At 70.6% G+C, this 54,719-nt stretch carries 57 protein-coding genes (2 of these 57 cut by a window edge); 23 read left to right on the top strand and 34 right to left on the bottom strand.

Going from position 1 to position 54,719, the window contains the following annotated elements; all coding sequences use genetic code 11:
- Positions 1–187, top strand: the 3' portion of a protein-coding gene (locus tag DEJ46_RS34905) for a DeoR/GlpR family DNA-binding transcription regulator (protein ID WP_150272818.1). Its footprint begins 641 nt before the window's first position; only the last 187 of its 828 coding nucleotides appear in the window; the start codon falls outside the window, past its left edge; it ends in the stop codon at positions 185–187.
- On the top strand, positions 184–621 hold the full coding sequence (locus DEJ46_RS34900; protein ID WP_150272816.1) for an SRPBCC family protein: 438 nt from the start codon (positions 184–186) through the stop codon (positions 619–621). Before DEJ46_RS34905 ends, DEJ46_RS34900 begins: the two co-directional genes overlap by 4 nt.
- A gap of 48 nt (positions 622–669) precedes the next feature.
- Here DEJ46_RS34900 and bla read toward each other — a convergent pair whose 3' ends face one another.
- Positions 670–1,608 (bottom strand): class A beta-lactamase, encoded by a 939-nt coding sequence (gene bla, locus DEJ46_RS34895; RefSeq protein ID WP_223835329.1) that lies wholly within the window; start codon positions 1,606–1,608, stop codon positions 670–672.
- Between the two features lie 129 nt (positions 1,609–1,737).
- Here bla and DEJ46_RS34890 point away from each other — a divergent pair, with 129 nt between their 5' ends.
- Positions 1,738–2,238, top strand: coding sequence for an SRPBCC family protein (locus tag DEJ46_RS34890; protein WP_150272814.1), 501 nt, complete (start codon positions 1,738–1,740; stop codon positions 2,236–2,238).
- Here DEJ46_RS34890 and DEJ46_RS34885 read toward each other — a convergent pair.
- A complete protein-coding gene (locus DEJ46_RS34885) occupies positions 2,198–3,328 on the bottom strand; it encodes a PLP-dependent cysteine synthase family protein (protein ID WP_150272812.1) in 1,131 nt (376 codons plus the stop codon). The two genes, DEJ46_RS34890 and DEJ46_RS34885, sit on opposite strands and share 41 nt — an antisense overlap.
- 172 nt (positions 3,329–3,500) lie before the next feature.
- Between DEJ46_RS34885 and DEJ46_RS34880 the strand changes: the two genes are divergently transcribed.
- Complete coding sequence (locus DEJ46_RS34880; protein ID WP_150272810.1) at positions 3,501–3,821, top strand: hypothetical protein; 321 nt, start codon at positions 3,501–3,503, stop codon at positions 3,819–3,821.
- Positions 3,822–4,022: 201 nt separating this feature from the next.
- Positions 4,023–4,562, top strand: a complete 540-nt coding sequence (locus tag DEJ46_RS34875; RefSeq protein ID WP_150272808.1) for an ATP-binding protein — start codon at positions 4,023–4,025, stop codon at positions 4,560–4,562.
- A gap of 23 nt (positions 4,563–4,585) precedes the next feature.
- On the opposite strand, the gene DEJ46_RS34870 is transcribed toward DEJ46_RS34875, so the two are convergent.
- From DEJ46_RS34870 to DEJ46_RS34860, 3 genes are read right to left on the bottom strand one after another with little or no spacing between them, the layout of a single operon-like run.
- A complete protein-coding gene (locus DEJ46_RS34870) occupies positions 4,586–7,105 on the bottom strand; it encodes an ABC transporter permease (protein WP_150272806.1) in 2,520 nt (839 codons plus the stop codon).
- Positions 7,102–7,959 (bottom strand): ABC transporter ATP-binding protein, encoded by an 858-nt coding sequence (locus tag DEJ46_RS34865; protein ID WP_223835328.1) that lies wholly within the window; start codon positions 7,957–7,959, stop codon positions 7,102–7,104. The genes DEJ46_RS34870 and DEJ46_RS34865 overlap by 4 nt, the downstream gene beginning before the upstream one ends.
- Entirely contained in the window at positions 7,956–8,243 is a 288-nt protein-coding gene (locus tag DEJ46_RS34860; RefSeq protein WP_150272804.1) for an SHOCT domain-containing protein, read from the bottom strand. Before DEJ46_RS34860 ends, DEJ46_RS34865 begins: the two co-directional genes overlap by 4 nt.
- Positions 8,244–8,400: 157 nt before the next feature.
- Between DEJ46_RS34860 and DEJ46_RS34855 the strand changes: the two genes are divergently transcribed.
- Together DEJ46_RS34855 and DEJ46_RS34850 are read left to right on the top strand one after the other, a co-directional pair.
- Positions 8,401–8,985 (top strand): TetR/AcrR family transcriptional regulator, encoded by a 585-nt coding sequence (locus tag DEJ46_RS34855; RefSeq protein WP_150272802.1) that lies wholly within the window; start codon positions 8,401–8,403, stop codon positions 8,983–8,985.
- Positions 8,986–9,009: 24 nt separating this feature from the next.
- Positions 9,010–9,597 (top strand): DUF4865 family protein, encoded by a 588-nt coding sequence (locus DEJ46_RS34850; protein ID WP_150272800.1) that lies wholly within the window; start codon positions 9,010–9,012, stop codon positions 9,595–9,597.
- 25 nt (positions 9,598–9,622) lie between these two features.
- On the opposite strand, the gene DEJ46_RS34845 is transcribed toward DEJ46_RS34850, so the two are convergent.
- From DEJ46_RS34845 to DEJ46_RS34835, 3 genes are all read right to left on the bottom strand, one after another.
- Positions 9,623–10,393, bottom strand: a complete 771-nt coding sequence (locus tag DEJ46_RS34845) for an SAM-dependent methyltransferase (protein WP_150272798.1) — start codon at positions 10,391–10,393, stop codon at positions 9,623–9,625.
- A gap of 69 nt (positions 10,394–10,462) precedes the next feature.
- A complete protein-coding gene (locus DEJ46_RS34840; protein WP_150272796.1) occupies positions 10,463–11,170 on the bottom strand; it encodes a B3/4 domain-containing protein in 708 nt (235 codons plus the stop codon).
- 41 nt (positions 11,171–11,211) lie between these two features.
- Positions 11,212–12,048, bottom strand: coding sequence for an EamA family transporter (locus tag DEJ46_RS34835; protein WP_150272794.1), 837 nt, complete (start codon positions 12,046–12,048; stop codon positions 11,212–11,214).
- A gap of 169 nt (positions 12,049–12,217) precedes the next feature.
- Between DEJ46_RS34835 and DEJ46_RS34830 the strand changes: the two genes are divergently transcribed.
- Positions 12,218–12,793 (top strand): helix-turn-helix domain-containing protein, encoded by a 576-nt coding sequence (locus DEJ46_RS34830; RefSeq protein ID WP_150272792.1) that lies wholly within the window; start codon positions 12,218–12,220, stop codon positions 12,791–12,793.
- 54 nt (positions 12,794–12,847) lie between these two features.
- Here DEJ46_RS34830 and DEJ46_RS34825 read toward each other — a convergent pair whose 3' ends face one another.
- Together DEJ46_RS34825 and DEJ46_RS34820 are read right to left on the bottom strand one after the other, a co-directional pair.
- A complete protein-coding gene (locus DEJ46_RS34825; RefSeq protein WP_150272790.1) occupies positions 12,848–14,074 on the bottom strand; it encodes an ROK family protein in 1,227 nt (408 codons plus the stop codon).
- Positions 14,075–14,261: 187 nt separating this feature from the next.
- Complete coding sequence (locus DEJ46_RS34820) at positions 14,262–14,495, bottom strand: hypothetical protein (RefSeq protein WP_150272788.1); 234 nt, start codon at positions 14,493–14,495, stop codon at positions 14,262–14,264.
- A gap of 319 nt (positions 14,496–14,814) precedes the next feature.
- Between DEJ46_RS34820 and DEJ46_RS34815 the strand changes: the two genes are divergently transcribed.
- The gene (locus DEJ46_RS34815; RefSeq protein ID WP_150272786.1) at positions 14,815–16,047 is read left to right on the top strand and encodes an MFS transporter; all 1,233 of its coding nucleotides are present in this window, start codon (positions 14,815–14,817) and stop codon (positions 16,045–16,047) included.
- Positions 16,048–16,109: 62 nt separating this feature from the next.
- Positions 16,110–16,865: a maleylpyruvate isomerase family mycothiol-dependent enzyme gene (locus DEJ46_RS34810; RefSeq protein WP_150272784.1), complete on the top strand. Its 756-nt coding sequence runs from the start codon at positions 16,110–16,112 to the stop codon at positions 16,863–16,865.
- 73 nt (positions 16,866–16,938) lie between these two features.
- Here the strand turns inward: DEJ46_RS34810 and DEJ46_RS34805 are convergent, their stop codons facing one another.
- The gene (locus DEJ46_RS34805) at positions 16,939–17,337 is read right to left on the bottom strand and encodes a MarR family winged helix-turn-helix transcriptional regulator (RefSeq protein WP_150272783.1); all 399 of its coding nucleotides are present in this window, start codon (positions 17,335–17,337) and stop codon (positions 16,939–16,941) included.
- An 87-nt stretch (positions 17,338–17,424) separates the two neighbouring features.
- Here DEJ46_RS34805 and DEJ46_RS34800 point away from each other — a divergent pair, with 87 nt between their 5' ends.
- Positions 17,425–18,999: an MFS transporter gene (locus DEJ46_RS34800; RefSeq protein ID WP_150272781.1), complete on the top strand. Its 1,575-nt coding sequence runs from the start codon at positions 17,425–17,427 to the stop codon at positions 18,997–18,999.
- A 22-nt stretch (positions 19,000–19,021) separates the two neighbouring features.
- On the opposite strand, the gene DEJ46_RS34795 is transcribed toward DEJ46_RS34800, so the two are convergent.
- The 3 genes from DEJ46_RS34795 to DEJ46_RS34785 all read right to left on the bottom strand — a co-directional run bounded on the left by DEJ46_RS34795 (position 19,022) and on the right by DEJ46_RS34785 (position 21,705).
- Positions 19,022–19,687: a response regulator gene (locus DEJ46_RS34795; protein WP_150272779.1), complete on the bottom strand. Its 666-nt coding sequence runs from the start codon at positions 19,685–19,687 to the stop codon at positions 19,022–19,024.
- Entirely contained in the window at positions 19,684–20,919 is a 1,236-nt protein-coding gene (locus DEJ46_RS34790; protein ID WP_411757798.1) for a sensor histidine kinase, read from the bottom strand. Before DEJ46_RS34790 ends, DEJ46_RS34795 begins: the two co-directional genes overlap by 4 nt.
- A 90-nt stretch (positions 20,920–21,009) precedes the next feature.
- The gene (locus tag DEJ46_RS34785; RefSeq protein WP_150272777.1) at positions 21,010–21,705 is read right to left on the bottom strand and encodes a TetR/AcrR family transcriptional regulator; all 696 of its coding nucleotides are present in this window, start codon (positions 21,703–21,705) and stop codon (positions 21,010–21,012) included.
- A 138-nt stretch (positions 21,706–21,843) separates the two neighbouring features.
- Between DEJ46_RS34785 and DEJ46_RS34780 the strand changes: the two genes are divergently transcribed.
- Positions 21,844–22,323 (top strand): nitroreductase family deazaflavin-dependent oxidoreductase, encoded by a 480-nt coding sequence (locus DEJ46_RS34780; protein WP_150272775.1) that lies wholly within the window; start codon positions 21,844–21,846, stop codon positions 22,321–22,323.
- 73 nt (positions 22,324–22,396) lie between these two features.
- On the opposite strand, the gene DEJ46_RS34775 is transcribed toward DEJ46_RS34780, so the two are convergent.
- Positions 22,397–24,028, bottom strand: a complete 1,632-nt coding sequence (locus tag DEJ46_RS34775) for a geranylgeranyl reductase family protein (RefSeq protein WP_190623040.1) — start codon at positions 24,026–24,028, stop codon at positions 22,397–22,399.
- A 165-nt stretch (positions 24,029–24,193) separates the two neighbouring features.
- Between DEJ46_RS34775 and DEJ46_RS34770 the strand changes: the two genes are divergently transcribed.
- From DEJ46_RS34770 to DEJ46_RS34760, 3 genes are all read left to right on the top strand, one after another.
- Positions 24,194–25,558 carry a dipeptidase gene (locus DEJ46_RS34770; protein ID WP_150272773.1) on the top strand — a complete coding sequence of 455 codons (1,365 nt, stop codon included), beginning with the start codon at positions 24,194–24,196 and terminating at the stop codon, positions 25,556–25,558.
- Positions 25,559–25,664: 106 nt separating this feature from the next.
- The gene (locus DEJ46_RS34765; RefSeq protein ID WP_150272771.1) at positions 25,665–26,345 is read left to right on the top strand and encodes an MBL fold metallo-hydrolase; all 681 of its coding nucleotides are present in this window, start codon (positions 25,665–25,667) and stop codon (positions 26,343–26,345) included.
- Between the two features lie 16 nt (positions 26,346–26,361).
- Positions 26,362–26,850, top strand: a complete 489-nt coding sequence (locus DEJ46_RS34760) for a MarR family winged helix-turn-helix transcriptional regulator (protein WP_150272769.1) — start codon at positions 26,362–26,364, stop codon at positions 26,848–26,850.
- Positions 26,851–26,865: 15 nt separating this feature from the next.
- On the opposite strand, the gene DEJ46_RS34755 is transcribed toward DEJ46_RS34760, so the two are convergent.
- Positions 26,866–27,912, bottom strand: coding sequence for an NUDIX hydrolase (locus DEJ46_RS34755; RefSeq protein ID WP_150272767.1), 1,047 nt, complete (start codon positions 27,910–27,912; stop codon positions 26,866–26,868).
- Between the two features lie 156 nt (positions 27,913–28,068).
- Positions 28,069–29,040, bottom strand: coding sequence for an ROK family protein (locus DEJ46_RS34750; protein ID WP_150272766.1), 972 nt, complete (start codon positions 29,038–29,040; stop codon positions 28,069–28,071).
- A gap of 143 nt (positions 29,041–29,183) precedes the next feature.
- Here DEJ46_RS34750 and DEJ46_RS34745 point away from each other — a divergent pair, with 143 nt between their 5' ends.
- Positions 29,184–30,218: a LacI family DNA-binding transcriptional regulator gene (locus tag DEJ46_RS34745; protein ID WP_150272764.1), complete on the top strand. Its 1,035-nt coding sequence runs from the start codon at positions 29,184–29,186 to the stop codon at positions 30,216–30,218.
- 76 nt (positions 30,219–30,294) lie between these two features.
- Here DEJ46_RS34745 and DEJ46_RS34740 read toward each other — a convergent pair whose 3' ends face one another.
- The 5 genes from DEJ46_RS34740 to DEJ46_RS34720 form a co-directional block, all read right to left on the bottom strand.
- Positions 30,295–31,584, bottom strand: a complete 1,290-nt coding sequence (locus DEJ46_RS34740; RefSeq protein WP_150272763.1) for a DUF6986 family protein — start codon at positions 31,582–31,584, stop codon at positions 30,295–30,297.
- A gap of 153 nt (positions 31,585–31,737) precedes the next feature.
- A complete protein-coding gene (locus DEJ46_RS34735) occupies positions 31,738–32,700 on the bottom strand; it encodes an electron transfer flavoprotein subunit alpha/FixB family protein (RefSeq protein ID WP_150272761.1) in 963 nt (320 codons plus the stop codon).
- A gap of 102 nt (positions 32,701–32,802) precedes the next feature.
- Positions 32,803–33,588 carry an electron transfer flavoprotein subunit beta/FixA family protein gene (locus DEJ46_RS34730; RefSeq protein ID WP_150272759.1) on the bottom strand — a complete coding sequence of 262 codons (786 nt, stop codon included), beginning with the start codon at positions 33,586–33,588 and terminating at the stop codon, positions 32,803–32,805.
- 199 nt (positions 33,589–33,787) lie between these two features.
- A complete protein-coding gene (locus DEJ46_RS34725; RefSeq protein ID WP_150272757.1) occupies positions 33,788–34,312 on the bottom strand; it encodes a flavin reductase family protein in 525 nt (174 codons plus the stop codon).
- 197 nt (positions 34,313–34,509) lie between these two features.
- Positions 34,510–34,836 (bottom strand): TlpA family protein disulfide reductase, encoded by a 327-nt coding sequence (locus tag DEJ46_RS34720; protein WP_150272755.1) that lies wholly within the window; start codon positions 34,834–34,836, stop codon positions 34,510–34,512.
- 230 nt (positions 34,837–35,066) lie between these two features.
- On the opposite strand from DEJ46_RS34720, the gene DEJ46_RS34715 reads away from it, so the two are divergent.
- Positions 35,067–35,789, top strand: coding sequence for a lysophospholipid acyltransferase family protein (locus DEJ46_RS34715; RefSeq protein WP_150272753.1), 723 nt, complete (start codon positions 35,067–35,069; stop codon positions 35,787–35,789).
- 98 nt (positions 35,790–35,887) lie between these two features.
- On the opposite strand, the gene DEJ46_RS34710 is transcribed toward DEJ46_RS34715, so the two are convergent.
- The 5 genes from DEJ46_RS34710 to DEJ46_RS34690 form a co-directional block, all read right to left on the bottom strand.
- The gene (locus DEJ46_RS34710) at positions 35,888–36,487 is read right to left on the bottom strand and encodes a transglutaminase-like domain-containing protein (RefSeq protein ID WP_150272751.1); all 600 of its coding nucleotides are present in this window, start codon (positions 36,485–36,487) and stop codon (positions 35,888–35,890) included.
- An 83-nt stretch (positions 36,488–36,570) separates the two neighbouring features.
- The gene (locus DEJ46_RS34705) at positions 36,571–37,653 is read right to left on the bottom strand and encodes a threonine aldolase family protein (protein WP_150275023.1); all 1,083 of its coding nucleotides are present in this window, start codon (positions 37,651–37,653) and stop codon (positions 36,571–36,573) included.
- Positions 37,650–38,411 carry an SDR family oxidoreductase gene (locus DEJ46_RS34700; RefSeq protein WP_150275021.1) on the bottom strand — a complete coding sequence of 254 codons (762 nt, stop codon included), beginning with the start codon at positions 38,409–38,411 and terminating at the stop codon, positions 37,650–37,652. The genes DEJ46_RS34705 and DEJ46_RS34700 overlap by 4 nt, the downstream gene beginning before the upstream one ends.
- Before the next feature lie 35 nt (positions 38,412–38,446).
- Positions 38,447–39,853: a DUF6421 family protein gene (locus DEJ46_RS34695; RefSeq protein WP_150272749.1), complete on the bottom strand. Its 1,407-nt coding sequence runs from the start codon at positions 39,851–39,853 to the stop codon at positions 38,447–38,449.
- Between the two features lie 190 nt (positions 39,854–40,043).
- Positions 40,044–40,595, bottom strand: a complete 552-nt coding sequence (locus DEJ46_RS34690) for a GNAT family N-acetyltransferase (RefSeq protein ID WP_150272734.1) — start codon at positions 40,593–40,595, stop codon at positions 40,044–40,046.
- Positions 40,596–40,755: 160 nt separating this feature from the next.
- Here DEJ46_RS34690 and DEJ46_RS34685 point away from each other — a divergent pair, with 160 nt between their 5' ends.
- From DEJ46_RS34685 to DEJ46_RS34675, 3 genes are all read left to right on the top strand, one after another.
- Positions 40,756–41,331, top strand: a complete 576-nt coding sequence (locus DEJ46_RS34685) for a DUF5134 domain-containing protein (protein WP_150272732.1) — start codon at positions 40,756–40,758, stop codon at positions 41,329–41,331.
- Positions 41,332–41,476: 145 nt separating this feature from the next.
- Positions 41,477–42,412, top strand: a complete 936-nt coding sequence (locus DEJ46_RS34680) for a M56 family metallopeptidase (RefSeq protein ID WP_150272730.1) — start codon at positions 41,477–41,479, stop codon at positions 42,410–42,412.
- A gap of 82 nt (positions 42,413–42,494) precedes the next feature.
- Complete coding sequence (locus DEJ46_RS34675; RefSeq protein WP_150272729.1) at positions 42,495–43,127, top strand: phosphatase PAP2 family protein; 633 nt, start codon at positions 42,495–42,497, stop codon at positions 43,125–43,127.
- Between the two features lie 1,293 nt (positions 43,128–44,420).
- Here the strand turns inward: DEJ46_RS34675 and DEJ46_RS34670 are convergent.
- From DEJ46_RS34670 to DEJ46_RS40625, 6 genes are all read right to left on the bottom strand, one after another.
- Complete coding sequence (locus DEJ46_RS34670) at positions 44,421–44,759, bottom strand: hypothetical protein (RefSeq protein WP_150272727.1); 339 nt, start codon at positions 44,757–44,759, stop codon at positions 44,421–44,423.
- 796 nt (positions 44,760–45,555) lie between these two features.
- Positions 45,556–46,686, bottom strand: a complete 1,131-nt coding sequence (locus DEJ46_RS34665) for an AAA family ATPase (RefSeq protein ID WP_150272725.1) — start codon at positions 46,684–46,686, stop codon at positions 45,556–45,558.
- A gap of 938 nt (positions 46,687–47,624) precedes the next feature.
- Positions 47,625–48,173 (bottom strand): uracil-DNA glycosylase, encoded by a 549-nt coding sequence (locus DEJ46_RS34655; protein ID WP_223835327.1) that lies wholly within the window; start codon positions 48,171–48,173, stop codon positions 47,625–47,627.
- 202 nt (positions 48,174–48,375) lie between these two features.
- Entirely contained in the window at positions 48,376–49,497 is a 1,122-nt protein-coding gene (locus tag DEJ46_RS34650; RefSeq protein WP_150272719.1) for a helix-turn-helix domain-containing protein, read from the bottom strand.
- A 503-nt stretch (positions 49,498–50,000) separates the two neighbouring features.
- Positions 50,001–50,393, bottom strand: coding sequence for a DUF3761 domain-containing protein (locus DEJ46_RS34645; RefSeq protein ID WP_150272717.1), 393 nt, complete (start codon positions 50,391–50,393; stop codon positions 50,001–50,003).
- 26 nt (positions 50,394–50,419) lie between these two features.
- The gene (locus DEJ46_RS40625; protein ID WP_263411769.1) at positions 50,420–50,551 is read right to left on the bottom strand and encodes a hypothetical protein; all 132 of its coding nucleotides are present in this window, start codon (positions 50,549–50,551) and stop codon (positions 50,420–50,422) included.
- A 558-nt stretch (positions 50,552–51,109) separates the two neighbouring features.
- Here DEJ46_RS40625 and DEJ46_RS41000 point away from each other — a divergent pair.
- From DEJ46_RS41000 to DEJ46_RS34630, 3 genes are all read left to right on the top strand, one after another.
- Entirely contained in the window at positions 51,110–51,319 is a 210-nt protein-coding gene (locus DEJ46_RS41000; RefSeq protein ID WP_150272715.1) for a helix-turn-helix domain-containing protein, read from the top strand.
- Between the two features lie 39 nt (positions 51,320–51,358).
- Positions 51,359–52,540, top strand: a complete 1,182-nt coding sequence (locus DEJ46_RS34635) for a tyrosine-type recombinase/integrase (protein WP_150272713.1) — start codon at positions 51,359–51,361, stop codon at positions 52,538–52,540.
- A gap of 148 nt (positions 52,541–52,688) precedes the next feature.
- Positions 52,689–53,339 (top strand): TetR/AcrR family transcriptional regulator, encoded by a 651-nt coding sequence (locus DEJ46_RS34630; RefSeq protein WP_150272711.1) that lies wholly within the window; start codon positions 52,689–52,691, stop codon positions 53,337–53,339.
- Here DEJ46_RS34630 and DEJ46_RS34625 read toward each other — a convergent pair.
- A protein-coding gene (locus DEJ46_RS34625; protein ID WP_190623306.1) for an LVIVD repeat-containing protein crosses the window boundary here: on the bottom strand, positions 53,318–54,719 show its 3' portion. It continues 29 nt past the right edge of the window; the window shows 1,402 of its 1,431 coding nt (coding positions 30–1,431); the start codon falls outside the window, past its right edge; its stop codon occupies positions 53,318–53,320. The two genes, DEJ46_RS34630 and DEJ46_RS34625, sit on opposite strands and share 22 nt — an antisense overlap.

Genomic DNA, 54,719 nt, shown 5'->3' with positions numbered 1-54,719 from the left:
GCGGTCGGCCCGCCGGGTGGTGGTGGTCGCGGACCACACCAAGTGGGGGACGGTGGGCCTGAGTTCCTTCGCCGACCTGGGCGAGGTGGACACCTGGGTGACGGACCGCGGTCTGGACGAGGGGGTGCGGGGCGAGGTCACCGAGCACCTGCCGGGGCTCGTGGTCGCGGGTGAGGAGCCGGCGTGACCCTCTTCCGGGTCGAGCGGACCGTACCGCTGCCGCCGCACGAGGTGTGGCGGCGGCTCACGGACTGGCCGGCGCACGGCCGCCAGGTGCCGCTGACCCGGACGAAGGTCCTTACCCCCGGCCCGAACGGGGCGGGGACGCGGTTCACGGCGCGGACCGGGCTCGGCCGGCTCGCCTTCGACGACCCGATGGAGGTCGTGCGCTGGGAGCCGCCGGAGGCCGGCCGGCCGGGCGTGTGCCGGCTCGACAAGTCCGGCCGGGTCGTACGGGGCTGGGCGGAGGTCGCGGTGACGGAGACCCCGGGCGGCGGCTGCTGGGTGGAGTGGACGGAGGAGCTCGCGGTACGCGGGCTCCCGCGCGTCTTCGACCCGGTCCTGGCGCGTGCGGGGCGCTTCCTGTTCGGCCGGGCGGTGGACGGCCTGCTCCGCCCGTAGGGGTGCCCGGTCGATCGGCCCGGGCCCGCTGCGGGCGGACCCGTCGTCCTACGGGCGGAGTTCCGCCGCCACCAGGGCCGCCGCCTTGGCCACGAGCGGGTTGTCCGCCGCCGCGTCCTCCTCGGGTTTGGCCGTCAGGACGGCCAGCAGGACCGGACCGCCGGTCGGCGGCCAGGCGATTCCCACGTCGTTGTTGCCGCCGTACCGCCCGCCGCCGGTCTTGTCGGCGAGGATCCAGTCGGCGGGCAGCCCCTTGCGGAACCGCTCGCCACTGGTGGTGTTGGCGAGCATCCAGCCGGTGAGCCGGTCGCGGTCCCGGGGCGTCAGCGCGGCGCCGAGGACGAGGTGGCCGTAGGTCCGGCCGATGGCGCGGGGGGTGGTGATGTCGGTTTCTCGCCAGGGCTCACCGGAGTTCAGCTCGGGCTCCCAGCGGTCCAGCCGGGTGACGCCGTCGCCGATCGACCGGGCGAACCGGGTGACGGCCTTCGGCCCGCCCAGCTCCCGCAGCAGCAGGTTCGCGGCGGTGTTGTCGCTGTAGCGGAGGGTCGCGTCGCAGAGCCCGGCGACGGTCATCCCGCCGGCGAGGTTCCGGGGGAGCCCGGTCCTCGGCGAGAAGCCCGACCGCTCGACGTCCGCCGCCGTGTACCGGATGCGCTGTGCCAGGAAGGAGCCGTCGTGGTCGAGGTCGCGAAGGACGGCCGCGGCGGCGAGGGTCTTGAACACCGAGCACATCGGGAAGCGTTCGTCGGCGCGGTACGCCACCGACCGGCCGGTGCGGACGTCGTGTGCGAACACGCCCAACCGCGCGGAGTGCTCTTCCTCCAGTTCCCGGAGTCGTCCGGTGAGGCGGCCCGTCGAGGCGTGGGCCGTCCCCGCGAGCGGGAGGAGCGAGGCGAGCGCGGTGCCGGCGCCGAGCGCGAGCACGGTGCGGCGGGACGGGTGTGGCGCGGTCGTGGACGTGCGGGACGCGGTGGACTTGATGGACAAGGGAGTTCCCCTTCCGGCGCGGCAAGATCCTTGCGGAGTCCATCATGCGCGGCGACCGCCGGCCCCCTGTGCCATTGACATCCTGTCAGCTAGGGTTCACTTCCGCGTCCGTCCTGGGAGGTCCGGTCCATGGCACGCCGACTGAGGCCGGTGGAGCTCGACTTCACCGCAACCGCGCCCGTCCGTCTCGTCCACTCGGCGACTCTGGCCGCACCACCGGCGGCCGTCTACCGGTCGCTGGCCGTGGAGGTGGGCAGCATGCCCTCGTGGTTCACCGCCGTCGCCTCCGCCGTCCCCACGGGTGACGGGGCGGGGCGGACGATACGGCTGCGGGGCGGGATCGTCTTCGAGGAGACGATCCTCGCCACCGAGCCGGACACGCGGTACGGCTACCGGGTGGACCTCACGAACGCCCCCGGCGTCACGGCCCTGGCTGAGGAGTGGACGCTCTTCCCCGCCGGGAGGGGCACCCGTCTGCGATGGACCATGGCGGTCGACGGCCCGGCGTCGGTCCGGCTGGCGCTCCGGCTCGCACGTCCCGGCGTCGGGCTGTCCTTCCGGGACGCGGCGCGGCGCCTGGACCGGCGGCTCACTCCGGCCAGACCCCCGTCGCCAGGAACCGCTCGATAGCCGCGCTGTACGGGGCGATGTCCAGGCCCTGGTCGGCCAGCCAGGCGTCGGAGTAGTACTTGTCGAGGTAGCGGTCGCCCGGGTCGCAGATCAGGGTGACGACGCTGCCGGTGCGCTCCTGCCGGACCATCTCGGCGACGATCTTGAAGGCGCTCCACAGGCCGGTGCCGGTGGAGCCGCCGGCCTTGCGCCCGATGGCCGTCTCCAGGGCGCGGACGGCGGCGACGCTCGCGGCGTCGGGGACCTTCATCATGCGGTCGATCGCACCGGGCACGAAGCTCGGCTCCATACGGGGACGGCCGATGCCCTCGATGCGCGAACCGCAGTCGGAGGTCGCTTCGGGGTCGTTGTGGGTCCACCCGTCGAAGAAGCAGGAGTTCTCCGGGTCGGCGACGCAGATCCGGGTGTCGTGCTGCATGTAGTGGACGTAGCGGGCGATGGTCGCCGAGGTGCCGCCGGTGCCCGCGGTCGCCACGATCCAGGCGGGCTCCGGGTAGCGCTCCAGCTTCAGCTGCTGATAAATCGATTCTGCGATGTTGTTGTTGCCGCGCCAGTCGGTGGCCCGCTCCGCGTAGGTGAACTGGTCCATGTAGTGGCCGCCGGTGCGCGCGGCGAGGGCCGCGGACTCCTCGTACATCGTCCGCGAGTCGTCGACGAAGTGGCACTCGCCGCCGTGGAACTCGATGAGCCGGCACTTCTCGGGGCTGGTCGTGCGGGGCATGACGGCGATGAAGGGGACGCCGACGAGCTTCGCGAAGTACGCCTCGGAGACGGCGGTCGAACCGCTGGAGGCCTCGATGACGGGCTTGCCCGGACGGATCCAGCCGTTGCAGAGCCCGTAGAGGAAGAGGGAGCGGGCGAGCCGGTGCTTGAGGCTGCCGGTGGGGTGGGTCGACTCGTCCTTGAGGTAGAGGTCGATGCCCCACTTCTCCGGGAGCGGGAACCGCAGCAGGTGGGTGTCGGCGGAGCGGTTGGCGTCGGCGTGGACCTTGCGGACGGCTTCCTTCAGCCAGGCCCGGTAGGCCGCGTCGCTGCGGTCGACGTCCACGGTCGCCGGCGCGGCGTTCACGCTGTTCTCGGTGGTGCTCATCCGTCCCACTCCTCGTTCACTGCCACTGCTTCCCGCTGCCGACAATACCCCTCTCACCTGGGCAAACGTTCCCTTTGACGTTCCATAGGCATCCCTTGTGGGGAGGCTACTGGTGCGGTTGCGGGCCACCCGGCACACTGGTAGCGGCAACCGGGTGAAAGGGGCGGACGACATGGCGGAACCCGAGTTCAGCGCGAGGGGCGTGCGGATCGCACGCTGGCCCCGCTCCCTGACACGCGCGGGAGAGGTGCGGATCGAGGACGGGCGGCTCGCGCTGCTCACGAGCTACGGCAGCGAGATCGACAGCGCGCCGGTGACCGCCGTACGGGCCGGGCGGCCGTGGTTCGCCAAGGCCGACGAGACGGTGGCGACCGTGAACGGCACCCGGTACCGGCTGACCCTGCACCACGGGGACGGCGACGGGCGCGATGGGGGCGAGGCCGCGGAGTCGGGGCGCTTCCTCGCGGCGCTGAAGCGGGCCGCCGGGCGCTGACCTGCCACGGCTCGCCGCGAGTTGCGGGGCGGTCACCGCTGGTTCAGGCTGGTACCACCTCACCGAGGGTTCACCGGTGGTGACGTCACGCTACGGCCACCGCCACGGTGTACAGGTACGCCTCTTTACCGCAGTGCCGCAGTACCGCATGTGAGATCCGAATCTTCGTCTTCTTCCGGACTACTTCGGGGAGTCGCAGCCGTGATCAGCGAGCCGAGCAGGTATTACGCGGTGGAGCTCCACGCCCTGCCGTCGCGGATCGGTCAGGTCCGCAGAATTGTCTCCGCCCATCTGCGCCAGTGGCATCTCGACGCCTTGGTCGACCATGCCGTGCTCGGGGTCACCGAGCTGCTGACCAACGTCCACCGGCACGCACAGCCGGACAAGCGGTGCACGGTCGAGATCGAGCTGCTGCTCGACCGGCTGACCGTGTCGGTCAGGGACCACGATCCCCGAATACCGCAGGCCACCCCCCTGGACGAGGTCGGCCACGACGACGGGTCCGACGACTTCGAGGCGCTCGCCACCTCCGGCCGTGGCCTCGCCATCGTCGGCGCGGTCAGCGACAGTTGGGGCGTCCGCCCGTGCGGCGACGACGGCAAGGTCGTGTGGTTCACCCTCTCGGCACCGCCGTCCGCCCCGCCGGTCGAGGAGCGCGTACACCTCGTGCACGTCCCCCCGATCGAGCGCGCGTACGCGGAGTACGACCCCTTCCCGGTCCTCGCCGGCCACGCGGGCTGAACCCCGCCGGGGCGTCCCGCAGTTCACTCCTGGGCGATGGCCCGGAGGATCTCCAGGCGGGCCGCGCGGCACGCCGGACGCCAGGCGGCCACGACGCCGGCCACCAGGCCGACCAGGGCCACGGCGGCCAGTGACGCCGCCGGTACGGCGAAGGCGAGCGCACTGTCGCCCGGTTCCTCCGAGGCGCGGACGAGCACCCAGCCGAGGAAGCCGCCGAGGGTGAGTCCGCCGAGCGTCCCGAAGGCGGCGACGAGGACGGACTCCCAGCGGACCATGGCCCGCACTTGGGCGCGGGTCTGGCCGACGGCCCTCAACAGGCCCAGTTCGCGGGTCCGTTCGTGGACGGCGAGCGTCAGGGTGTTCGCGATGCCGAGCAGCGCGATCAGGACCGCGAGCGCGAGGAGCGCGTAGACGAGGGTGAGCATCATGTCGATGCCGCCCGCCGAGGCCTCCGCGTACTCGTCCCGGGTCTGCACCTCCGGCGCGCCGTACCGGTCCGCGACCGCGGTCACGGCCGCCTCACCGTCCGCCGCGGACACGCCGTCCGCGAAGGCGACGGCGACCAGGCGGTCGGCGTCCTGGGTGCGGTGCGGGGCCCAGGCCTCCCGGGTGACGAGGTAGTCGCCGGCGAGGTCGGCGCGCTCGTAGACCGCCCGGACGGTGAAGGTCCCCCGGGTGCCGTCCGTGAAGGTCAGTTCGGCCGTGCGTCCGGGCGCCAGACCGGCGGCCGCGGCCTCGTCGGCGGCGACGGCGAGCCCGTCCTTGCCGAGTCCGCCGAGGGAGCCCCGTACCTCCCCCAGGTCGAGGGTGCGGGCGAGCGCGGCCGGATCGGTGACGGTCAGGGCGCGGCCGCGGCCGTCGACCTCGGGCAGCGCCGCGACCGCCGGGGCGAGCCGAGGGCTGAGCCCGCTGCCGCCCGCGCCGAACGAGGGCGCGCCGATGGCCACGTCGCCCGCGAAGGAGCGGTCGACGGTGCGGTCCATGGTCGCCTTGAGGGAGGCGCCGAGGACGGTGAAGAGGGTGACGACGGCGACCCCGATCATCAGGGCGGTGGCGGTCGCGGCCGTACGTCCGGGGCTGCGCAGGGCGTTGCGGCGGGCGAGACCGCGGTTGACGCCGCGCAGCGGCCGGCCCAGCGTCCGTACGGCGACCGACGCGGCCACCGGTCCGAGCACCACGAAGGCGGCGACGGCGAGCCCCGCGCCGGTCGCGGCGAGCCACAGCGAAGGGGTGCCGAGCACTCCGGCGAGGGTCGTGGCGACGGCGGCGGCCAGGAGTGCGCCGCCGGTCAGGGCGCGGGCGCGGGAGGTGCCGGAGCCGTCCGCGTCCGTCTCGCGGAGCGCGGCGAGCGGGGCCGTGCGTCCGGCCCGTACGGCGGGCAGGAGCGCCGATGCGGCGCAGACGGCGAGGCCCACGCCGAGCGGGACGGCCAGGGATCCGGCCGTGACGACCAGGCCGCCGGCGGGGAACGGGAAGCCGATGGCCGGGAAGAGGGCCTGGAGGCCCGCGGCCACGCCGATCCCGGCGAGGAGTCCGGCGGTGGAGGCGAGCAGGCCCACGGCGAGGGCCTCGGCGAGCGTGCCGGTGACGATCTGACGGCGGGCGGCGCCGACCGCGCGGAGCAGGGCGTTCTCGCGGGTCCGCTGGGCGATGAGGACGGCGAAGGTGTTGTGGATGGTGAAGACGGAGACGAGGACCGCGACTCCGCTGAAGACCAGCAGGAAGGTGGTGAAGAGGTCGAGGAAGCGGCCGGAGACCATCGCGGTGTTCTCCTCGGCGGCGCGCTGACCGGTGATCGCCTCGACGCCCTCGGGCAGGGCGGGGGCGAGGGCGGCGACCAGCTCCTCCTGGCTGACGCCGGGCCCGGCGCGTACGGCGATGCTCGTCGCCTCGCCGGGGCGGGCCGTCAGGTACCGCTCGGCGTCGGCGCGGGTCAGGCCGGTCCAGGTGACCTGGCCCATGCCGTCGGCGCCGCCGAAGGTGGCGAGACCGACGACGGTGACCCGGACGGGGTCGGGGGTGCGCAGGACGGTCGTGTCGCCGATGGCGAGGCCGGCGGCCTTCGCCGCGCCCCGGTTGACGACGGCCTCGCCGGGCGCGTGCGGAGCACGACCTTCCGCGAGCCGGTACGGGTTGAGTGCCGGGTCCTCGATCCAGTTCCCGGCGAGGGTCGGCGGGCCCTTGCCGCCGACGGGGGTGCCGTCGGCGGCGAGCAGCTGGCCCGCGCCCTCGACGAGCGGCGCGGCGGCGGCGGCTCCGGGGACCTCGGCGAGACGGTCGGCGAGGCCGGCGTCGACGGGGCCGCGGGTGCCCTGCGCCTCGCCGGCCGCGGTGACGACGGTGGCGCTGCGGACGACGGCGTCCGTGCCCCGGGTGGCGCCGGTGAACATCGCGTCGAAGCTCGTGCGCAGTGTGTCGCCCATGACGAGGGTGCCGGTGAGGAAGGCGACGCCGAGGAGGACGGCGGCGAAGGTGCCGAGGAAGCGGCGCCGGTGGGCGCGGAGGGAGGCGAGCGTGAGCCGGAGGGTGGCGGGGGTCTTCATGGTGTCGCTCCTCGGGTCGCGCCGATCCCGGAACCTGCGCTCACGCTGTCGCCCGCGCCGGTCTCGAAGACCTTCGCGTCGGTACCTGTCGTGCCGGTACCTGTCTCGAAGGCCTTCATGCGGTCGAGGACGCGGTCGGCCGTCGGGGCTGCCATCCGGTCGACGAGCCGCCCGTCCGCGAGGAAGACCACCTCGTCGGCGTGGGCGGCGGCGACCGGGTCGTGCGTGACCATGACGACCGTGCGGCCGGTCTCCCGCACGGTGCGTCCGAGCAGCCGCAGGACCTCCTCGCCGGAGCGCGAATCGAGGTTTCCGGTGGGTTCGTCGGCGAAGACGACGTCGGGGTCGCCGGCGAAGGCACGGGCGACGGCCACCCTCTGCTGCTGTCCGCCGGAGAGTTCGCCCGGCCGGTGGTGCAGACGGTCGCGCAGGCCGACGGTGTCGACGAGCCGGTCGAACCGCGCCCGGTCGGGCGCTCTCCCGGCGAGGTCGAGCGGGAGGGTGATGTTCTCGGCGACGGTCAGGGTCGGCAGCAGGTTGAAGGCCTGGAAGACGAAGCCGACGCGGTCGCGGCGCAGCAGGGTCAGACGGCGGTCGTCCAGCGTGGAGAGGTCGGTGCCGCCGACGAAGGTTGAGCCCGAGGTGAGGGTGTCGAGTCCCGCGGCGCAGTGCAGGAGCGTGGACTTTCCCGAGCCCGAGGGGCCCATGACGGCGGTGAAGCGGCCGGCCGGGAAGCCGACGCTCACCCCGTCGAGGGCCCTGACCTCGGTGTCACCGCGCCCGTAGACCTTGACGGCGTCCAGGACCCTGACGGCGTCGGCGTACCCGGCGGGGGTGGGAGCGACGGTGGTCATGCCCGGCGCTCCTTGCCGGTCGCGGCGCGGCCGAACTGCTCCTCCAGGACGGTGAGCCGGCGCCAGTACTCGTCCTCGTCGATCTCGCCGGCGGCGAACCGGTGGCCGAGCAGGGCGATCGGCGAGTGCTCGTCGGGACGGCCGTCCCGGTACGGGCGTCCGCCGCGTCCCGGGCGCCATCCGGCGCGGCGGGCGAGGGTGAAGAGCCCGGCGACGACGAGGGCCCAGAACAGGGGGAAGAGGAGGATCCAGGGGCCGGGGCCCGCGTGGGCGAGGGTGTTCATGAGGGTTCAGCTCCTCGGTGGGCGGTGGTGGTGTGTCCGTGGTTCGAGACTCGCCCCGGGAGGGGGTCCGGGGCGTCGTACGGGCAGCGGCTTCGCACGTACGACAGCGGGAGTACGGCGGGCGGTCGAGAGGGCCTGCCGTTCTGTACCTACTGGTATGTACAGTGCGGTCATGAGCACCCCGAAGACCACGGCAGAGCGGCTCGTCGAGGCCACCCGCGAGCTGCTGTGGGAGCGCGGCTACGTGGGCACCAGCCCCAAGGCCGTCCAGCAGGCGGCGGGCGCGGGCCAGGGCAGCATGTACCACCACTTCGCCGGGAAGCAGGACCTGGCCCTCGCGGCGATCCGGCGTACCGCCGAGGAGACGGCCGCGGCGGCCGAGGCCGTGCTGGGCGGCGAGGGCTCGGCGTACGCCCGGATCGAGGCGTACCTGCTGCGTGAGCGCGAGGTCCTGCGCGGCTGCCCGGTGGGGCGGCTGACCATGGACCCGGAGGTGATCGCGGACCCGGAACTGCGCGCCCCCGTCGAAAAGGTGCTCGGCCGGCTGCGGCGCAGACTCGCCGAGGTCGTCCAGGAGGGCCTGGACAGCGGCGAGTTGAGGGGTTCCCTCGATCCCGAGGAGATCGCGGCGGCCGTCGTGGCAACCGTACAGGGCGGTTACGTCCTGGCCCGCGCCACGGGCTCACGGGCGCCGTTCGACAGCGCCGTACGCGGCCTGCTGTCGCTGCTCACCGCCGCCTGATCCCCCGCCACGAAAGGTCGCTCCATGCACGCGATGCAGTACGAGATCACCCTGCCCGCCGACTACGACATGGGGATCATCCATGAGCGGGTCGCGACGCGGGGCCATCTCCTCGACGCCTTCCCCGGGCTCGGGCTGAAGGCCTATCTGGTGCGCGAGCGGGAGGCCGGGTCGCCGGTCAACCAGTACGCGCCGTTCTATCTCTGGGCCACCCCCGAGGGCATGAACAGCTTCCTCTGGGGGCCGGGATTCCAGGGCATCGTGAACGACTTCGGCCGGCCGGTGGTGCAGCACTGGACGGGGCTGTCGTACGAGGAGGGGCCGGCGTCCGCGTCGGCTCCGGCTGCCGCGACGCGCCGCAGGACCGCGCTCGGCGAGGCGGTGCCGCCGGGCGAGGCCGTGGCGGAGGCGGTGGACCGGCACGCGCGGGAGGCGCGCCGGGACGGTGTGGTCGCCTCGGCCCTGGCCGTGGATCCGCGCCACTGGGAGCTGCTCGCCTTCACCCTGTGGGCCGACGCGGAAGCGCCCGCCGGCGAGGGCGAGCGCTTCCGGGCCCTGCACCTCTCGGCCCCGGGCCGCGGAGCGCTGGGGGCCGGACGGCGCCGGTGGTGACGCGGCCTCAGGCCACGGCCACGCCTCAGGCCACGGCGACGAGGGTGAGGTACGCGAGGCCGAGGACCCGGCGGTAGCCGTTCACCCAGGTCGACCGCTGCCGGTCGACGCGCTCGCGGGTCTCGGCGGCGAGCGGGTGGTCGGGGTTGGCGGCGAGCCAGACCTCGGTGTCGTACCGGTAGCCGGACTCGAACTCCTCCCATTCCTCCGCACTCGCCGTCTCGATCCACGCGGGCCGGAAACCCGCCTCGATCGCGAGGTCCACGAGGGCGCCGAGGGTGAAGTGGTCGCCGACCTGCGCACCGGGCCACATTCGGGCCAGCTCCTCGTCCGTCGGAGTGCGCTCCCAGAAGCCCTCGCCGAGCACGACCCGGCCGCCGGGCCTGACCAGTCGGCGCAGTTCGCGGAGGACGGCTGCGGGGTCGTACGGCTGCTCGGGATCGCAGAGCGCCTGGCTCGACCCGAGACAGAGGACGGCGTCCACGGGGCCGCGGCCGGTGCCGAGCGCCGACTCCTCGACGAAGAGCACGCGGCCGGCGAGACCCCGCTCCTCGGCGAGCGCCCGGCCGCGGGCCAGGTCCTCGGAGTTGATGTCGATCCCGATCCCCTGGGCGCCCGGGGCGCCGTCCAGGACGCGGAGGAGCAGCTCGCCCCAGCCGCAGCCGATGTCAAGGACGTCCGCGGGAGCCTCGGCGACGAGTCTCCCGATCATGCGGGTGGCGCGGGCCTCGGAGAGGGGCCCGTGGAAGGTGAGGCTGCCGAGGCGTGGGGGGAGACCGGAGTCGGAGGTGACCATGAGGCGGAACGCTACGTGGTACAGCCTCCGCCGCCCACGGGTTTTCGGCCCCCGGGCCGGCGATCGCGGTCAGACGGTGGCTTCGGGGTGTGCCGGGCTGAGGTAGTGCGCGGTGCTGCGCTCGCAGTGGGGTCGGAGCAGGGCACGCAGGTCGTCGGCGGCGGCCCTGAGCAGGTGGCCGTCGCGGGTGGCGGCGACGGTCTCCAGGAGGAAGGCGACGTGGGTGGACTTCTCCGTGACGCGGGTGCGGTGGGCGTCGCGATGGTTCCAGTGCCGGGTGAGCACGTCGGTGGTGTCGGTGTAGACGACCTCGCCGGGCTTGGGGTGCTCGACGGTGCCGGCCTCGCCGAGGGGCGTGAAGGTCTCGGTGCCGTCGGCGTGGCGGATCTCGATGTCGCCGGTGACGTGGTCGAGGTCGAAGGCGCCGGCGGGCAGGCCGTGGCGGACGGAGACGGTGTTGTAGGAGTCGACGGCCGGGTTGATACGCGGCAGGGCGCCCGTCTTGGCCATGCGGCGGCCCAGGGCGTCGACGCTCGGCCGGATGCGGCGGGGGTTGGTGCCGAAGGCGCGGTAGGCGGTGTGCCATGCCTCGATGCGCGGGTCGCTCTCGTCGGCGGGCCGCCAGACGCTGTCGGCGAGCTGCTGCTCCAGGTCCTGGAGAGCGGCGGTGGTGGCGGGCCAGGGTTCGTGGCCCCGCAGATCGGTGGCGGTGACGACGAGGACGAGGGTGTCGGGGAAGGCGTCGGCGACGGCGGGGCCGATGCGGAAGGTGGTCATCGGGTGGTCCGTTCGGTGAAGGCGGCCGAGGGCCGGGGGGGTCAGGTGAGGGCGAGGAGGCTGACGGCGACGGCAGCGGTGCCCAGGCCGATCAGCTGACCGCGGTGGACGCGCTCGGCGAGGACGCCGCGGGCGAGCAGGACGGTGCCGGCCGGGTACAGGGCGGTGATCACGGCGACGACCGCGAGGTCGCCGTCGCGGGCGGCGAGCAGGAACAGCAGATTGGCCAGGGAGTCCAGCACGCCGGCTGCCGCGGCCATCGCGTACGCGGGCTTCTCCGGGCCCAGCCGCCGGTGCATCAGACCGGCCGCTGCGAGCGTGACCGCGGAGGAGACGGCGCGGCCGATGATCAGCGGGCCGACACCGCTGTCCGCCGGCGCCTGATGCAGGAAGACCAGCTGCAGGGCGATGGCGGCCCCGGCGCCGAGGGCCAGGAGCAGTGCGGTGCGCGAGGGGCGGGCGGTCCTCGCTCCGTGCCCGGCGCTGACCAGGACCACGGCAGCCAGGGCCAGCGGCAGGCCGATCAGCCCGGCGAGACCCAGGTGCTCGCCCTGGAGGAGGCCCACGCCGACCGGCAGCATCGCCGAGACCAGGGCGGTGACCGGGGACAGGACGCTCATCGGGCCGATCGCGAGCGTGCGGTAGAGCAGGGCGAACGCGGCGGCGGAGGCGACGCCGGACGCCGCGCCCCAGGCGAGGGTCGCGGGGGCGAAGGAGGCGCCGAGGAAGGGCCACAGCAGCAGCTCGACGGTGAGCGACGCCGGGGCGGCGATCAGCACGGTCCGCAGGACGTGGGCCTTACGGGCGCCGAGGCCGCCGAGGAAGTCGGCGCAGCCGTAGGCCAGGGAGCTGCCCAGGGCCAGCAGCAGAGCGATCACGGGTACATCCCTTAGTATCAGTGGAACGACCACACCGTACAACGCATCGACCGCAAGTCGTCAACCGAACGACCGCGCGGTGCATTGCGCCGACCAACCGACCCACCGATCAAGGCGATCCAGGCGATCCAGGCGATCAAGCCGATGAAGCCGATGAAGGGACGAAGCGATGGCCGAGACCGAGGCGGCGCTGCGGACGCTCGCGCACAACGTCCGCGCGGCCCGTACCCGCGCCGGACTGTCCCTGGACGAACTCGGCCGCCGCGCCAAGGTCAGCAAGGGAGCCCTGGTCGGCCTGGAGAAGGCCCAGGGCAACCCGAACTTCGCCACCCTCGTCCGCCTCGCCGACACTCTCGGTGTCTCGGTGTCCGCGCTGATGGAGGGTCCTGCCGAAGGCCGCGTCCGGGTCGTGACCGCCGATGCCGTCACGCCCCTGTGGACCGGGGGGCAGGGCAGCGAGGCGCGACTCATGCTGACCACCGCCGGACCGGCCCCGGTGGAGGTCTGGCGCTGGAGACTCGAACCCGGCGAGGAGTACCCCAGCCACCCCCACCAGGGGGGCGTGGTGGAAACCGTCAGCGTCACCGCCGGGCAGATGGTGCTCGTCGTCGACGGCGCCGAGCATCCTGTCGAGGCCGGGCAGACCGCCACCTTCGACGCGGACGCCCCGCACACCTACCGCGGCTCGGGTTCCGGGACCTGCCACCTGATCATGACCGTCCACCTCCCCCCCGGGCCCGCGTAACGGCTCGCCGCAGCAGAGCGGCCGCGCCGCACAGGGGCACCGTCCGGGCCTCGCTCAGACGGACTCCCGGCCGAGCGCGGCCAGCGGGTCGTCGAGCACCGGCTGCCAGGCCAGCTCGGCGGCGCCGACCAGGCTGTTGTGGTCCAGGGTGCAGGGCAGGATCGGGACGCCTCCGCTGCGGCCCCAGAGGCTGCGGTCGGCGACGACCGCGCGGAGACGCTCGGGGTCGGCGTCCAGGAGCTCGCGGTGGAGCCCGCCGAGGATGATCCGGTCCGGGTTGAGGATGTTCACCAGGCCCGCGAGGCCGAGGCCGAGACGGTCGATCAGCTCCCCGACGGCCACCCGGACACCCGGGTCGTCCCGACTGGTCCGCAGCAGGTCGCGGGCCTGCTGGAGCAGGGAGATCTCGGGCCCGGGGTCCCGGCCCGCGACCGTGAGGAAGGCCAGCGGGTCGGTCTCGACGTCGAGGCAGCCGCGGCTGCCGCAGTGACAGGGGCGCCCCTCCGGATTGACCGTCAGATGGCCGACCTCCAGGGCGAGGCCCGCGCTGCCCGTGTGCAGGCGCCCGTCGAGGACGAGCGCGCCGCCGACGCCCCGGTGGCCGGTGGCCACGCAGAGGAGGTCGCGGGCGCCGCGCCCGGCGCCGTGGCGGTGCTCGGCCAGGGCGGCGAGGTTGACGTCGTTGCCGGTGAACGCGGGGCCTTCGATCCCGGCGGCCCGTACGCACTCGGCGAAGATCTCCCGGACCGGCGCACCGGCGGGCCAGGCGAGGTGGAGCGGGTTGAGCGCGGTGCCCTCGGGCTCGGCCACGGCGGAGGGCGCGGCGAGGCCGGCGCCGACACAGCGGCGGCCGCTCTCGCGGAGCAGGGCGGCTCCCGCGTCGACGACAGCGCCGAGGACCTGGGCCGGGTCGGCGGAGACGGTGACGCAGCCGGGGGCCGTGGCGACGATGGTGCCGCCGAGGCCGACGAGTGCGGCCCGGAAGCCGTCCGCGTGCACCTGGGCGGCGAGGGCGACGGGGCCCTTCTCCTCGACGGCGAGCCGGTGGGAGGGGCGCCCCTGGGAGCCGGCGGCGGCGCCGGGGTTGGAGTCGACGCGGATGAGGCCGAGGGCCTCCAGCTCGGCGGCGACCGCGCCGGCGGTGGCCCGGGTGACGCCGAGCTCGGCCGTGAGGACGGCCCGGGTCGGCGCCCTTCCGGTGTGCACCAGCTCCAGCGCGGGGCCGAGCGCACTGCGCCCCCTGTCCAGCCGTGTCCGGGTCGTCGTCGCCTTGCCGTTCATGGGGTGGAGTCTCCCATGATCGGAGGGTGGGGTGTTCCTCCGGACGGGGTGCGGGGACCGCCGGGCGGGGACTGCGGCCCTGCGGACGTCCGGGCGGGCACCCCGTCGGTCCGGCCGCGGGGGACTCTCCGGAACGGGCCGGCTCGGGCGAGGGCTGCGTCCTCGCCCGAGCCGGGGGTGTGTCAGGTCAGTGCGCGCCGAGGAAGGCGCCCTCCGGGCCCTTCTCCCAGCCCTTCTCCGAACACGAGCCGGTGAAGATCGTCCCGTAAACGGACGGCACGCCGGTCGCCGAGCAGTGCGAGCTGAAGCCCGCGCCACCGGCGGAGAAGTACCCCGTCCCGACTCCGTCGTTGGCGAGCGCGGCACCGGCACCGCCCAGCAGAATGCCCACGGCCAGCACAGACGCGGCGAGAGAACGCATGACTACTCCTCAAGATCTCGGAATGACGTGCCGGAAGTGCTCGTCTGCCGGTCAAACGCCTCCGGAAAACGCGAGACACGGCGTCTCACTCCAATGCCGGGCAGTCTGATCCAGGGGTCACGCGGGCGCAGAAACGATGCTCTCCGGTGGCCCGTTGGGGAGCGACCTCACCGCCATGACCTGGCCTTTGTCACCCGAACAGCGTGCACGGCCGTGGGCATCACGGTTCGGGGCGGAGGGTTCGGCCCCGTCCGCACCCCCTTCGGGTTCGCCGGCCGCTCGCTTGATTGCGGCTGGTGGATCCCCCTATCCTGAGTTTGTGCCGCTACTAAACAAAGTACGGACGGCCGTATCGGGGGGCCCCGGCGGAGACACCGCCACCCACTCCCTGTCCCGCCTCCGCTCCGCCCTGACCCTCTTCTTCGCCCTCGACGGCTTCCTGTTCGCCGGCTGGGTGGTCCGCATCCCCGCCGTCAAGCAGCAGACCGGCGCCTCGGCCGGTGACCTCGGCCTCGCCCTTCTCGGGGTGTCCGCCGGCGCCGTCGTCACCATGACGCTGACCGGCCGGCTCTGCCGCCGCTACGGCTCCCACGCCGTCACGGTCGCCACCGCCGTACTCCTCTCGCTCTCGGTCGCCCTGCCGGCCCTCACCCGGTCCCCGCTCACCCTCGGCCTCGTCCTGCTGGTCTTCGGCGCCGCGTACGGCGGGATCAACGTCGCCATGAACAGCGCGGCCGTGGACCTGGTGACCGCCCTGCGCCGCCCGGTGATGCCCAGCTTCCACGCCGCGTTCAGCCTCGGCGGCATGCTCGGCGCCGGTATCGGCGGGCTCCTCGCCGGAAGCCTCTCCCCCACCACCCACCTCCTCGGCCTCACGGTCGTCGGCCTGGCCCTGACCGCCGCCGCCGGACCCGTCCTCCTGCGCCACCCCTCTCCCGCCCTGCCCGAGAGCCTCGCGGCGCCTTCCGGCACGCGGAAGGCCGGGAAGCCCACGCGGGCGGCCCGCCGCACGGTCGTCGTCTTCGGTGTGATCGCGCTCTGCACGGCGTACGGCGAAGGGGCACTGGCCGACTGGGGTGCGCTCCACCTCGCACAGGACCTGGGCGCCCACCCGGGCGTGGCAGCGGCCGGATACTCCGTCTTCGCCCTGACCATGACCGCCGGCCGGCTCTCCGGCACGCTCCTCCTGGAACGCCTCGGCCAGACCCGTACCCTCGTCGCGGGCGGCGCCACGGCCGCCGCCGGCATGCTGCTCGGCGCGCTCGCCCCGACCGTCTGGGCCACGCTGCTCGGCTTCGCGGTGACGGGGCTCGGCCTCGCCAACATCTTCCCCGTCGCCGTCGCCCGCGCGGGCGCGATCGCCGGTCCCGGCGGCGTGGCGACGGCCTCCACGCTCGGCTACGGCGGCATGCTGCTCGGCCCGCCGTCCATCGGGTTCCTCGCCGACTGGTTCTCCCTGCCGGTGGCGCTCACCACCGTCGCCGTCCTCGCCGCCGGTGCCGCGGCGATGGGCTACTGGGCCCGGAACGCGGCCGCCGATCCGGCGAGTTGAGGAACCGTATGCACGCGGCCTGCGAGAATCCGCCCCATGGAGACGATCCACGGGGCGGGACGATGAGGGTCACGGAGCACATCGCGGCGCTGGAGACGGCCGGCCGGGCACTGGCGGAGGCGGCGGCCGAGGCCGGGCCGGGCGCGGAGGTCCCGACCTGCCCGGGGTGGCGGGTCCGGGACCTCCTCCGGCACACCACGACGGTGCACCGCTGGGCCACCGCCTTCGTGGTCGAGGGCCACACCTCCTACCACCCGGACGGCGGCGAACCGGCCCTCGACGGCGACGAGTTGCTCACGTACTACCGGGAGGGCCACGCGGCCCTGGTCGCCGCTCTGCGCGCGGCTCCGGAGACGCTGGAGTGCTGGACCTTCCTCCCGGCCCCGTCGCCGCTCGCCTTCTGGGCACGGCGGCAGGCACACGAGACGATCGTGCACCGCGCGGACGCCGAGTCGGCGCTCGGGAGCGGGCCGGGGGCGGTCGACCCGGCGACGGCCGTCGACGGGATCGACGAGCTGCTGCGCGGCTTCCACGGCCGCGACAAGAGCCGCGTGCGCACACCGGAGCCGCGCGTCCTGCGGGTACGGGCCACGGACACCCATGACCTCTGGGACGTACGCCTGTCGGCGACGGAACCGCCACGGACGGACCGGAGCCCGGCCGCGGCGACGGCGTGGGGAGCGGCTGACGCGGAGCTCGCCGGACCCGCCGACCGTCTGTACCTGACGCTGTGGAACCGGCTCCCGGCCGATGCCGTGACCGTGACCGGGGACGAAGCTCTCGCCCGACTGTGGCGCGAGAACTCGGCGGTCGTCTAGGAACCGGGTCGTCTAGGAACCGGGTCGTCCAGGACGGCGTGGTCCGGGGCGGCGCGGTCCAGGGCCGCGTCGTCTAGGAACTGCGGTCCAGCATCCGGATCAGGACCTCGCGCTGGAGAGGCAGCACCTCGGCATGGCGCGCGAGGCCCTTCTCCGTGATTTTCACCTGGACTCCGCGCCGGTCTTCGGCGCACATCCCCCGCACGACCAGGCCGTCCTTCTCCAGGCGCGCCACCGTCCGGGACAGCGCGCTCTGGCTGAGATGGACCCGCCCGGCGAGTTCCTGGACGCGCCAGGAGCCCGGGCCGTCCTCGGCCGCGCCCTCGGCGAGGACGTCGAGGACCTCGAAGTCGCTGGCGCCGAGCCCGTACGGATGGAGGGCCCGGTCGAGCTCGCAGGTCGTACGGGCGTGCAGGGCGAGGACGTCACGCCACTCGTCCACGAGCGCGCGTTCGGACTGGTTCGCTGCCATCCCCGCACGTTAGCAGAAACGACCCACTTTGTTGCACGGGAATTAAATGCACTTGCATTCAATGCACGTGCATGTACTGTCCTGCCCATGACCTCTCCGCTCACCGCCGCACCCACGGCCCCCACGCAGGAACGCTGGAGTCCGCGGCTCTGGGGCACCCTGCTCGTGCTCTGCGCCGCGATGTTCCTCGACGCCCTCGACGTCTCGATGGTCGGCGTCGCCCTGCCCTCGATCGCCACCGACCTCGGCCTGTCCACCGCCACACTCCAGTGGATCGTCAGCGGCTACATCCTCGGCTACGGCGGCCTGCTGCTCCTCGGCGGTCGCGCGGCCGACCTCCTCGGCCGCCGGCGCGTCTTCCTGATCGCCCTCGCCGTCTTCGCGCTCGCCTCGCTGCTCGGCGGACTCGTCGACTCCGGCCCGCTCCTGATCGCCAGCCGGTTCATCAAGGGCCTCAGCGCCGCCTTCACCGCCCCCGCGGGCCTGTCGATCATCACGACGACCTTCAAGGAGGGCCCCGAGCGCAACCGGGCCCTGTCGATCTACACCACCTGCGCCGCCACCGGCTTCTCCATGGGCCTGGTCCTGTCCGGACTGCTCACCGAGCTCAGCTGGCGCTGGACCATGCTCCTGCCGGCCCCCGTCGCCCTGATCGCCCTGGCCTTCGCGCTCCGCCTCATCCCGCGCAGCCCCCGCGAGGACTCCTCCGGCGGCTACGACCTGCCGGGCGCCGTCACCGGCACGGCCGCGATGCTGCTGCTCGTCTTCACCGTCGTCCAGGCGCCCGAGGTCGGCTGGACTTCCGCCCGGACCCTGCTGTCCTTCCTGGTGGCCGCCGCACTCCTCGTCACGTTCGTCCTGGTCGAACGGCGGAGCGCCAGCCCGCTCGTGCGGCTCGGGGTCCTGCGCTCGGGCTCCCAGGTCCGCGCCCAGCTCGGCGCGGCGGCGTTCTTCGGCTCGTACGTGGCCTTCCAGTTCATCGTGACCCAGTACATGCAGTCGCTGCTCGGCTGGTCCGCGCTCCAGACGGCGCTGGCCTTCCTCCCGGCCGGCGTGCTCGTGGCGCTCTCCTCCACGAAGATCGGCGGGATCGTGGACCGCTTCGGCACCCCGCGGGTGATCGCCGTCGGATTCACCCTGCTCGTCGTCGCGTACGCGCTCTTCCTGCGGATCTCGCTGACCCCGCAGTACGCGGCCGTGATCCTGCCCTCGATGCTGCTCCTCGGCGCCGCCTGCGCCCTGGTCTTCCCCTCGCTCAACATCCAGGCCACCAACGGCGTGGACGACCGCGAGCAGGGCATGGTGTCGGGGCTGCTCAACACCTCGATCCAGGTCGGCGGCGCGCTCTTCCTCGCCGTCGTCACCGCCGTCATCACCGCGGACGGGGAGGCCTCGGCCTCTCCGCAGGCCGCCCTGGACAGCTTCCGCCCGGGCCTCGCCGTGGTCACGGTCATCGCCCTCGCCGGACTCCTGATCACCCTGCCGGGGCTCCGGAGGAAGCGGGCGGACACCACGGAGTCGGTCGTCGTGGCACGCTCGGCGCCCGCGGGCACGACGGGCTCCGCGAGCGCTGCGGGCTCCGCCGAATCCACCGGATCCACGGGATCCACGGGATCCACGAGCACCGCCGGATCCACGGCGAAGGTCGCCGCACGCGACTGAGCCGGCCGCCGACGCCCCGGGATCAGCCCAGCCAGCCAGGCCGCACGAGGCCCGACTCATAGGCGAGGACCACGAGTTGGGCCCGGTCCCGGGCGCCCAGCTTCACCATCGCCCGGCTCACATGGGTCTTCGCGGTGAGCGGGCTGACGACCAGCCTGCGGGCGATCTCCTCATTCGAGAGGCCGATGCCCACGAGGGCCATCACCTCCCGCTCCCGTTCGGTCAGGGCGCCGAGCCCGGCCGTGGCCGACGGGGGCTTGGAGCGGGCCGCGAACTCCTCGATCAGCCGCCGCGTCACTCCCGGGGAGAGCAGCGCGTCCCCGTGGACGACGGCCCGCACCGCCCGCAGCAACTCCTCCGGTTCCGTGTCCTTCACGAGGAAGCCGGAGGCGCCGGCACGGATCGCCTCGAAGACGTACTCGTCGAGTTCGAAGGTGGTCAGCATCACGACCCGGACCTCGGCGAGGTCCGGGTCGTCGGTGATGCGCCGGGTGGCGTCGAGCCCGTCGAGCCCCGGCATCCGGATGTCCATGAGGACGACGTCGGGGCGCAGCGACCGCACCCGGTCGACCGCCTCGCCGCCGTCCGCGGCCTCCCCCGCCACCTCGATGTCCGGCTGGGCGTCGAGCAGTGCCCGGAATCCCGCGCGGACCAGCGACTGGTCGTCGGCGAGCAGGACACGGATCACGAGGTCTCCTCGGTGCGGAGCGGGAGTACGGCATGGACGCGGAAGCCGCCGTCCGGCCGGAGCCCCGCCTCGATCGTGCCACCGAGGGCGGCGGCCCGCTCCCGCATTCCGGCAAGTCCGTTGCCACTGCCGCCCGCCTCGGTGCCGGTGGCCGGGCCGTCGTCGTCGACGCGCAGGTCGAGGCGGGCGGGGCCGTGCGCGATCTCCACCCGGGCGGTGCGGGAACCGGAGTGCCGCACCACGTTGGTGAGCGCCTCCTGCACGATGCGGAAGGCGGCGAGGTCGGCGCCGGGCGGCAGGGCCGTGGCGGGCGGGCCGCTCGCCGTGACGGTGACGGTCAGGCCCGCGGCGGCGGCCTGTTGGACGAGCTCGGGGAGGCGGCCGAGGCCGGGGGCCGGGGCGCGCGGGGCGTCGCCGGGGGTACGGAGCGTGTCGAGGACCTGCCGCACCTCGCCGAGCGCTTCCTTGCTCGCGGCCTTGATGGTGGTCAGCGCGGTGCGGGCCTGCTCGGGGTGGGCGTCGAGGAGGGCGAGGCCGACCCCCGCCTGCACGTTGATCACGGAGATCGAGTGGGCGAGCACGTCGTGGAGTTCGCGGGCGATGCGGAGCCGCTCCTCGTCGGCGCGGCGCCGCTCGGCGGCGGCACGCTCGGCCCGTTGCTGCGCCCACTGCTCGCGCCGCACCCGTACGAGTTCGGAGGCGGCGAGCACGGCGACGACGAAGGCACCGGCGGGCAGCTCCTGGCCCCAGGGCGCGGGGCCGTCGCCGGCCGGGGGCAGCCACCGGTAGAGCCAGTGCGAGAGCAGCAGATGCCCTGCCCACAGCAGGCCGATGGCCCACCAGGCGGCGATCCGGTGCCCGTGGACGACGGCGGCGAAGCAGGCGACGGCGACCAGGACGAAGACCGGTCCGTACGGGTAACCGGCCGCCAGATAGGCGAGGGTGACGCCCGCCACGCCGAACACCACGGGAACGGGCCACCGGTGACGGAACAGCAGCGGCGCCGTCCCGAGGAGCAGCAGGGCCCGCCCGAGGGCGTCGAGGGTCTCCCGGTCGGGCTGGTTCCGCGCGGCGAAGCCCGTTCCCGCCATCACGAACACGGCGACGGCCAGCGTGGACCGCCACGGCAGCCCGCCGCCGGCGTCCCGCTCGCCTGCCCACCATCCTGAGGGGCCCCACGGTGCCCGGCCCGGGCCTTCGACACCGCGCCCGGCGGTCCGCTCCTCGTCCATACCCGCCACGCTAACCGCGCCCGCCGTGCGCGGACGTCACCCTGGCGGGGTGGTCGCCCGTACTCCCGCGGTAGTACGGGGGCGGCGGGCTCAGTCGCGAGGGAGGAGGCCCACGTCCTGGCCCAGTCGGCGGGCGGCCGTCGTGAAGAAGGCTTCGCGGTCCTCGACGAGCCGGTGGAACTGACCGAAGACCTCGAAGGAGATCAGGCCGAAGAGCTGCGACCAGGCCGCGACCAGCGCGACGACAAGTGCCGGGGGCAGGTCCGGGGCCATGTCGGCGGTGATGCGGACGGCTTCGGGGCGCAGCGGATCCGGGAGCGGCGGGAGGGCGATGCCCTCGCCCTCGTGGGCCTCGCGGGCGATGCCTACGAGGACGAGACCGACGCGGGCGGCGGGGGCATTGGTGTCCTGAGGTGCGGTGTAGCCGGGGACGGGTGAACCATAGATCAGGGCGTACTCGTGCGGGTGCGCGACGGCCCAGGCGCGGGCGGCCCGGCAGACGGCGGTCCAGCGGTCGAGCGGCCGCTGCCCGGCGGCCTCCCGGGCGGCGCTCTCGGCGGCGGCCCCGACGGCGTCGTAGGCGTCGACGATGAGGGCGGTCAGCAGGTCGTCGCGGCTGGGGAAGTACCGGTAGAGCGCGGAGGACACCATGCCCAGCTCGCGGGCGACGGCGCGCAAGGACAGTTTGGCGGCGCCTTCGGCGGCGAGCTGGGTGCGGGCCTCGGCCTTGATGGCCGCGGTGATCTCGACACGTGCGCGGGCGCGGGCTCCTCTAACGGTTGTCATGCGGAGCAGTGTGCCATTCGCAGAGCACCGCCCTGAAGCGAGAGCACTGCTCTTGCATGAGAGCGGTGCTCCATGCAGACTGGAGACAAGCGAGAGCAGTGCTCTCGCTTTGCGCCCACCGTTCCACAGGAGGAACCCATGTCCGCTCAGCCCGCCGCCCACGTCATGAAGCCCGGCTGGTTCACGGTCAACGTCCTCAACCGCGCCGTCGCGTGGATGACCCGCCGGGGCATCAGCGTCTGGGGCTCCCGGGTCCTCGCGGTCCGCGGCCGCAAGAGCGGCGAATGGCGCCGCACCCCCGTCAACCTCCTGACGGTGGACGGCGCCCAGTACCTCGTGGCCCCGCGCGGTCACGTCCAGTGGACCCACAACATGCGCGCCGCCGGCGGCGGACAGCTGCACCTGGGCAAGCACGCGGAGGGCTTCACCGCCGTGGAGCTGGCCGACGACGACAAGCCCGCGCTGCTCCGCGCCTACCTCAAGCGCTGGAAGGCCGAGGTCGGCGTCTTCTTCGGCGGCATCGGACCCGACTCCTCCGACGAGGAACTCCGCGCCATCGCGCCGAAGCACCCCGTCTTCCGCATCACGACGACGGGCCCCGCCGCCCCGGCCGTGTGAACCGGCCAGGGCAGCGGAGCCCGTACCCGTCGGCGGCGCCCAAGGCACCGCCGACCGTGCTGAGGGGGAGGCGTCAGACCTGCTCCGCGGCCTCCGAAGCCGAGGACGACGACGCCTGACCGTCCGTCTTCCCCCGGGGAGCCGACGGCTGACCCGACTGCGGACCCGACTCCGGACCCGACTGCGGACCCGACTCCGGGCCCGGCTGCGACACCGCCCCCGCCTCGACTCCCGGCTCCGTCCCGGTCCCGGTTCCCGTCTCCGCCGTGATCTCCGGCTCCGCCTCTTCGGACGCCCCGCGCTCGCGGGCGGTGACGCCCCGGCCGGCCGGACCGACGCCGGAGGCCGAGTCCATCCGCTTGTCCAGGATCTCCAGCGCACGCCGGGCCAGGCCGTTCGAGCGGACCATGCCGCCGAGCGTGGCGGAGCCGCGGGTGATGTCCGCGAAGGCGTTCCAGGCGGGACGGAAGCCCGTGATGGTGGCGTGCAGCAGCCCCGGACGCCGCTCGAAGAGCGCGAGCATCCGCCGTCCGACCGCCATCTCCACACCGAGACCGGCCTTGATGGCGAAGGCGTAGTTCAGGGCCTGGCGCCGGGCGTCGACCGCGTCGTTCGCCTCGGCGACCCGGACCGCCCACTCCCCCGCGAGCCGCCCCGAGCGGAGCGCGTACGAGATGCCCTCGCGCGTCCACGGCTCCAGGAGTCCGGCCGCGTCGCCACAGACGAGGACCCGGCCGCGGGAGAGCGGCGAGTCGTCCGTGCGGCAGCGCGTCAGGTGCCCCGAGGAGATCGTGGGCTCGAAGCCGGCGAGGCCGAGCCGGGCGACGAAGTCCTCCATGTACCGCTTGGTGGCGGCGCCCTCGCCGCGCGCCGAGATGACGCCGACGGTCAGCGTGTCGCCCTTGGGGAAGACCCAACCGTAACTGCCCGGCATCGGACCCCAGTCGATGAGGACGCGGCCCTTCCAGTCCTCGGCCACGGAAGGCGGCACCGGGATCTCCGCCTCCAGGCCCAGGTCGACCTGCCCGAGCTTCACCCCGACATGGGCCCCTATGCGGCTGGCGCTGCCGTCGGCACCGACGACCGCGCGCGCGAGGACGGTCTCGCCGTCGGCCAGGACGACGGCGACGGTCCGCCGGTCCGGCACGGACGGGCCGTGCTGCTCCACCCGGCTCACCGTGGCGCCGGTGCGCAGTTCGGCGCCCGCCTTCTGCGCGTGCTCGACGAGCTGCGCGTCGAACTCCGGCCGGTTGATGAGCCCGAAGAGCATCCGGCGCGAGCGGCGGGTGCGGGCGAAGCGGCCGTCGAGGGAGAACGTGACGGCGTTCACCCGGTCCTGGAGGGGCAGTTCGAAGCCGGGCGGGAGTGAGTCCCGGGAGGGGCCGATGATGCCGCCGCCGCAGGTCTTGTAGCGGGGCAGCTCCGACTTCTCCAGAAGCAGGACCCGGCGGCCCGCGACCGCCGCCGCGTAGGCCGCGGAAGCGCCGGCCGGGCCTGCGCCGACGACGACCACGTCCCAGACCTCGGCCTCCTCGTCCGCACCGCCGTCGGTGCCGGCGACCTCGACGGCGGGGCCGGGGACAGGACTCTCGGCGGCGGTGGCGATGTCGTCGGCGGCAGCTTCGGCGGCGTCGCCGAACTCGGCGGCGTCGTCAGCGTTGGCGGCGTTCTCGGGACCGGCGTTGTCTGCGTGCTCGCTGCTCACGATGTGCTTCTGCTCCTGATCCGACCGGTGGTCTGCTCTCGACGCATCCTACGGCTCGGTAGCCGGAGCCCCGCGCCGTAGGATCTACGGTGCGTTCGCCGTACCACGACATACGACGAGCGCCCTCCCCTACGTCGTAACGTCGCACCCACCAGGAGCGTGCCCATGACCGCGAATCCGATCGCCGAGACCGTCAGGTCCCTGATGCCCCGGGCGAAGGCCGAGCTCGCGGAGCTCGTGGCCTTCGAGTCGGTGGCGGACGAGGCCGTGGCGCCCCGCAGCGAGTGCGAGGCGGCGGCGAACTGGGTCGCGGACGCGCTGCGCGCCGAGGACTTCGAGGACGTGGCGCTGCTCGACACGCCGGACGGTTCGCAGGCCGTGTACGGCATCCTGCCCGGCCCGGCCGGCGCGCCGACGGTCCTTCTCTACGCGCACTACGACGTGCAGCCGAAGCTGGACGAGTCCGCGTGGCTGACCCCGCCGTTCGAGCTGACCGAGCGGGACGGCCGCTGGTACGGGCGCGGCGCGGCCGACTGCAAGGGCGGCTTCATCCTGCACCTGCTCGCGCTGCGCGCCCTCAAGGCGAACGGCGGCGTCCCCGTGACGGTCAAGGTGATCGTGGAGGGATCGGAGGAGCAGGGCACCGGCGGTCTGGAGCGGTACGCGGAGCAGCACCCCGAGGTGCTGACCGCCGACACGATCGTCATCGGCGACGCGGGCAACTTCCGTGTGGGTCTGCCGACGGTGACGGCGACGCTGCGCGGCATGACGATGATCCGGGTGCAGATCGACACCCTGGAGGGCAATCTGCACTCCGGTCAGTTCGGCGGCGCCGCGCCGGACGCGCTGGCGGCGCTGATCCGCGTCCTCGACTCGCTGCGCGGTCCCGACGGCTCCACCGTCATCGACGGCCTGCCGGGCGACAAGGCGTGGGAGGGCCTCCAGTACCCGGAGGAGGACTTCCGCCAGGACGCCAAGGTGCTCTCGGGCGTGGACCTGCCGGGCGCCGGCACCGTCGCCGACCGGGTCTGGGCGCGCCCGGCCGTGACCGTCGTCGGCATCGACTGCCACCCGGTCGCCGGGGCGACGCCGTCGATCCCCGCGTCGGCCCGCGCCCAGATCAGCCTGCGGGTGCCGCCCGGCCAGGACGCGGCCGAGGCGACGAAGCTGCTGTTCGCGCACATCGAGAAGCACACGCCGTGGAACGCCCGGGTGTCCCTGGAGCAGGTCGGCCAGGGCCAGGCCTTCCAGGCGGACACGTCGAGCCCGGCGTACGCGTCGATGGCCGACGCGATGAGGATCGCGTACCCCGGTCAGGAGATGCAGACGGCGGGCATGGGCGGCTCGATCCCGCTGTGCAACACGCTGGCCTCGCTGTACCCGGAGGCGGAGATCCTGCTGATCGGTCTGAGCGAGCCGGAGGCGCAGATCCACGCGCCCAACGAGTCGGTCTCGCCGGAGGAGCTGGAGCGACTCTCGGTGGCCGAGGCGCACTTCCTGTTCAACTACGCCCGCTCGAAGCAGGCCTGACGGACCGGATGCGGGCCGGGGCGCCGGTCCGGATTCCGCGCTCGGCGAAGCTCGCCGAGAGCGGACAAGCATGCGGTGGACCTGCGCGAATGCGTAGGTTCGCCGCATGGAACTCATCCCGATCACTCCTCGACTGCACCTCCTCGACTACTCCATAGGTCAGGCCTATCTCTGGCGGGACGAGGAGCAGTTGACTCTCATCGACGCCGGATGGGCGGGCTCGGCGGACGCGACGACGCGGGCGATCCGGGCGGCCGGCCTGGACCCGGACCGGCTGCGGCGGATCGTGCTGACGCACTGCCACCGGGACCATGTGGGCGGGGCCCAGGAGTTGGCGGACCGTCACGGCGCCGAGATCCTCGCCCACCGCCTGGACGCTCCGATGGTCCGGGGCGAGGCCCCGGTCCCGGAGCCCGATCTGCTGGACTGGGAACTCCCCCTGTACGAGCACGGGCTGACGGTGCCGGTGGCGCCGCCGACCCGGGTGGACCGGGAGGTGGAGGACGGCGAGGAGCTCGGTTTCGGCGACGGGGCGGTGGCGGTGCACACCCCGGGCCACACTCCCGGCTCTCTCGCGGTCCATCTCCCGCGCCACGGCGTGCTGTTCACGGGCGACACGGTGGCATCGGTGCAGGGCGTGATGTTCGGCGTCTTCCACGTCGACCGTGACCTCGCCATGGAGTCGATGCGCCGTCTGGCGAAGCTGGCTCCCTCGGTGCTGTGCTGCGGCCACGGGGCCCCGGTGACCGAGGACACGGCGGAGCAGTTCGCCGCCGCTGCCGGCTAGCGAGAGGATGTCGATCATGAACCCCCCCACCTCCACCAGCACGGACCAGGCGCCCGCCGACCCGGCGGCCACCGACGACGCCCTCGCCACTCAGCCCGTCGGCTACTGGAGCGGCCTCGCCCACACGGCCGTCACCCGGCACCTGCGGGACGCCATGGCCCGTATCGACGTCACGCAGCCGCAGTACTGGGTGCTGAACCGCGTGAACGGCGGCCCCGCGGCGCCGAGCCGCGAGGAGGTCGTCAGCCGGCTGACGCCCCTCGCGGACGGACCGCACGAGATCGCGCGCGTCGTCGACCAGTTGCTGCACCGCGGCTGGCTCCGGACGGACGGCACCGGGCTCCTTCACCTCACGGACGAGGGCGAGGCCGCCCGCATACGGCTCCGCACCCTGGTGACCGACCTGCGCACCGAGGTCCACGAGGGCATCAGCGACGAGGAGTACGTGGCCGCCCTCAAGGTCCTTCGCCGGATGGTCGCGAACATCGAGGGCGCCCAGTCGTAGAGGGCGGCGGCACCCTCAGGGGGCGTCCCCTCCCACCGGGACGCCAGCCTCCAGGTTGAGTACCGTGCCGCGTTCGCGGGCGCGTAGTGCCCAGCGGAGGCGGGTGTAGCGGACGGGCGGCAGGAGGGCGGCGGCCTCCTCCTCGGTGACGAAGCGCCATGCGCGGAGTTCGGCGCCGGGGAGGCGGAGGCGTGCCGTGTCGTCGGCGCTGAGCGTGCCTCCGTCGAAGAGGAGGCGCAGGCCGCCGTATCCCGGGGGCTTGGGACGCTCCCAGTCGACCAGCAACAGCCGTGGTACGGAGTCCAGTTCGAGCCCGATCTCCTCCGCGACCTCGCGCACTCCGGCGCGGGCCGGTGGTTCGCCCGGTTCGACGACGCCGCCGGGGAACTCCCAACCGGGCTTGTATGTGGGGTCGACGAGCAGGAAGCGGTCGTCCTCGTCGAAGAGCAGGACGCCCGCCGCCAGGGTCTCGCCGGTCGGTTCGGGTGTCTGGACGATCCCGCAGGTCGCGGCCCGGTCGGCCAGGACCGCTTCGGCGACGGTCCGGGCGGCCTCGGCCACGGTGAGCTCCGAGGTGTCGACGGTGTACGCGTCGCCGGCGAGCCAGCCGAGCGCGGCGCGGTACGGGGGGAGGTGGCCGTGGCACCACTCCCTTACCCGAGCGTCTGCCTCGGGCTCGCCGTGCTCGGTCCGGCTGTCGATCCGCTGGCGCAGGATCGTTTCCTCCGGGGCGAGCAGGACATGCCGCACCTCGATCCGGCGGGCGGCCAGCGCGCCGAAGATCTCGTCCCGGTACTCCTGCCGGAGCAGCGTCATGGGGACGATCAGCACCCCGCCGACCTCGGCCAGCAGGGCGGCGGCGGCGTCGACGACCATGCGCCGCCAGATCGCCAGGTCCTGGTAGTCCTCGACCTCGGCGAGCCGCTTGGCCGGCAGCAGCCAGGTCATGGCCCCGCCGATGAGCTCCGGGTCGTACAGCGTGCTGTGCGGGATCAGATCGACCAGTTCGCGCGCGGTACTCGACTTCCCCGCGCCGAACGCACCGTTGATCCAGACGATCACGATTCCCCCTCTTGGGTAGCCCCCTGTGGACTGCCCGCAACACCCTGCCACGAAAACCACGAACACATGTCCGGCAGATGTCCGAGGATGTGCGGGCCCCCGCGGGTCGCCCGGCGGGCCCCGGCGGGGTGGCCGGATCCCGAGGGACCGGGGCGGTCAGGAGCCCGGGCCGGACGACGCCCACGCGGCCGCCGCGGCGCCCAGGAGTCCGGCGTCGGTGCCCGTGGCGGCCGGGACGACCGTGAGGTTCCGGACGAAGGAGAGCGTCGCGTAGTTCCGGAGGCTGCGCCGCAGCGGGCCGAAGAGGATCTCGCCCGCGCCCGCCACCCCGCCGCCGACGACCGCGATGTCGACCTCGACGAGCGTCGCCGTGGCGGCGATGCCCGCCGCGAGCGCCTGCGCGGCCCGCTCGAAGGAGGCCACGGCGACCGGGTCCCCGGCGCGTGCGGCGGCGGCCACGGCCGCCGCGGAGGCGTCGCCGCCGGGCCCCGGCCGCCAGCCGTTCTCCACGGCGCGGCGGGCGATGTGCGGGCCGGCGGCGAGCCGTTCGACGCAGCCGCGCCCGCCGCAGGCGCAGGGGTCGCCGTCCAGGTCCACGGAGATGTGGCCGAGGTGACCGGCGTTGCCGGTGGGTCCGGGGTGGAGTCGGCCACCGAGGACGAGACCGCCGCCGACGCCCGTGGAGACCACGAGGCAGAGGGCGTTGTCGTGGCCGCGGGCGGCGCCGAGCCAGTGCTCGGCGGCCGTCATGGCCACCCCGTCGCCGACCAGTGTGACCGGGCGTCCGCCCGTGGCCCGGCCGACGCGCTCGACGAGCGGGAAGTCGCGCCAGCCCGGCACGTTCACCGGACTGACGGTCCCCCGCGAGGCGTCGACGGGGCCGGCGCTGCCGATGCCGACGGCCTCCGCCGCCTCCCACAGCGGGGAGGTGGCGAGCTCGTCGAGGACGGCCTCGACGGCCTTCATCACCGTCTCGCCGTCCTCCCTCGCCGGGGTGGGCCGCCGGGCCCGCGCCAGTACCCGCCCCTCGTCGTCGACCAGCGCCCCGGCGATCTTGGTGCCGCCGATGTCGAGCGCGACGACGGGACCCGGCGAGGGGCGGGGGACGGGGTCGGTGAGCGTGGGCACGGATCCTCCAGTCGGCGGCCGGGAGCGGCCTGGGGCAATCCGTACAGTCTGCCCAGACTCCGAGGGATTGACAACGTTGTCCAGCCTCTATGCTCAGCGGAGGAAGAAGATCCGGAACCGACACGACGGAGGAACCCCGCACCGTGGCCGCCATCGCCCGCCGCACCGATCACCGCTACGGCAACCGGCCCACGATGAAGGACGTGGCCGCCCGCGCGGGCGTCGGCCTGAAGACGGTCTCCCGCGTCGTCAACGGCGAGCCGGGCGTCACCCCGGAGACCGAGCGCCGCGTCCACGAGGCCATCGAGGCCCTCGGCTTCCGCCGCAACGACAGCGCGCGGGTCCTGCGCAAGGGCCGGACGGCCACCGTCGGCCTGGTTCTCGAAGATCTCGCCGACCCCTTCTACGGGCCGCTCAGCCGCGCGGTCGAGGAGGTCGCGCGGGCGCACGGCGCGCTCCTCATCAACGGCTCCAGCGCCGAGGACCCGGACCGGGAGCAGGAGTTGGCGCTCGCGCTGTGCGCACGCCGGGTCGACGGCCTGATCGTCATCCCCGCCGGCGACGACCACCGCTATCTGGAGCCGGAGATCAGGGCGGGCGTCGCCACGGTCTTCGTCGACCGGCCGGCGGGGCGGATCGACGCCGACGCCGTGCTCTCGGACAGCTTCGGCGGGGCGCGCGAGGGCGTGTCCCATCTGATCGCCCACGGACACCGCCGGATCGGTTTCGTCGGCGACCGGCCCCGCATCCACACGGGCGCCGAGCGGCTGCGCGGCTACCGTGCGGCGATGGAGGACGCGGGCCTGCCGGTCCGGGAGGAGTGGATCTCGCTCGGGTCGACGGGCCCTGAGCGGGTGAGCACGGCCGTACGGGAGCTGCTGAGCGCGCCGGAGCCGGTGACGGCGCTGTTCGCGGGGAACAACCGGGTCACCGTGACGGCGGTGCGGACGCTCGCCGCGCACCCGTCACCGGTCGCCCTCGTCGGCTTCGACGACATCGAGCTGGCCGATCTGCTGGGCATCACGGTCGTCGCCCAGGATGCCGCCGCGCTCGGCCGGACGGCGGCGGAGCGGCTCTTCCGGCGCCTGGAGGGGGCCGGCGGGACGCCGGAGCGGGTGGTGCTCGGCACGAGGCTCATCGCCCGCGGCTCGGGCGAGATCCCGGCACCGACCGGCTGAACACGACTGCCCCGCCCCCGTGCCGCGCAGGTGCGCGGGGACGGGGTGCGGGGGCAGTCCGCCGGGAATCCGGAGACTATTCGGCCGAAGCGGTGAGGTCACCACGGCGCGGGGCCGCGAAACGGTCCAGGGCGGCGCGGCTCATGCCGGTGAGGGCGTCGACCTCGGCCGTGTCGAGTGCCCCGCAGTCGATGCCGCGCAGCAGGTACGAGGAGAGCGCCTTGGCGGTGGCGGGCTCGTCCATGACGTCGCCGCCCGCGTGGTTGGCGTAGGCGGAGAGCCGCTTGGCGGCTGCCTCGAAGCCCTCGCGGTAGAAGGCGAAGACGGCGGCGTAACGGGTGGGGATGTGGCCGGGGTGCATGTCCCAGCCCTGGTAGTAGGCGCGGGAGAGGGCGCGGCGGGTCAGGCCGTAATGCAGGCGCCAGGCCTCGTGGACGTGCTCCTTGGAGCCGACCGGGAGGACGTTGGTGGAGCCGTCGGAGACGCGGACGCCGGTGCCGGCGGCGGCGACCTGCATGATCGCCTTGGCGTGGTCGGCGGCGGGGTGGTCGCTGGCCTGGTAGGCGGCGGAGACGCCGAGGCAGGCGCTGTAGTCGAAGGTGCCGTAGTGCAGGCCGGTCGCGCGGCCCTCGGCGGCGCCGATCATGCGGGCGACGGCGGCGGTGCCGTCGGTGGCCAGGATGGACTGGCTGGTCTCGATCTGGATCTCGAAGCCGAGGCGGCCGGCGTCCAGGCCGTGGGCCTTCTCGAAGGCCTCCAGGAGGCGGACGAAGGCGGAGACCTGCTCGGGGTAGGTCACCTTGGGCAGGGTGAGGACGAGGCCGTCGGGAAGGCCGCCGTTCTCCAGCAGGCCGGTGAGGAAGACGTCGGTGGTGCGGATGCCCCGGTCGCGTACCGCGGACTCCATGCACTTCATCCGGATGCCCATGTACGGGGCGGCCGTGCCGTTCGCGTACGCCTCCGAGATCAGCCGGGCGGCCCGGGCGGCGTCCTGGTCCTCGTCCTGGCCCGCGTACCCGTCCTCGAAGTCGACCCGGAGGTCCTCGATCGGCTCGCGCTCCAGCTTGGCGCGCACACGGCTGTAGACGTCCTCGGCGAGGTCGTCGGTGAGGCCGAGGACGGCCGCGAAGGAGGCGGCGTCCGGGGCGTGCTCGTCGAGGGCGGCGAGCGCCTGGTCACCCCAGGAGCGGACGGTGTCGGCGTCGAAGACGTTGCCGGGGACGTAGACCGTGTGGACGGGCTGGCGGGTGCCGGGGTCTCCCGGGTAGCGACGGTCGAGCTCTGCGTCCACCGCCGCCAGGGAGGCGCTGATGCCCTCGCTGACCGCGCCCGCGAGGCTCGTCGACACCTTCTCCTGCTGACCCATTCCACACCCTCCTGTTTTCCGCTGCACGGAATCAACAATCCGTATAGCGAAGTTAATAGTCGGCCTGGACTCACGTCAATGGCTGTCCGAAACGGCCGGGGGCCGCGCGGCGACGAATCGCCACGCGGCCCCCGGACCGTACAGAACCGCAGGTCAGCCCTTGCGGGCCTGAACCTCGGCGGTCAGCTGCGGGACGACGTCGAAGAGGTCGCCCACCACGCCGTAGTCGACGAGGTCGAAGATCGGAGCCTCGGCGTCCTTGTTGATGGCGACGATGGTCTTCGAGGTCTGCATGCCCGCGCGGTGCTGGATCGCGCCGGAGATGCCGGAGGCGATGTACAGCTGCGGCGAGACCGACTTGCCGGTCTGGCCGACCTGGTTGGAGTGCGGGTACCAGCCGGCGTCGACGGCGGCGCGCGAGGCGCCGACGGCGGCACCGAGCGAGTCGGCGAGCGCCTCGATGATCGCGAAGTTCTCGGCACCGTTGACGCCACGGCCACCGGAGACCACGATCGCGGCCTCGGTCAGCTCCGGGCGGCCGGTCGACTCGCGCGGGGTGCGCGCGGTGACCTTGGTGCCGGTGGCCAGCGGGCCGAAGGAGACCGCGAGGGCCTCGACGGCGCCGGCGGCCGGGGCGGCCTCGACCGGGGCCGAGTTCGGCTTGACCGTGATGACCGGGGTGCCCTTGGAGACACGGGACTTGGTGGTGAACGAGGCGGCGAACGCGGCCTGCGTCGCGACCGGGCCCTCGTCGCCGGCCTCGATGTCCACGGCGTCGGTGATGACACCGGAGCCGATGCGGACGGCGAGGCGGGCGGCGATCTCCTTGCCCTCTGCGGAGGACGGGACCAGGACGGCGGCCGGGGACACGGCGTCGTACGCGGCCTGGAGGGCGTCGACCTTCGGGACGACGAGGTACTCGGCGAACTCGGGGGCGTCGGCGGTGAGGACCTTCACGGCACCGTGCTCGGCGAGCGCGGCGGCGGTGTCGGCGGCGCCGTTGCCGAGCGCGACGGCGACCGGCTCGCCGAGGCGGCGGGCGAGCGTCAGCAGCTCCAGGGTGGGCTTGCGGACGGCACCGTCGACGTGGTCGACGTAGACGAGAATCTCAGCCATGGGACTTCAGTCTCCTGCGAACGAAAAGGGACGGACGGAACGGCTCGCGCGAGCCCTTAGTTGCTGTGTCGGCCCGGGGGACGACCCCCGGACCCCCAGCAGCTAGATGAACTTCTGGCTCGCGAGGAACTCGGCGAGCTGCTTGCCGCCCTCGCCCTCGTCCTTGACGATCGTGCCCGCAGTGCGCGCCGGGCGCTCGGCGGCCGAGTCGACCCGCGTCCAGGAACCCTCGAGGCCGACCTCGTCGGCGTCGATGTCGAGGTCGTCGAGCTCCAGGGACTCCACCGGCTTCTTCTTGGCGGCCATGATGCCCTTGAAGGAGGGGTAGCGCGCCTCGCCCGACTGGTCCGTGACGGACACGACGGCCGGAAGCGCGGCCTCCAGCTGCTCGGAGGCGGTGTCGCCGTCGCGGCGGCCGGTGACCTTGCCGTCCTCGATCTTGACCTCGGAGAGCAGCGTGACCTGCGGGACACCCAGGCGCTCGGCGAGGATCGCCGGCAGGACACCCATGGTGCCGTCGGTGGAGGCCATACCGGCGATGACGACGTCGTAGCCGGTCTTCTCGATCGCCTTGGCGAGCACGAGCGACGTCGCCATGACGTCACTGCCGTGCAGGTCGTCGTCCTCGACGTGGACGGCCTTGTCGGCGCCCATGGACAGCGCCTTGCGCAGCGCGTCCTTGGCGTCCTCGGGGCCGACCGTCAGCACGGTGACCTCCGCGTCGTCCGCCTCTTCGGCGATCTGCAGGGCCTGCTCGACCGCGTACTCGTCGAGCTCCGACAGCAGGCCGTCGACGTCGTCGCGGTCGACCGTCAGGTCGTCCGCGAACTTACGGTCTCCGGTCGCGTCGGGCACGTACTTCACACAGACAACGATCCTCAAGCTCACGCCGGCTCTCCTACTGCATCGTCATAACTTGGCTGCCTTGTTGCTCGCAGCATAGGCGCCTGAAGGGCGGGTTTCCGGTCGGGGCACCGGACGCCCCGACCGAAATATTACTCGTCAGTACACCCAGTCCGTTACCAGTAAGCAAGCGCTCAGCCATGTGACCTTGACAACGCACGGTGAGGGAGGCGTACGGGAACTCTCAGTCGCGCAGCGCGTTGAAGCGCCCGTGGTGATAGAGGAGCGGGCGGCCCGCCCCGTCCGGGTCCCCGGCGACGGCCTGCGCGATCACGATCCGGTGGTCGCCCGCGGGCACCCGGGCCACCACGCGGCAGACCAGCCAGGCGAGAACGCCGTCCAGGACGGGCACTCCCTCCGGCCCCAGGCTCCAGCGGGTGTCCCCGCCGAAGCGGTCGGCACCGCTGCGCGCGAAGGTGGCGGCCAGCTCCTGCTGGTGCTCGCCGAGTATGTGCACGCCGATGTGCTCGGCCTCGGACACCACGGGCCAGCTGGAGGAGGTGGTGCCCACCCCGAAGGAGATCAGCGGGGGCTCGGCGGCGACGGAGTTGAGCGAGGTCGCGGTGAAGCCGACCGGGTGCTCGCCGTGCGCGGTGATCACCGCGACACCGGCGGCATGCCGGCGGAAGACGGAGCGGAGCAGATCGGGAGAGGCCTGCCGGGGTGCGCCGATCGTGGGAGCGGTACGGAGGTCGGGCGTGACCGTCATGGAATTGTCCTTCTGCGAGGGCGTCATGAGGGGAGTCCTGAGGTGGTCAGACACCCGGACAGCGCGCGCTCGCGTTGCGGGCCAGGTCCACGTGGGCCCGGCCGTAGAGAAGGAGTTCTGGGGGCACTCCGCCAGGGTGACGATCGTCGGCGGGGGCAGTCAAGTGCGTACCGGGATATGGGAGAAGTGTCACGGCGTCAGACCGCCTGCCCCAGCGCCGCGATGACGTCGGCCCTGCGGGGCTGGCCCGACGCTCTGCGGACGACCCGGCCGGCGCGGTCGAGGACGAGCACGGTGGGTGTCTTCGCGATGCCCAGCTCCCGTACGAGATCGAGCCGTTCCTCCGCGTCGATCTCCACGTGCCCGACTCCCGGCACCATGGCGGCGACCTCGGCGAGGGTGCGGCGGGTGGCGCGGCAGGGCTGGCAGAAGGCGGTCGAGAACTGCACGAGGGTGGCCCGCTCGCCCAGCTCGGCGCCGAGCCGCTCCGGCCGCAGGATCTCCACGCCCAGGGCCTCCGACATCCTTCTCCCCTTTCCCGTACGTCTCTTCTCCCCCACCAGCAGCGTCGCACGGGACCGTTCGATTCCCGCCACCGGCCACCCGGGGTGACGAGAATCTCTCTGTACGAAGGCGTCTGGACTGGTCACGGCGCCCCACATGGGGCACGATCTGCCCAAAGCCGAAAACCTACGGCCGCGTAACTTCGCCGGGAGAATCCGCTCCGGGCACACGAAGAAGAGGTTCCTCTCCGATGGCAGAACTCGTCTATCGACCGGTCGTCGGTGCCGCGCTCACGCTGTTCAAGGCGCTCGACCTGAAGATCGACACGCAGGGTTCCGAGAACATCCCCCGCACGGGCGGCGCTGTGCTCGTGAGCAACCACATCAGCTATCTGGACTTCATCTTCACGGGGCTCGCGGCCCTGCCGCAGAAGCGGCTCGTGCGCTTCATGGCGAAGGACTCCGTCTTCAAGCACAAGATCTCCGGGCCGCTGATGCGCGGCATGCGGCACATCCCCGTCGACCGCTCCGCGGGCGAGCACGCCTACAAGCACGCGCTGGAGTCGCTGCGGGCCGGCGAGATCATCGGCGTCTTCCCCGAGGCGACCATCTCCCAGTCCTTCACGCTCAAGGGCTTCAAGACCGGTGCGGCGCGCCTGGCGCAGGAGGCGGGCGTCCCGCTGATCCCGATGGCGCTCTGGGGCACCCAGCGGGTGTGGACGAAGGGCCACCCCCGCAACTTCAAGCGAAGCCACATCCCGGTGACGATCCGCGTCGGCGAGCCCCTGGAGGCCCCCGCCGACCAGTACGCGGGCGCCATCACGCGACGGCTGCGCGAGCGCGTCCAGGAGCTCCTGGAGGCCGCGCAGCGCGCCTACCCGGTCCGCCCGAAGGACGCGAACGACACGTGGTGGGTGCCCGCGCACCTCGGCGGTACGGCTCCGACGCCGGCCCAGGTCAAGGAAGCGGGCTGACCCGGCCCGCGGGCGGGGTCACCGTCCCGTAAGCGAGTTCACCGTCCCGTAAGCGAGTTCACCGTCCCGTAAGCGCGGTCATCGCCCCGCGGGCGAGGTCACAGCTCCGTGGGGAGCGTCCGCCAGAGGTGCGGCCGGTCCGGGGCCGCCTTGAGCGCGCCCAGGACCGCCGGATGCGGTTCGGCGTACAGCCGCGGGTAGTCCACCTCGCCCAGCTCCGGCCGTACGGTCCAGGCGAGGCGCTCCTCCCCCAGCGAGAACCGGGCGTCGACGCCCGGTTTGTTGCCCCGCACGTCCTGCCGGGCCCACGTCCGCTCGCCGGGCAGCAGGAGGGCGACGAGGCCGTGGATCACGGGGTTCGTGCCGTCGTCCTCCGCGAGCCGCTGGTAGCAGAGGGCGGCCGGGACGGAGCGGGCGCGCAGCAGCGCGGCGTACGCGACGGACTTGGCGTAGCAGATGCCGGTGCGCTGCTCCAGGACGTCGGAGGCGCGCCAGGTCACGCGGAGGTCGCCCGAGTCCTGGGAGTGCGGGATGGTGTCGCGTACGTACGCGAAGGCCGCCTCGGCGTATGAGTATGCGTCGGGATGCTCATCGGAGAGCTGGGCTGCCACCTCCCTGACCAGCGGATGGTCATGGTCGACGGCCTCGCCGACCGCGAGGTAGGCCGATACGCCGGGGTGCTGCTGCACGAGTTCCATGCGGTGTGAGCGTAAGGAAACGGCCGGACAGAAGTCAATGACTTTCCGTCCGGCCGCATATTCATGCAATTTCAGCGGTGACTCTACTGCCGCGCCATCTCTTCCTTCAGCGCCTGGAGGAAGGCGTCCACGTCGTCCTCCGTGGTGTCGAAGGCGCACATCCAGCGCACATCGCCGGCCGCCTCGTCCCAGAAGTAGAAGCGGAACCGTTCCTGCAGTCGCCTGCTCACCTCGTGCGGGAGCCGCGCGAAGACCGCGTTGGCCTGCACCGGGTAGAGGATCTCCACGCCGCCCACCGCGCGCACGCCCGCCGCGAGGCGCTGGGCCATCGCGTTGGCGTGCCGGGCGTTGCGCAGCCACAGGTCCTTGGCGAGAAGCGCCTCCAGCTGCACCGACACGAAGCGCATCTTCGAGGCGAGCTGCATGGACAGCTTGCGCAGGTGCTTCATGTGGCTGACCGCGTCCGGGTTGAGGACGATCACGGCCTCACCGAAGATCATGCCGTTCTTCGTCCCGCCGTACGAGATCACGTCCACGCCCACCGCGTTGGTGAACGCACGCATCGGTACGTCCAGCGAGGCGGCGGCGTTGGCGATGCGGGCCCCGTCGAGATGCACCTTCATGCCCTTGGCATGGGCGTGCTCGACGATCGCGCGGATCTCCTCGACCGTGTAGACGGTGCCCAGCTCGGTGTTCTGGGTGATCGAGACGACCTGCGGCATCGCGCGGTGCTCGTCCTCCCAGCCCCAGGCCTGCCGGTCGATCAGCTCGGGGGTGAGCTTGCCGTCCGGGGTCGGCACGGTGAGCAGCTTGAGGCCACCCATCCGCTCGGGCGCCCCGCCCTCGTCCACGTTGATGTGCGCGGTCTCGGCGCAGACGACGGCGCCCCAGCGGTCCGTGAGCGCCTGGAGGGCGGTCACGTTCGCACCGGTGCCGTTGAAGACCGGGAAGGCCTCGGCGCCGGCTCCGAAGTGGCTGTGGATGACGCGCTGGAGGTGCTCGGTGTACTGGTCCTCGCCGTAGGCGACCTGGTGGCCGCCGTTGGCGAGGGCGAGGGCCGCGAGGACCTCGGGGTGGGCGCCGGCGTAGTTGTCGCTGGCGAAGCCCCGGACCGACGGGTCGTGGCGACGACGTGCGTCGGTCCCGGGGCCGAGGGCCGCTGTCACGGCTTGGGGGTCAGCCACAGACGCTGTCCATTCACTTCCTGGGCGGGCTTGTCCCACAGGCCGACGATCTCGTCGGCGAGGTCCTTGACGTCGGTGAAGCCCGCGAACTTCGCGTTGGGGCGCTCGGCGCGCATGGCGTCGTGCACCAGTGCCTTGATCACCAGGATCGCAGCCGCCGCCTGCGGGCCGTCGTCGCCCCCCAGCTTGCGGAACGAGTCCGCCATGGCGAGGGTCCAGGCCTCGGCGGCCGCCTTGCCGGCGTTGTACGCGGCGTTGTTGGCGAGCGGCTTGTGCGCGCCGACCTGGCTGATCAGGGCGTACCGGCCGCGTCCGCCGGCGCGCAGCAGCCCGTCGTGGAAGGCGAGCGAGGTGTGCTGGACGGTACGGATGAGGAGCTTCTCCAGGAAGTCCCAGTCCTTGAGCTCGGTCTCCGTGAAGGAGGAGCTGCCGCGCCAGCCGCCGACGAGGTGGACCAGGCCGTCGATGCGGCCGAACTCCTTCTCGGTCTTCGCGGCCCAGTCGCGGGTGGCGTCCAGGTCGAGCAGGTCGACCGTGTCGCCGATGACGCGGGCGCCGCCGTGGGCGTAGCGGGCGGCGTCGACGGCCTCCGCGAGGCGCGCCGGGTCGGCGTCGGAGCCGACGACGGTCGCACCCGCCTCGGCGAGGCGCAGCAGGGTCGCGCGTCCCGCGGGGCCGGCCGCGCCGGCCACCGCGATGACGGCACCGTCGAGCGGTCCACCGTTTCCGTTGGCGTTCATGGGCGTCGCCTCCTGGGTGTCCTCGTTGAGGTCGCTCACGCGGCGACCCGCTCGGTGCTCGGGACGTCGGCGGCGGTGATCCCCTTGGTGTCGGCGATCACGCCCTTGAGCTTCTTCGCCAGGGCCTCAAAGAACATGCTGAGCGGAAACTCGTCCGGAAGCACGTCGTCGACCAGCTTGCGCGGCGGAAGCGACAGGTCCAGGGCGTCCGGACCCTTGGCCCACTTCGATCCCGGGTGCGGGGCGAGGTAGGTGGTGACGAACTCGTACGCCTTGAACCAGTGGACCAGCTTCGGACGGTCGATGCCGTCGCGGTAGAGGGTCTCGATCTCGGAGCAGAGGCGGTTGGTGACTTCCGGGGCGCGGTCCCAGTCGATCGTGAGGACGTTGTCCGTCCAGCGCACCACGTCGTTCTTGTGGAGGTACGCGAAGAGGAGCTGGCCGCCCAGACCGTCGTAGTTGCGGTTGCGGTCGCCGGTGAGCGGGAAGCGGAACATCCGGTCGAACAGCACGGCGTACTGCACGTCACGGCCGTGCCCGTTGCCCTCGGCCTCCAGCTTCACGGCCTCCTTGAAGGCGGTGAGGTCGCAGCGGAGCTCCTCCAGGCCGTACATCCAGAACGGCTGGCGCTGCTTGATCATGAAGGGGTCGAAGGGCAGGTCGCCGCGGCTGTGGGCGCGGTCGTGGACCAGGTCCCAGAGGGCGAAGGCCTGCTGGCAGCGCTCCTGGTCGCCGAGCATGACGGCGATGTCCTCGGGCAGCTTCACGCCGAGGGTGTCGACCGCGGCCTCGGTGACCTTGCGGAAGCGCGCGGCCTCGCGGTCGCAGAAGATGCCGCCCCAGGTGAAGCGCTCGGGGACCTCACGGACGGCGACGGTCTCCGGGAAGAGGACGGCCGAGTTGGTGTCGTACCCGGCGGTGAAGTCCTCGAAGGTGATGCCGCAGAAGCCCGGGTTGTCGTAGCGGGTGCGCTCCAGCTCGGAGAGCCACTCCGGCCAGACCATGCGGAGCACGACGGCCTCGAAGTTGCGGTCCAGGTTGCCGTTCTGCGTGTACATCGGGAAGAGCACGAGGTGCTGCAGCCCGTCGGCACGGCCGGTGGACGGGTGGAACTCCATCAGGGAGTCCAGGAAGTCCGGCACGGCGAAGCCGCTCTCGACCCACTTGCGCAGGTCAGCGACGAGGGCGCGGTGGTAGGCGCCGTCGTGCGGGACGAGCGGGGAGAGCTGCTCGACGGCGGCGACCAGCCGGTCCACGGTCAGCTCGACGAGCGCGCGGGCAGGGGCGTCCTCGGCCTCGAAGTCGATCGAGCCGTCGGCGCTCTGCCAGGGGCGGATCTCTTCCACGGCATTCTTGAGCTCGGCCCAAGCAGGGTGGTCGATCACCCTGGCATCGGCGGATATGGCCCCACCGGTCACGTCCTGCACAAGAATTTCCGTCATTCCTCTTCCTCCACAGGAGAACCTCGCGTTAAGACACCGTAACCATCCACGGTTCCTCAACACAAGGGGAGGAAGAGAAATTATCCTGTGCGACCCCCATGGGGACCGAAGTTTTTCCTGTCTGTCGGCCGTGAAGCCACCCTTCCGCCGCGCGGACCGCCTCCGGCCCCTCCCCGCCCGCTACTCTGCGTCAGCTCAGCGGCTTGACCAGCAGCTCGAACCGCAGGTCGTCGCGCTGGGGCACGCCGAAGCGCTCGTCCCCGTACGGGAAGGGGGTCATCCGCCCCGTACGCCGGTAGCCGCGCCGCTCGTACCAGGCGATGAGCTCCTCGCGCACGGAGATCACCGTCATGTGCATCTCGCGGACGTCCCACAGCTCGCTCACCCGCCGCTCGGCCTCCGCGATGATCAGCTTGCCGAGGCCCGCGCCCTGGAGCTCGGGGCGCACGGCGAACATCCCGAAATAGGCGGCCTCGCCGCGGTGCTCCAGCTGGCAGCAGGCGACGACCTCCCCGTCACGCTCGACGACCAGGAGACGGCTGCCCGGGGTGGTGATGACGGCCGCCACGCCCTCGGGGTCGGTGCGCTGCCCCTGGAGGATGTCCGCCTCCGTGGTCCAGCCGCCCCGGCTGGCGTCGCCCCGGTAGGCCGACTCGACGAGCGGGACGAGGACGGGGACGTCCTCCAGGACCGCCTCGCGGTAATCGATCCGGCCGGTCTCCTGGGACGTGGCGGTGTCCATGCGTGCGGGCTCCCCTCGGGTGCTGACGATCGGCGTGCGCGATCGTCCCGAGCCTAACGCGCGCACCTCGCACTCCCCCTCGTACATCCGTGCGCGCCCGTGCGCCCGCGTGCCGTCCCCGGGCGGCGGGCATCCCATCGGGGAGAGGGGGAGGTGTGCTGTGCACGGAGCAAGCCTGTCGGGATGGCTACTGGTCGTGCTCTGCGCCGCGACGGGCGTGTACTGCCTGCTGCGGATGCGCGCGTGCGCCGGGGAGGAGCGGCGGGCCGCGGGCGGCGAGGCCCTGATGGGCCTGGGCATGGCCGTCATGGCGCTGCCGGCGACGGTGGTGGCCCAGCCGGGGTGGAGCTGGGCGGTGTACGCGGCGGTGTTCGGCGGGGCGGCGCTGTTCGGCCTGGCCGGGGCGGCCCGGCGCGGCGGGCACCATCTGCACCACCTCGTCGGCTCGCTCGCCATGCTCTACATGGCGGTGGCGATGGCCGGCCCCGTCGCACAGGGGGCGCACTCGGGGCACGCGATGGGCACGGCGGGCGGCATACCCGTCCTGACGGGCGGACTGCTCCTCTATTACACGGTGTACGTGCTCCGCGCGGGAGCACGGCTCGCGCCGGCGGCCGGGGTGGTGACGGTGCCGGCGGGTGGTCCCGGCCCGGCCTGGGCGCACCGGCCGGAGCTCACCCTCGTGTGCCGGCTCTCGATGGCCCTGGCGATGGTGGCGATGCTCGTGACGCTGTGACTCCTCGGCCGCTGCAGCCGCTGTCGGCACTTTCGGCGCTGTGAGATCGGGCGGACCACGCTGTTCGCGCAACGAAACCGTGGCGTACGTCACTTGAGGTCCGGGGCCATACCCCCGACCAGTACCGCGCTCATAGGGTGGCGCTATGTGGGTCTCCCTCGCGCTGCTCCTGCTCGGCGTCCTGACCGCCCTCGCGGCCCCCCGGCTGCTGGCGCGGGCCGACTGGGCGGAGCGAGAACCCGTGGTCGCGCTCTGGGTGTGGCAGTGCGTGGTGGCGGCGGTACTGCTGAGCTTCGCGCTGTCGATGACGTTCAGCGCGTCGACGGCCTGGCAGGCCGTACGGGGACAGCTCTTCGCGCCCGCCCCGCGCGCGGTGGTCGACGCGTACGAACTCGGCACGACCGGGCCGTGGTCGGGGGTCCTCGCGGTCGCCCTGGCGTGCGGCGGCCTCTGGTCCGGGGCGATGCTCGGCCGGGAGATCGGCCAGGCGCGCGCCCGGCGCAGGCAGCGCCACCGCGAGCTCCTCGTCCGCGCCCCCCTGCTGCCCGGGGAGCGGCCCGGCAGCGAGCGGCTCGTCGTCCTGGAGGGCGAGCGGGCGGACGCGTGGTGGATGGCCGGGGGCGCACCCCAACTGGTCATCACCACGGCCGCGCTGCGCCGCCTGAAAGGCAGGCAGCTGGACGCGGTCCTGGCGCACGAGCAGGGTCACGCCCGGGCCCGGCACGACTGGCTGCTGCACTGCTCGGCCGCGCTCGCCGGAGGCTTTCCGGGGATCCCGGTCTTCGTGGCCTTCCGCGAGGAGATGCACCGGCTGGTGGAGCTGGCCGCCGACGACGTCGCCTCGCGCCGGTTCGGCCGGCTGACGATCGCGCTGGCACTCGTCGAACTGAACGAGGACCGGGGCGTGTTCGGCCCCGGCCAGGCGCCGGACGCGGATCTGCCGCAGCGGGTGCACCGGCTCCTCACGGCGACTCCGCGGCTCACGGCGGGGCGGCGGCTGCGCCTGACCGCCGTCGCGGCCCTGGTGCCCGTGGTCCCGGTTCTCGTGGCCTTCGTCCCGGCGCTCTCCGCGCTGGGTTAGCGGAGGGCGGGGCGGAAGCGGATCATCCGCGGAATGCGGGGCGGACCACCGCCCCGGGCGGGGCGTCGGGCAGGATCGGCGCATGCGCTCCTCCGCTGTGGTCTCCGGAGTCCTGTTCGCCCTGCTTCTCGTGTGCGTCGCCGTCGGCTGGCCGCCCCTGCTCTCCTTCGACCGGTCGGTCGCCGAGGAGTTGCACCGGGACGCCGTCGCCAGACCGGGCGTCACGGGCCTCAACCGCTTCCTCAGCGACTGGGTGTGGGATCCCTGGACGATGCGCGCCCTGGCCGCGGTGACCGTGGTGCTGCTGTGGCGGCGGCGGGAGCGGCTCCTCGCCCTGTGGGTGGCCGGCACGAGCCTCGTCGCGGTGGGGCTGCAGCAGGGGTTGAAGTACGTGGTGGGGCGGGACCGGCCCGTGTGGTCCGACCCGGTCGACTCCGCACGGTACGCGGCCTTCCCCTCCGGGCACGCGATGACCGCGATGGTGACCTGCGGGCTGCTGCTGTGGGTGCTCGCGCTGCACTGGCGGGCGGAGTGGCGCGGCTGGGCCGTCCTCACGAGCGTCGCGGTCGTGTCGGTGCTCGGGGTCGGCTGGACGCGGATCTATCTGGGCGTGCACTGGACGTCGGACGTGCTCGGCGGCTGGCTGCTCGGCTGGTGCTGCGTGGTCGCGGCCGTCCTGACGTACCGCCGGAGGAGAATGGGAGGGAAGCGATGAAGCCGCCTGTCCTGGACGATCCCCCGTGTCGTACAGCACGACTTTCCTACCTGGGGTGATCCATCGGAACCCCAAGGGACGCAAGGAATCCGGGTAACTCAGGATCACTCGACACCACGCATGATCACGAGGTCTTGTGAACCGAGCGTGAACCGATCTTCGGTTCGGTTCCTCGGTCTCGTGTCGCCATGTGACCTCTGATGCGACCTCGTGATCTTGGAATCGCTGTACGGCCACACAAGCCACTACCACGACGCGATCCGACCACAACCCCACCCCAGACAGGAACGTCCCTCACGCAGGCACACAGGGACTCCATGGGCGACGACGCACCCACGCAGTCACAAGGTCGCGTGTGGGTCGTACGTGAATGTCAGTCTGTCGCGATCTTCGAGTCTCATTGATCACCGATTCGACTCTTGGTTTCGGTTGAAGTCGTTTCGAGGTTTCGTTGAAACAACTCACACAAAGACAGTTCGGGAGATCAGGTGTCGGTGTGGGTTGGGGTGTAGGTGGTGTGGGTCTCAAGGATGAGGAGTCGAGGTCATGATCGTTTCGTTCGATTCGAATCGTTCGTTCACACAGTCTGTCGAGGTCACAGAGCGTCGAGACATGTTCGAAGGTCTCAGCATCGATCGTTTCCATGAAATCAAGAAAGATCGATGCAATCTCGACTTCAATTCGAAACCCGAAACGAGATTCCACAAAGGGACCCTAACGAAAGGGGACCCTGCACCTTTGGATTTTGAGGTAATTTAGATTTTGGGTCCCATGATCGTTTGGGGCGGTGGCACCTCACGAGACGAAAAGCGCTCTTCCTCATATCGCTTAAAATAGAACCATAGAATTTCCCATATAGCCAAGCATCGAGAGGAAAGACGAATGGCACCCAGGAAGAAGAGATTTGCGAGCGCGGCCGGGGAATCCGACGGGATTATCTTTAACGTCTACGGCCTCCCCGTGGACTACGAGGAAAACAGGCATGCTTACGGGGCCTTGCGGCGCTGCTCTCTATGTCGCCGGTACAAGCCACGACACCTCTACACACCTTCCGAGTGGCCGAAAGGCGGGTCGGGGTACTGCATATCCTGTCGCCGCGAAGACTCACGCAGACGACGCATCCTCGCAGAAATCGAGAAACGCGAAAGCGCATAGCGGATAAGGTACAATTGGAAGTGCGCGACAAGGCTTCCCGGCGCGTCACGTATATCACAGAAGAAGCCACACACCCCCTTTAACTGGCCTGGTCGGTGTGTGGCTTTTTTGTGCAATGATTCAGGTAGCGACTATTCCCTATTTCAGGTCTTCGGGGTCGATGCCAAGTCGGCGCAGCATGTCCAGGGCTTGCTTCTTCTTGGCGGCCTTGCCGGTGACCTTTGCGGCCTCCTCAGCTTCCAGCTTGTCGGCTAGGCCCTTCTGGCTTCCCGCTTGCTGTACGCCCTTCTGGCGGCTGTACTTGCGGTTCTCGGCCTTGGTCTGGCGTTCCTCTTCGATGGCCAGGCGGAAATGCCCGGCCTCATGTAGTCGAACCAACTCAGCGTTCTGGCCTGATGCTCTTAGGCGTCGGAGGTAATCCAGCGAATATTGTTCGATCTCGACTCGGTCGGGATCGTTGTACTTGTTCTCAGTCATTCTTAGTATTCCTCTCGGAGGGTTTCCCCGGTCGCGGGAAAGTAGCTTACCTTTTTGACGATGCCGCCTCGGCGGGGGCCCTTCTTCTCCAGAATCCCCCCGCCCCCGTCCGGGATCAGGCACCAAGTCCCGAGCTTGACAGTGCCTCCGTCTACGCTTCGGCGGGTTCTAGGTCTGTGAAAGTGATTCCGGCAAAGAGTAACGTCGTCGTCAGAGTAGTCCGGTTCCACAGGGAAATCATCGGGCTCAAGGAAGGTCCCCAGGTCCTTCAACCCCTTAGGGTCCGGCTTCTTCTCTCTTTTCATTTATCCTCTTCTTCTCTCCGAATTTAGTTTCGTAGGGATCGCGAGCTCGGCGGAACCGAGCCGGCAAGTGGGCATCATCAAGGGCCGCTTGAGCCCTCTCGACGTGATCTGTGGACCAAAACTTACGGAACGGGACACCACAGTCTGGGCATTCGTAGAAATGCACCTCTGTGTACTCCTTATTACGGGAAGGCTCTGAGTAAAAACTTCTAATCTTGCGCCCTTTTCGACAGATGGCACAGCCCGCTAGATAGCGGTCACTCCCGTCCATACACAATCCTCACAGTTACAAACTTTCGCGTGTGCGATCTTTCGGTAGGTTTCCATTCCCTTTTCCCACTCTCGGCATTCTTTGTGCTTACAGGTGTGGTCAGGACATACGTCGCTGATTTTCTCGTTGAGTTCTTCCAGGAACTTTCCTGCTGTATATAGTGCCATCGCGAATCATTATCTCAATCCTGCCCTCTTATGCTTCGAGCTAAGCCTAACGCCTACTCTTCCTCTTCTGTGATCGGTTTCAGAATCAGTTCATCCACGAAGTGGGCGTACTGAATTCTTCCCGAGCGGCTTGGGCGCATCTCCCGAGTGATCTTCCCGTCCGCTACCAGTTCATGGAGCACCTTGCCGATAAGGGCTCGCTTGCCCACGACTCCATTGCTGATGCTGTTTGAATTGCATCCGGGGTTGTTCTGGACGAACTCCAACACAGCGGCCCTTTTCTCCTCTGCCGTGTCTGACGGTACATGGAAGGGGATTTCGTCACGGTCTGAGAAATTCTCCAGAGACCACAGGGGGTCGGCCTCGGGGTTGGTGTCGTCAAGTGTGAACCGGCAGACAAGACGAGTTCGTTCGTCCGCGTGGCGCTGCACCTCTCCGCCACGGTCCTTGTCGGCCAGAGTGATATCCAGGATTCCCTTACGGCCCTTGCCGAACGGGCGGACGTTCTTGGCCTGAAAGGCACATCCGGTGAGTACGGCTCTCTTGGCCTGAGAACCGATGGCAAAACCCGATGCGGTGTCCTTCCCGATGTGGTCGACCATGAGTACGGCGCAGCCGGCCCTTGTGAATGGCCGGACAACCTCCAAGTCCCACAGGGTGACGTCATCGGTCGAGTTGGAGTTGAGACCGCCCCATGACGAGATAGCCGTGTTAACCCCATCGATGACTACCAGGTCAAACCCGCCGCGCCACGCAAGGCTCTCGAACAGGTCCCGCGCCCTCTCGGAAATTGGCTTCATCTCCGGGTTCATATAGACCAGGCTGCTGACGATCTGGTCAATGGTGAGTCCGAAGGTGTCATGCAGCCGGTCACCTACCACGTTGTCCGCGATATCCTCGTAGTCGAGATAGAGGACTTGCTTGTCATCCTGGATTGCCTGGGCGACGACCGCATCCACAAGTAGCGACTTACCGCATCCGGACGGCCCGAAAATGGAGTGACTCAAACCGGGATAGACAAGTGAAACCCCATTGGTGCAAGTCCACAGGGTCGGCTGCAATTTCTGTCGTTCGCCGCCGAAGACTCTCGTTAGGTCAACCGCTTCCCAACCGTAGTCGGGCTGGGCTTCATACAGGGCCATCTGCGCGCCTGTGAAGCCGTTCTCATTTACAATCTCTTTCAATCTTTCACTCCACTTACGCCGATCTCCTCCCTGTGGTCTTTTTCAGATTCGCTGCGCGCGTCGCATGTAGAGGTACGTTTTGATTGCTTCCCGGCCTAGGTAGCTCAGGCTACGGGATTCATTCTCGGATAGTTCTTTGAGTTCATCCAAGAGGCTTTCAGGGAGATTTACTCGAACAAACTTTGTAACCTCTCCCGGTGATAGTCGTGGGGCTCCTACTGCCATTGTTAGATTCCTTTCTGCATGGGGTTCGAATTCTCAACCCACCTTAGACTATAATATCACATTATTCGAATTATGCAACTTTCAAGGAGTTTATGAAAACCCCTGCGGGGGCGTGGAAAACCTCCCGCAAATGCCCGTTCGCGTACCTATCCGAGGATCGCACGCTCCCTATCACGGGAGCCTGGCCAGAATAGGGTTACCTGATTCCCAGTTCCCCCTTCTAGGGGGGAACTGTGGGAACCAGGTTGACCAACCTGGTTCCCCGAGGGGCGGGAACCAATAGGGAACCAGGAGGAACCATCCAGAATGTCACGGTACGTGAGCCTGCCGAATGGTTCCCGTAATCAGAATTCCAGGGTCCCGGGGAACCATTCAGGAACCTGGCAAGTGCCGCGCCGGGCAACCCTGGGACGCGACGCTAAATGGGGAACAAAAAGGCCCCTGCGTGTGTACGAACGACAGGGGCATCGGTGCTCCCGGCTCCACGGGCCGGGGTGGCACAAGGAAAGGTGCTGGCGATGGTTATGCCGCTGGATCTTGATTGATCTGTCCGCTGTGCGGTTGCGCCGGACTCTTACCCATGAGGTGGAACGGGCTAAACCTCACATCTAAGACATAGCAGGCAGTCCTCTTGTGGTCACGGAGTGCGTTCGCCGGCGCATAGGCGGAAGGCTCGACCTGAGAGCGCAAGTCGAGCCTTCGCGGAAAGTGAACTACAGGTCCCCGTCAGTCCTGCGGAGCGCGTCACCGACTCTCCGGTAGGAGTCGATTCGGTGCTGTGCTCGGCGGGCGCGTTCCTCCGGGTCCCGCACGAAGAGGGCCTGTCGACCGGGGTGGTAGGTGCTCACCACCTCCAGGGTCCTGTCGCGGACGGCATCCGGGTGCGACTTGAGCAGGCGGCGCCACACATCCTGGGCTTCCTTGCCCTGGAGGAGCACGACCTCGACCTTCGGCATCAACCCCAGCAGCCGCTTCAGAACCTCGGCACCGGCCTGGAGCTCAGCTGCGTTCGGGGAGCGGTTGATGTACCAGGGGTATGCGTTCCAGGGTGTGATGTCACGAGGCGCTATCCCGGCCTCCTCGAAGATCTGTGCCTGAAGTTCCGCCGTCGGATCGTCGTTCTCCACGCACAGAAATCCCGAGCCGACGCCTTCCTGCGTCTTGGGACCCGGGTCCCGCAGAACGGACAGGACACGGGCCTCCGCCCCTCCGTGCCAGGGCGCCACATGCGGCAGCCAGCCACGCCCCTCCTGGTCACGCAAGGCGTCGACCATCTCATTGACCGGACGGACATGAGGGGCGTAACGCCCCTGCTCCTGCTTCACTCGGAACGCCTCATCACGCATCCGTCTTGCCATGCTTCGCTTCCTCCAACACCGGACGACACCGTCGCAGGGCACCCTAACGGGCACGTCTGACACTGCTCGATCGGACGGAACTGCGGCCGACCGGCTAGAGGCCGACTCACGCAACGGTGGTCGGCATGGCTACCTCGCTCATCAGCATGCGCAACGTCAAGCTGTGCTTCTCGGGAGGTAGCGCGTCCATGGCGGCCTGGGCGTAGGCCACGCCCCCTGTGGGGTCACCGGACCGGGCAAGCATCAGGCCCCGGTGAAGCTCAAGGTGCGTCGCGAACCGAGGAAGCTTGGCCGGTAGCTCTGCCCGCGCGGCGTCCTGAGCATCCACGGCCCCGCGCTCATCCCCGAGCCTCGCCAGCAGGAGGGACCGGAACACGTTCAACCGCCACCACGGCACGGCGTAGTCGCTGGTCTGCTCGTACGAACCTGCTCGGTCGAAGATCCGGCAGCCCATCGTGTCCAGCTCGCGGGCCGACCGGTGGTCCCCACGGAGTGCGGCGGCGTGAGCCTTGCCGTAGATGGCGTTCAGCAGGCCCAAGGAGGGCTTGCCGGAGCCGATGGCTAGTGCCTGGTCGGCGAGCACGTCAGCCACTCCCAGGGAAGCCCCCTCGTAGCCGAGAGCGATAGCGGCACGGCCCCGCACCCACACCCGCGCATCCGTGTCCCTGGACTCGTCCGCCGCCTGCGCGGCCATCCGGTACCAGTGCACGGCCTTGGATCCGTCCGCCCCCGGGAACGTCTTCGCGTACAGGGTCATCAGCCGTGACGCGACCGACCACAAGCGTGGGTCATCCAACTGTTGCTGAACCACCACGAGTTCACCCGACACACGGCGCTGAATGTCAGCGGCGCCCATGGACATGTAGTCGGTGCCGTACGTGGCCAGCTTGGCCTCCCAGGCATCCACAGCCGGACCGCCGGCAAGCCGTGCGGCGAACCCTGCCGACAGGAGGTCGGAGGCGACTACAGGGGCTATGACGGCCCCGGCGGCATCAGTCAGAAACGTACGGCGCTTCACATCGTCCTCAAGCACGGCTAGGGGAACATCGAGCACAGCGGCCAGACAGCGCAGGTAGAACGCCCCTGGCGTCACCTTCGAACGCTCCCAGCGGCTCACGTACTCCCGATCAAGGTTCGTGTCGAAGGCGTCGTTGATCTCCGACGCTAACCGCCCCTGGCTCCAGCCTCGTGCCGTACGCAGATCCTTGATCAAAGCCCCGATCGACATGGAACCCATCATGCCCCCACGACAAGGCGCGGAAGGGTCAATGGCAGTTGACTGTGTGGAACTTGCCCCTACGGATGCCTCTACCTCCGACGCTCGCGCTAGACCACGCTCAAAGCCTCAAGCGAACGGTGTGGGAGGCAGACGGCACATGGCTGGCAGCGAGACGAGAGTTCCCGAGTACTCCACCTACGTACCGAGCGGCCACACGTGCACCCGGTGCAAGCAGGGGATCAAGCAGTTGGAGCCCGCACGCCGTATCCGGATCATCGGGCGAGTCGAGGGGACCGGCCCCCTTGTGGAGTACGAACACCTTCGCTGCCCGAACCTGTGACGCATGCCTTGGCGGCTACGACGCGGGTCCTGTCAGTTGAGTGCCGGCTAGGACAGCGGCAGGGGTACGAGGACGTTCACGCGTGGTGCCGACAGACCGAGGACGTACCCCTGCCGCACTCCGACGGCTCGATCCTGCTCGCCCGTAAGTGCCAGTGCTCCTGCCACCACCACTAGCAGACGATGCGACCAAACCTTGCCATCTGTCGATCAACCTGCTCTTGAGTGCGGGGCGGGGAATTGCGACAGATGACCTGCGTGCCATCTGCCGCGCTCCACCTCCCAGCCACTCCCCCGTGATGGCTGCACGCACCCTGCTTGCCGATGGAGAAGGACAGCGTGCCGTCTGCACAAACGGCCCCCTCGTAGCTCCAGTCGATCGGTGTACGTGTGGTAGGCGCCGCTGACGGCACCGACGCCAGTCTGGCCTGTCTCTCGCGCTCCTCCTGTTCGTCACGCTTGATCCCATCGATGATCCCGAAGATCATGAGCGCCGGGAACACAAGCACAAACAGTCCGGCACAGACCATGCCGAATCCGTGCCAGACCTTCTTCGCAACGCTCACGGTCCGCTGGGTCGCGGATCGTATGCTCACAGCGCGCACTTCGGGTGTCTGCACATGCGGTGCCCGGCGGCCCGCTCGATGGCCTCGGCCTCCGAACTGAACTCGATCACATCCTGGGACGCGATGCCCTGCGCCTCGTTGCCCTGCTGCCCAGACACCAACCCCGGACACTCTCCGGACCGGTGCACCACGTCACCCTGCTCCGCTACCCAGTAGGACTGGCTCCCGCTCATACCTCGACTCCTCTCCCCCTCCTGACCAACCGGGCCAGTGTGCCAGCCACCACAGCCTCCCCATAGGTACCTCGGACTACTGGCAGGCCCGATCCATCTCACGTGGTGACACAAAAGTTGAGACAAAATCGCAGGTCAACACCCTCCCGTCGCCGATGCGGGAGGGTTCTTTCCTTGCGCTCAGGAACTCACGGATGGGCTCGATATGGCGAGAATCCTTGCCCGCGATCTTGAGATTCCATGATCAAAGTTGGATATCCCCACGCAATTTACTAAGCATGACCCCTCGCGCGCTACTTCGCCAGGACGAGTGGCGGGTTGACCTTTGATTCGATTTCAACTTACGCATTGCACCTGATTGCTGCCCCGGCGTAGCCATCGGCGAGTGATCGAAACGGGAACGCCCAACCCGGTTTCAGCACACGCCGTCAGCCGTAATGTTCAGACAGGGGGAAGTTCACCGCACGTCACCGGAGATCATCCATGCCGGAATCCGCCCTATGGACCTCACAAGGTAACCCGTCACTACTCACCACCACGCAAGCCGCCGAATACCTATCAGTCTCCACAGGAACACTCGCTAACTGGCGCTATCGGCGCGAGGGTCCACCTTTCGTCAAGGCCGGTAAGTGCATCCGCTACCGACTAAAAGACCTTGAATCCTGGCTGTCTTCAAGCATCGATAAAAAGTAGAATTGAACTACAGGGAGGGGGAATTGGAGCAAAAGGATCATGAGCACAGTGCAGGTATGGGACGCATGGCACCGGGACACTCCGGCAAGCCCTGACGACAGGCCGTGCGGCCACAGGGCCAAGGGTCACGCCCTCTACGCGACGCAACGACACGGGGTCGGCAAGCGCTGGAAGGTGCGCTACCGCGACACCATGGGAAGGCAACGGGCGGAGTCCTTCGACAGGAAGCCCGACGCCGAGAAGCGAGCGGCTGAAATAGCCATAGAACTCGGTAGGGGAACCTACGTGGACCCTAAGGCTGGTAACACTCTTTTCAACGTGGTGGCCGCTCAGTGGAGAGCACAGAGGATCTACCGGCCGAATTCCGCGTTGAAGGTTGACGGCGTCTTCCGGCTGTACATCGATCCCTTTTTCCAGCACCGCCCCGTAGGGAAGATCACGACTGACGAGATACGGGCATGGCTCGCAAGTGATCACATGGCCAAACTGTCACCGGCCAGCCGGCATACCGCACTCGGTTACCTGCATTCCGTGCTCCAAAAGGCCATTGAGGACGGCCTGATAAACCGTGACCCTTCTTCCCCTGTGAAAGCCAACGGCGGCAAGCACAAGCCTATAGACAGGGTGCTGTCGAGCCATGAGGTTTCTCTGCTCATCAAGACCGCACCCGATGAACTGCGCCCCGTGGTGATGCTCGCGGCCGGTACCGGTCTGCGACTGGGGGAAGTGCTCGGGCTCACCGCTCAGGATGTCGACCTTGAACGCAAACTGTTGCATGTCCGGCAGCAATGGCTTTTGAAACAGGGCGAGTTGGGGCCCCTCAAGACAGAGTCCTCGCGTCGTACCGTACCGTTGGCTGATGTGCTGGTGACCATGCTCCGGCCCTTTGTGGAGGGTGCGGAGTCGTCATCGGCCCCGCATCTGTTGTTCACCCTCGGCCGCCGTGTCGAGGGCATGTGGGCCAAGGCAGTCAAGGGCGCTGGCGTGACGGCGAGGTTCCATGACCTGCGACACCACTTCGCATCCGTGCTCATCGGCTCCGGGGCGGACGTGAAGGCGGTACAGAAGATCTTGGGCCACACCTCGGCGGCCATGACCCTGGACACGTACGCCCACTACTTCCACGGCACCGCCGATGACACCGTGAGGGCCGCGATCCAAGGCAGCTTTGGGCAGGATCATGAACCCGTTGTGCACCCTGACCACGGTTCGGAGGCATAGGTGCAGGTAGACAGCATGAGGCCGCCCGTCCTGGACGATCCCCCGTGTCGCCCAGAACAGACGGCCTGCCCGCCGGCCTGCCACAGGGGCCCGCCGACGGGATGCGCTGAGTATATTGGCCGGCAGCCAGTCAACGCAGGAGCCAAGCATGTCCCCGCGCAGCCCATCGGTCAATGAAGAGCTCAGGCGCCGCTCACGTGAGCGGATTCTGCAGGCCACCGTGGACCTGGTGTCGACGCGGGGCTACGAGGCGACCACGCTCGGCGACATCGCGGAGCGTGCGGGGTCGGCGCGCGGACTCATCTCGTACTACTTCCCGGGGAAGCGGCAGCTGCTGCAGGCGGCGGTGCACCGGCTGATGCACCTGACGCTGGAGGAGGCGCTGGAGCGCGAGCCGCACACGGAGGACGGCCGGGAGCGGCTGGCGCGGGCCATCGACGCGATCCTGGGCCTCGCGGTGTCGCGTCCCACGCTGATGCGGACCCACATGGCGGGAATCCTCCAGGCCGAGGGGTTCGTGCAGTGCCAGGAGCAGCAGCGCCTCGCCCACCTGCTGCGGGACACGGTCGTCCGGTACGGCTCCGCGGACGTGGACACGGACTATCCGCTGCTGCGCGCCCTGCTGATGGGCGCGGTGGTGGCTGTTCTGCTGCCGGGCGCCCCGATGCCGATGGCGCGGCTGCGGTGGGAGCTCTTCCAGCGGTACGGGCTGGGATGGGAGCAGGGCGCGCCGCCGGACGGAGGTCCGCCCGACAGCACGCCCGTGGTGCGGCTCGGTCAGTCGTCGAAGTCGAAGTAGTCCGGCTGCGTCTGGACGTTGAGCTCGTCCATCCGGATCCGCTTCGCGGGGTCGGTACGACGGTCGGAGAGCTTCAGGACGTCGAAGCCCTTGGCGATGTCGTTCGAGTAGATGTAGCCGTTGTAGTAGTACGCGGACCAGGAACCGCCCGTGGAGATCGTGGTGGCGGACAGCGGGCCGCGCTCGAAGTAGCCGATCTCCTTCGGGTTGGCGGAGTCCGTGAAGTCCCAGACGGAGACGCCGCCCTGGTACCAGGCCTGGACCATGAGGTCCTTGCCCTTGACCGGGATGAGCGAGCCGTTGTGGGCGACGCAGTTCTCGGTGTCGGCCTGGTGGCGCGGGATCTTGAAGTAGCTGCGGAAGACCAGCTTGCGCTTGTCGCCCTTGCCGACGATGTCGTAGATGCCGTCGGCGCCCCGGTTCGGGCCGACCACGGCGTTGCAGGTCGCGCCGCCGCCACCGCCGAGCTCGTCGGTGAAGACGACCTTGTTGGCCTTCTGGTTGAAGGTGGCCGAGTGCCAGAAGGCGAAGTTGACGTTGTCCTGGACCTGGTCGATCACCTTCGGGCGCTCGGGGTCCTCGATGTCGAAGAGGATGCCGTCACCCATGCAGGCGCCGGCGGCGAGGTCCTTCTCCGGCAGCACGGTGATGTCGTGGCAGCCGGTGGTCTTGGAGACGCCCGGGTTGGTGGGACCGCCGGGGTTGCCGCCGCCGTCCGGGCCCTCGCCCGGGAAGAGGACGGGGAAGCTGACGATCGCGGCCTTCTCGGGCGCCTTGCGCGGGACCTTGATGACCGAGATGCCGTCGTGCGGGGGCTGGCAGTCGGGGAAGGCCGCGTTGGGCGAGTAGGAGGAGACGTACACGTACACGTTCTTGCCCTTGGGCAGGAGCGTGTGGGTGTGCGAGCCGCAGGCGGTCTCGACGGCGGCGACGTACTTCGGGTTCCTGATGTCGCTGATGTCGAAGATCTTCATGCCCTCCCAGGATTCCTTCACCGAGGCGGGCTGCGACGTGCTGGCGCAGGAGTTGTCGCTGCGGGAGGAGTCGGTGGAGAGGAAGACCAGGTTCCCGGAGACGGAGATGTCGTTCTGGGAGCCGGGGCAGAGGACCTGGGCGACGGTCGTCGGGGCCTTCGGGTTGCTGATGTCGAAGATCCGGAAGCCGTCGTAGTTGCCTGCGAAGGCGTACTTGCCCTGGAAGGCGAGGTCGGAGTTGGTGCCCTTGAGGGCGTCCTTGGGGATGTTGGCGAGATGTTCGATGTTCTTGCTGTGGACGATCTCGTCCACGCCGGGGATGTCACCGCTCTGGATGGCGGAGCGCGCCTCGGCGGCCTGCTCCGCGGAGACCGTGCCCTGGGTCAGGGCGTCTCCGGGGTCGGGG

Origin of the sequence: Streptomyces venezuelae, from assembly GCF_008642375.1 — a bacterium.
GTDB lineage: Bacteria > Actinomycetota > Actinomycetes > Streptomycetales > Streptomycetaceae > Streptomyces > Streptomyces venezuelae_G.
Note: the sequence above shows the minus strand (reverse complement) of the source record. Positions and strands in the feature narration are given on the sequence as shown.

Coding starts and splice junctions, on each gene's coding strand:
- DEJ46_RS34720 (WP_150272755.1), bottom strand. CDS start 34,836: ATGTCGGAGGCCCTGGGCGTGGAGATCCTGCGGCCGGAGCGGCTCGGC.
- DEJ46_RS34760 (WP_150272769.1), top strand. CDS start 26,362: ATGAACCCCCCCACCTCCACCAGCACGGACCAGGCGCCCGCCGACCCG.
- DEJ46_RS34785 (WP_150272777.1), bottom strand. CDS start 21,705: ATGACAACCGTTAGAGGAGCCCGCGCCCGCGCACGTGTCGAGATCACC.
- DEJ46_RS34810 (WP_150272784.1), top strand. CDS start 16,110: ATGAGGGTCACGGAGCACATCGCGGCGCTGGAGACGGCCGGCCGGGCA.
- DEJ46_RS34765 (WP_150272771.1), top strand. CDS start 25,665: ATGGAACTCATCCCGATCACTCCTCGACTGCACCTCCTCGACTACTCC.
- DEJ46_RS34825 (WP_150272790.1), bottom strand. CDS start 14,074: ATGAACGGCAAGGCGACGACGACCCGGACACGGCTGGACAGGGGGCGC.
- DEJ46_RS34890 (WP_150272814.1), top strand. CDS start 1,738: ATGGCACGCCGACTGAGGCCGGTGGAGCTCGACTTCACCGCAACCGCG.
- DEJ46_RS41000 (WP_150272715.1), top strand. CDS start 51,110: ATGCCGGAATCCGCCCTATGGACCTCACAAGGTAACCCGTCACTACTC.
- DEJ46_RS34725 (WP_150272757.1), bottom strand. CDS start 34,312: ATGACGGTCACGCCCGACCTCCGTACCGCTCCCACGATCGGCGCACCC.
- DEJ46_RS34805 (WP_150272783.1), bottom strand. CDS start 17,337: ATGGCAGCGAACCAGTCCGAACGCGCGCTCGTGGACGAGTGGCGTGAC.
- DEJ46_RS34820 (WP_150272788.1), bottom strand. CDS start 14,495: ATGCGTTCTCTCGCCGCGTCTGTGCTGGCCGTGGGCATTCTGCTGGGC.
- DEJ46_RS34830 (WP_150272792.1), top strand. CDS start 12,218: ATGGCCGAGACCGAGGCGGCGCTGCGGACGCTCGCGCACAACGTCCGC.
- DEJ46_RS34675 (WP_150272729.1), top strand. CDS start 42,495: ATGCGCTCCTCCGCTGTGGTCTCCGGAGTCCTGTTCGCCCTGCTTCTC.
- DEJ46_RS34710 (WP_150272751.1), bottom strand. CDS start 36,487: ATGGAACTCGTGCAGCAGCACCCCGGCGTATCGGCCTACCTCGCGGTC.
- DEJ46_RS34635 (WP_150272713.1), top strand. CDS start 51,359: ATGAGCACAGTGCAGGTATGGGACGCATGGCACCGGGACACTCCGGCA.
- DEJ46_RS34780 (WP_150272775.1), top strand. CDS start 21,844: ATGTCCGCTCAGCCCGCCGCCCACGTCATGAAGCCCGGCTGGTTCACG.
- DEJ46_RS34790 (WP_411757798.1), bottom strand. CDS start 20,919: ATGGACGAGGAGCGGACCGCCGGGCGCGGTGTCGAAGGCCCGGGCCGG.
- DEJ46_RS34840 (WP_150272796.1), bottom strand. CDS start 11,170: ATGACCACCTTCCGCATCGGCCCCGCCGTCGCCGACGCCTTCCCCGAC.
- DEJ46_RS34885 (WP_150272812.1), bottom strand. CDS start 3,328: ATGAGCACCACCGAGAACAGCGTGAACGCCGCGCCGGCGACCGTGGAC.
- DEJ46_RS34690 (WP_150272734.1), bottom strand. CDS start 40,595: ATGGACACCGCCACGTCCCAGGAGACCGGCCGGATCGATTACCGCGAG.
- DEJ46_RS34800 (WP_150272781.1), top strand. CDS start 17,425: ATGACCTCTCCGCTCACCGCCGCACCCACGGCCCCCACGCAGGAACGC.
- DEJ46_RS34865 (WP_223835328.1), bottom strand. CDS start 7,959: ATGACCACCGTCGCTCCCACCCCCGCCGGGTACGCCGACGCCGTCAGG.
- DEJ46_RS34880 (WP_150272810.1), top strand. CDS start 3,501: ATGGCGGAACCCGAGTTCAGCGCGAGGGGCGTGCGGATCGCACGCTGG.
- DEJ46_RS34850 (WP_150272800.1), top strand. CDS start 9,010: ATGCACGCGATGCAGTACGAGATCACCCTGCCCGCCGACTACGACATG.
- DEJ46_RS34695 (WP_150272749.1), bottom strand. CDS start 39,853: ATGACGGAAATTCTTGTGCAGGACGTGACCGGTGGGGCCATATCCGCC.
- DEJ46_RS34680 (WP_150272730.1), top strand. CDS start 41,477: ATGTGGGTCTCCCTCGCGCTGCTCCTGCTCGGCGTCCTGACCGCCCTC.
- DEJ46_RS34845 (WP_150272798.1), bottom strand. CDS start 10,393: ATGGTCACCTCCGACTCCGGTCTCCCCCCACGCCTCGGCAGCCTCACC.
- DEJ46_RS34870 (WP_150272806.1), bottom strand. CDS start 7,105: ATGAAGACCCCCGCCACCCTCCGGCTCACGCTCGCCTCCCTCCGCGCC.
- DEJ46_RS34650 (WP_150272719.1), bottom strand. CDS start 49,497: ATGTCGATCGGGGCTTTGATCAAGGATCTGCGTACGGCACGAGGCTGG.
- DEJ46_RS34735 (WP_150272761.1), bottom strand. CDS start 32,700: ATGGCTGAGATTCTCGTCTACGTCGACCACGTCGACGGTGCCGTCCGC.
- DEJ46_RS34740 (WP_150272763.1), bottom strand. CDS start 31,584: ATGGGTCAGCAGGAGAAGGTGTCGACGAGCCTCGCGGGCGCGGTCAGC.
- DEJ46_RS34670 (WP_150272727.1), bottom strand. CDS start 44,759: ATGACTGAGAACAAGTACAACGATCCCGACCGAGTCGAGATCGAACAA.
- DEJ46_RS34860 (WP_150272804.1), bottom strand. CDS start 8,243: ATGAACACCCTCGCCCACGCGGGCCCCGGCCCCTGGATCCTCCTCTTC.
- DEJ46_RS34855 (WP_150272802.1), top strand. CDS start 8,401: ATGTACAGTGCGGTCATGAGCACCCCGAAGACCACGGCAGAGCGGCTC.
- DEJ46_RS34700 (WP_150275021.1), bottom strand. CDS start 38,411: ATGAACGCCAACGGAAACGGTGGACCGCTCGACGGTGCCGTCATCGCG.
- DEJ46_RS34630 (WP_150272711.1), top strand. CDS start 52,689: ATGTCCCCGCGCAGCCCATCGGTCAATGAAGAGCTCAGGCGCCGCTCA.
- DEJ46_RS34715 (WP_150272753.1), top strand. CDS start 35,067: ATGGCAGAACTCGTCTATCGACCGGTCGTCGGTGCCGCGCTCACGCTG.
- DEJ46_RS34770 (WP_150272773.1), top strand. CDS start 24,194: ATGACCGCGAATCCGATCGCCGAGACCGTCAGGTCCCTGATGCCCCGG.